General features: G+C 56.5%; 58 protein-coding genes and 1 tRNA gene. 48 read left to right on the top strand and 11 right to left on the bottom strand.

Annotated features, from left to right (window positions below; translation table 11 throughout):
* Nucleotides 1-161: 161 nt before the first annotated feature.
* The gene (gene rraA / locus QN370_RS13290; RefSeq protein ID WP_322127237.1) at nt 162-656 is read left to right on the top strand and encodes a ribonuclease E activity regulator RraA; all 495 of its coding nucleotides are present in this window, start codon (nt 162-164) and stop codon (nt 654-656) included.
* 62 nt (nt 657-718) lie between these two features.
* Here rraA and hepT read toward each other — a convergent pair whose 3' ends face one another.
* Both hepT and mntA read right to left on the bottom strand, forming a co-directional pair.
* On the bottom strand, nt 719-1,147 hold the full coding sequence (gene hepT, locus QN370_RS13285; RefSeq protein WP_322126920.1) for a type VII toxin-antitoxin system HepT family RNase toxin: 429 nt from the start codon (nt 1,145-1,147) through the stop codon (nt 719-721).
* Complete coding sequence (gene mntA / locus QN370_RS13280) at nt 1,140-1,532, bottom strand: type VII toxin-antitoxin system MntA family adenylyltransferase antitoxin (protein WP_322126921.1); 393 nt, start codon at nt 1,530-1,532, stop codon at nt 1,140-1,142. The genes hepT and mntA overlap by 8 nt, the downstream gene beginning before the upstream one ends.
* A gap of 429 nt (nt 1,533-1,961) precedes the next feature.
* On the opposite strand from mntA, the gene aroC reads away from it, so the two are divergent.
* The 17 genes from aroC (at nt 1,962) to QN370_RS13195 (ending at nt 21,412) form a co-directional block, all read left to right on the top strand.
* On the top strand, nt 1,962-3,068 hold the full coding sequence (gene aroC / locus QN370_RS13275; RefSeq protein ID WP_322126922.1) for a chorismate synthase: 1,107 nt from the start codon (nt 1,962-1,964) through the stop codon (nt 3,066-3,068).
* Nucleotides 3,069-3,209: 141 nt separating this feature from the next.
* Entirely contained in the window at nt 3,210-4,610 is a 1,401-nt protein-coding gene (gene leuC / locus QN370_RS13270; protein ID WP_322126923.1) for a 3-isopropylmalate dehydratase large subunit, read from the top strand.
* A gap of 30 nt (nt 4,611-4,640) precedes the next feature.
* Nucleotides 4,641-4,775 (top strand): entericidin A/B family lipoprotein, encoded by a 135-nt coding sequence (locus QN370_RS13265; protein WP_322126924.1) that lies wholly within the window; start codon nt 4,641-4,643, stop codon nt 4,773-4,775.
* Between the two features lie 106 nt (nt 4,776-4,881).
* Entirely contained in the window at nt 4,882-5,529 is a 648-nt protein-coding gene (gene leuD / locus QN370_RS13260; protein ID WP_322126925.1) for a 3-isopropylmalate dehydratase small subunit, read from the top strand.
* A 55-nt stretch (nt 5,530-5,584) separates the two neighbouring features.
* Entirely contained in the window at nt 5,585-6,655 is a 1,071-nt protein-coding gene (leuB, locus tag QN370_RS13255; protein WP_322126926.1) for a 3-isopropylmalate dehydrogenase, read from the top strand.
* A gap of 50 nt (nt 6,656-6,705) precedes the next feature.
* Nucleotides 6,706-7,842, top strand: coding sequence for an aspartate-semialdehyde dehydrogenase (gene asd, locus QN370_RS13250; protein ID WP_322126927.1), 1,137 nt, complete (start codon nt 6,706-6,708; stop codon nt 7,840-7,842).
* 249 nt (nt 7,843-8,091) lie between these two features.
* Nucleotides 8,092-10,893 (top strand): FimV/HubP family polar landmark protein, encoded by a 2,802-nt coding sequence (locus QN370_RS13245; RefSeq protein ID WP_322126928.1) that lies wholly within the window; start codon nt 8,092-8,094, stop codon nt 10,891-10,893.
* A 103-nt stretch (nt 10,894-10,996) separates the two neighbouring features.
* Complete coding sequence (gene truA / locus QN370_RS13240) at nt 10,997-11,800, top strand: tRNA pseudouridine(38-40) synthase TruA (RefSeq protein ID WP_322126929.1); 804 nt, start codon at nt 10,997-10,999, stop codon at nt 11,798-11,800.
* Nucleotides 11,801-11,869: 69 nt separating this feature from the next.
* The gene (locus QN370_RS13235) at nt 11,870-12,538 is read left to right on the top strand and encodes a phosphoribosylanthranilate isomerase (RefSeq protein ID WP_322126930.1); all 669 of its coding nucleotides are present in this window, start codon (nt 11,870-11,872) and stop codon (nt 12,536-12,538) included.
* Between the two features lie 39 nt (nt 12,539-12,577).
* Nucleotides 12,578-13,909, top strand: a complete 1,332-nt coding sequence (gene trpB / locus QN370_RS13230; RefSeq protein WP_322126931.1) for a tryptophan synthase subunit beta — start codon at nt 12,578-12,580, stop codon at nt 13,907-13,909.
* 68 nt (nt 13,910-13,977) lie between these two features.
* Nucleotides 13,978-14,781 carry a tryptophan synthase subunit alpha gene (gene trpA / locus QN370_RS13225; RefSeq protein ID WP_322126932.1) on the top strand — a complete coding sequence of 268 codons (804 nt, stop codon included), beginning with the start codon at nt 13,978-13,980 and terminating at the stop codon, nt 14,779-14,781.
* 74 nt (nt 14,782-14,855) lie between these two features.
* Nucleotides 14,856-15,728, top strand: a complete 873-nt coding sequence (accD, locus tag QN370_RS13220) for an acetyl-CoA carboxylase, carboxyltransferase subunit beta (protein ID WP_322126933.1) — start codon at nt 14,856-14,858, stop codon at nt 15,726-15,728.
* A gap of 76 nt (nt 15,729-15,804) precedes the next feature.
* The gene (folC, locus tag QN370_RS13215; protein ID WP_322126934.1) at nt 15,805-17,106 is read left to right on the top strand and encodes a bifunctional tetrahydrofolate synthase/dihydrofolate synthase; all 1,302 of its coding nucleotides are present in this window, start codon (nt 15,805-15,807) and stop codon (nt 17,104-17,106) included.
* Entirely contained in the window at nt 17,030-18,040 is a 1,011-nt protein-coding gene (locus tag QN370_RS13210; RefSeq protein WP_323581734.1) for an SPOR domain-containing protein, read from the top strand. Before folC ends, QN370_RS13210 begins: the two co-directional genes overlap by 77 nt.
* Nucleotides 18,041-18,054: 14 nt before the next feature.
* Complete coding sequence (locus QN370_RS13205; RefSeq protein ID WP_322127238.1) at nt 18,055-18,543, top strand: CvpA family protein; 489 nt, start codon at nt 18,055-18,057, stop codon at nt 18,541-18,543.
* Between the two features lie 23 nt (nt 18,544-18,566).
* Nucleotides 18,567-20,084 (top strand): amidophosphoribosyltransferase, encoded by a 1,518-nt coding sequence (purF, locus tag QN370_RS13200; protein ID WP_322126936.1) that lies wholly within the window; start codon nt 18,567-18,569, stop codon nt 20,082-20,084.
* Nucleotides 20,085-20,173: 89 nt separating this feature from the next.
* Entirely contained in the window at nt 20,174-21,412 is a 1,239-nt protein-coding gene (locus tag QN370_RS13195; protein ID WP_322126937.1) for a cystathionine gamma-synthase family protein, read from the top strand.
* Between the two features lie 18 nt (nt 21,413-21,430).
* Here QN370_RS13195 and QN370_RS13190 read toward each other — a convergent pair whose 3' ends face one another.
* From QN370_RS13190 to QN370_RS13180, 3 genes are all read right to left on the bottom strand, one after another.
* Complete coding sequence (locus QN370_RS13190) at nt 21,431-22,027, bottom strand: TIGR00730 family Rossman fold protein (RefSeq protein WP_322127239.1); 597 nt, start codon at nt 22,025-22,027, stop codon at nt 21,431-21,433.
* 8 nt (nt 22,028-22,035) lie between these two features.
* A complete protein-coding gene (locus QN370_RS13185) occupies nt 22,036-22,701 on the bottom strand; it encodes a TetR/AcrR family transcriptional regulator (RefSeq protein WP_322127240.1) in 666 nt (221 codons plus the stop codon).
* Nucleotides 22,702-22,793: 92 nt separating this feature from the next.
* Nucleotides 22,794-23,261: a fasciclin domain-containing protein gene (locus QN370_RS13180; RefSeq protein ID WP_322126938.1), complete on the bottom strand. Its 468-nt coding sequence runs from the start codon at nt 23,259-23,261 to the stop codon at nt 22,794-22,796.
* Between the two features lie 175 nt (nt 23,262-23,436).
* On the opposite strand from QN370_RS13180, the gene QN370_RS13175 reads away from it, so the two are divergent.
* A complete protein-coding gene (locus tag QN370_RS13175) occupies nt 23,437-24,060 on the top strand; it encodes a TetR/AcrR family transcriptional regulator (RefSeq protein WP_322126939.1) in 624 nt (207 codons plus the stop codon).
* On the opposite strand, the gene QN370_RS13170 is transcribed toward QN370_RS13175, so the two are convergent.
* The 5 genes from QN370_RS13170 to QN370_RS13150 form a co-directional block, all read right to left on the bottom strand.
* A complete protein-coding gene (locus QN370_RS13170) occupies nt 24,008-24,976 on the bottom strand; it encodes an esterase/lipase family protein (RefSeq protein WP_322126940.1) in 969 nt (322 codons plus the stop codon). The two genes, QN370_RS13175 and QN370_RS13170, sit on opposite strands and share 53 nt — an antisense overlap.
* Nucleotides 24,977-25,156: 180 nt before the next feature.
* Nucleotides 25,157-25,672, bottom strand: a complete 516-nt coding sequence (locus QN370_RS13165; RefSeq protein WP_322126941.1) for an RDD family protein — start codon at nt 25,670-25,672, stop codon at nt 25,157-25,159.
* 6 nt (nt 25,673-25,678) lie between these two features.
* On the bottom strand, nt 25,679-26,338 hold the full coding sequence (locus tag QN370_RS13160; RefSeq protein ID WP_323581733.1) for a DUF3106 domain-containing protein: 660 nt from the start codon (nt 26,336-26,338) through the stop codon (nt 25,679-25,681).
* A 68-nt stretch (nt 26,339-26,406) separates the two neighbouring features.
* Nucleotides 26,407-26,811: a DUF3619 family protein gene (locus QN370_RS13155; RefSeq protein ID WP_322126943.1), complete on the bottom strand. Its 405-nt coding sequence runs from the start codon at nt 26,809-26,811 to the stop codon at nt 26,407-26,409.
* Entirely contained in the window at nt 26,808-27,377 is a 570-nt protein-coding gene (locus tag QN370_RS13150) for an RNA polymerase sigma factor (protein ID WP_322126944.1), read from the bottom strand. The genes QN370_RS13155 and QN370_RS13150 overlap by 4 nt, the downstream gene beginning before the upstream one ends.
* Before the next feature lie 516 nt (nt 27,378-27,893).
* Here QN370_RS13150 and QN370_RS13145 point away from each other — a divergent pair.
* From QN370_RS13145 to QN370_RS13115, 7 genes are all read left to right on the top strand, one after another.
* Complete coding sequence (locus QN370_RS13145) at nt 27,894-29,666, top strand: acetolactate synthase 3 catalytic subunit (RefSeq protein ID WP_322126945.1); 1,773 nt, start codon at nt 27,894-27,896, stop codon at nt 29,664-29,666.
* A 2-nt stretch (nt 29,667-29,668) separates the two neighbouring features.
* Nucleotides 29,669-30,160, top strand: a complete 492-nt coding sequence (gene ilvN, locus QN370_RS13140) for an acetolactate synthase small subunit (protein WP_322126946.1) — start codon at nt 29,669-29,671, stop codon at nt 30,158-30,160.
* A 53-nt stretch (nt 30,161-30,213) separates the two neighbouring features.
* Complete coding sequence (gene ilvC / locus QN370_RS13135; RefSeq protein WP_322126947.1) at nt 30,214-31,230, top strand: ketol-acid reductoisomerase; 1,017 nt, start codon at nt 30,214-30,216, stop codon at nt 31,228-31,230.
* A gap of 179 nt (nt 31,231-31,409) precedes the next feature.
* Nucleotides 31,410-31,904: a Dps family protein gene (locus QN370_RS13130; protein WP_322126948.1), complete on the top strand. Its 495-nt coding sequence runs from the start codon at nt 31,410-31,412 to the stop codon at nt 31,902-31,904.
* A gap of 161 nt (nt 31,905-32,065) precedes the next feature.
* Complete coding sequence (locus QN370_RS13125; protein ID WP_322127241.1) at nt 32,066-32,812, top strand: SIMPL domain-containing protein; 747 nt, start codon at nt 32,066-32,068, stop codon at nt 32,810-32,812.
* Between the two features lie 100 nt (nt 32,813-32,912).
* Nucleotides 32,913-33,785 (top strand): CDP-diacylglycerol--serine O-phosphatidyltransferase, encoded by an 873-nt coding sequence (gene pssA / locus QN370_RS13120; protein WP_322126949.1) that lies wholly within the window; start codon nt 32,913-32,915, stop codon nt 33,783-33,785.
* Nucleotides 33,786-34,087: 302 nt separating this feature from the next.
* Nucleotides 34,088-35,632: a 2-isopropylmalate synthase gene (locus tag QN370_RS13115; protein WP_322126950.1), complete on the top strand. Its 1,545-nt coding sequence runs from the start codon at nt 34,088-34,090 to the stop codon at nt 35,630-35,632.
* A 9-nt stretch (nt 35,633-35,641) separates the two neighbouring features.
* On the opposite strand, the gene QN370_RS13110 is transcribed toward QN370_RS13115, so the two are convergent.
* Nucleotides 35,642-36,136 carry a hypothetical protein gene (locus QN370_RS13110; protein WP_322126951.1) on the bottom strand — a complete coding sequence of 165 codons (495 nt, stop codon included), beginning with the start codon at nt 36,134-36,136 and terminating at the stop codon, nt 35,642-35,644.
* A gap of 200 nt (nt 36,137-36,336) precedes the next feature.
* Here QN370_RS13110 and rpsO point away from each other — a divergent pair, with 200 nt between their 5' ends.
* The 22 genes from rpsO (at nt 36,337) to QN370_RS13000 (ending at nt 57,351) form a co-directional block, all read left to right on the top strand.
* The gene (gene rpsO, locus QN370_RS13105; RefSeq protein ID WP_009664417.1) at nt 36,337-36,606 is read left to right on the top strand and encodes a 30S ribosomal protein S15; all 270 of its coding nucleotides are present in this window, start codon (nt 36,337-36,339) and stop codon (nt 36,604-36,606) included.
* A gap of 190 nt (nt 36,607-36,796) precedes the next feature.
* On the top strand, nt 36,797-38,962 hold the full coding sequence (gene pnp / locus QN370_RS13100) for a polyribonucleotide nucleotidyltransferase (RefSeq protein ID WP_322126952.1): 2,166 nt from the start codon (nt 36,797-36,799) through the stop codon (nt 38,960-38,962).
* Nucleotides 38,963-39,085: 123 nt separating this feature from the next.
* Nucleotides 39,086-40,063 (top strand): NAD(P)H-quinone oxidoreductase, encoded by a 978-nt coding sequence (locus QN370_RS13095; RefSeq protein WP_322126953.1) that lies wholly within the window; start codon nt 39,086-39,088, stop codon nt 40,061-40,063.
* A gap of 54 nt (nt 40,064-40,117) precedes the next feature.
* Nucleotides 40,118-40,900 carry a triose-phosphate isomerase gene (gene tpiA, locus QN370_RS13090; protein WP_322126954.1) on the top strand — a complete coding sequence of 261 codons (783 nt, stop codon included), beginning with the start codon at nt 40,118-40,120 and terminating at the stop codon, nt 40,898-40,900.
* Between the two features lie 82 nt (nt 40,901-40,982).
* Nucleotides 40,983-41,378 carry a preprotein translocase subunit SecG gene (gene secG / locus QN370_RS13085; RefSeq protein ID WP_322126955.1) on the top strand — a complete coding sequence of 132 codons (396 nt, stop codon included), beginning with the start codon at nt 40,983-40,985 and terminating at the stop codon, nt 41,376-41,378.
* A gap of 85 nt (nt 41,379-41,463) precedes the next feature.
* Nucleotides 41,464-41,548: transfer RNA gene (locus QN370_RS13080), tRNA-Leu, on the top strand.
* Nucleotides 41,549-41,651: 103 nt separating this feature from the next.
* Nucleotides 41,652-42,011 carry an NADH-quinone oxidoreductase subunit A gene (locus QN370_RS13075; protein WP_322126956.1) on the top strand — a complete coding sequence of 120 codons (360 nt, stop codon included), beginning with the start codon at nt 41,652-41,654 and terminating at the stop codon, nt 42,009-42,011.
* A gap of 3 nt (nt 42,012-42,014) precedes the next feature.
* Nucleotides 42,015-42,491, top strand: a complete 477-nt coding sequence (locus tag QN370_RS13070) for an NADH-quinone oxidoreductase subunit B family protein (RefSeq protein WP_322125031.1) — start codon at nt 42,015-42,017, stop codon at nt 42,489-42,491.
* Nucleotides 42,492-42,495: 4 nt separating this feature from the next.
* Nucleotides 42,496-43,092 (top strand): NADH-quinone oxidoreductase subunit C, encoded by a 597-nt coding sequence (locus QN370_RS13065; protein WP_322126957.1) that lies wholly within the window; start codon nt 42,496-42,498, stop codon nt 43,090-43,092.
* A complete protein-coding gene (locus QN370_RS13060) occupies nt 43,092-44,345 on the top strand; it encodes an NADH-quinone oxidoreductase subunit D (protein WP_322126958.1) in 1,254 nt (417 codons plus the stop codon). The genes QN370_RS13065 and QN370_RS13060 overlap by 1 nt, the downstream gene beginning before the upstream one ends.
* 28 nt (nt 44,346-44,373) lie before the next feature.
* Nucleotides 44,374-44,853: an NADH-quinone oxidoreductase subunit NuoE gene (gene nuoE / locus QN370_RS13055; RefSeq protein WP_322126959.1), complete on the top strand. Its 480-nt coding sequence runs from the start codon at nt 44,374-44,376 to the stop codon at nt 44,851-44,853.
* Nucleotides 44,850-46,145 (top strand): NADH-quinone oxidoreductase subunit NuoF, encoded by a 1,296-nt coding sequence (gene nuoF / locus QN370_RS13050; RefSeq protein ID WP_322126960.1) that lies wholly within the window; start codon nt 44,850-44,852, stop codon nt 46,143-46,145. Before nuoE ends, nuoF begins: the two co-directional genes overlap by 4 nt.
* 86 nt (nt 46,146-46,231) lie before the next feature.
* A complete protein-coding gene (gene nuoG / locus QN370_RS13045) occupies nt 46,232-48,568 on the top strand; it encodes an NADH-quinone oxidoreductase subunit NuoG (protein ID WP_322126961.1) in 2,337 nt (778 codons plus the stop codon).
* A complete protein-coding gene (nuoH, locus tag QN370_RS13040) occupies nt 48,568-49,656 on the top strand; it encodes an NADH-quinone oxidoreductase subunit NuoH (RefSeq protein WP_322126962.1) in 1,089 nt (362 codons plus the stop codon). The genes nuoG and nuoH overlap by 1 nt, the downstream gene beginning before the upstream one ends.
* 19 nt (nt 49,657-49,675) lie before the next feature.
* Nucleotides 49,676-50,164: an NADH-quinone oxidoreductase subunit NuoI gene (gene nuoI / locus QN370_RS13035; RefSeq protein WP_009666932.1), complete on the top strand. Its 489-nt coding sequence runs from the start codon at nt 49,676-49,678 to the stop codon at nt 50,162-50,164.
* Between the two features lie 60 nt (nt 50,165-50,224).
* Nucleotides 50,225-50,896: an NADH-quinone oxidoreductase subunit J gene (locus tag QN370_RS13030; RefSeq protein ID WP_322126963.1), complete on the top strand. Its 672-nt coding sequence runs from the start codon at nt 50,225-50,227 to the stop codon at nt 50,894-50,896.
* A gap of 9 nt (nt 50,897-50,905) precedes the next feature.
* On the top strand, nt 50,906-51,214 hold the full coding sequence (nuoK, locus tag QN370_RS13025; protein ID WP_322126964.1) for an NADH-quinone oxidoreductase subunit NuoK: 309 nt from the start codon (nt 50,906-50,908) through the stop codon (nt 51,212-51,214).
* Between the two features lie 91 nt (nt 51,215-51,305).
* On the top strand, nt 51,306-53,366 hold the full coding sequence (nuoL, locus tag QN370_RS13020) for an NADH-quinone oxidoreductase subunit L (RefSeq protein WP_322126965.1): 2,061 nt from the start codon (nt 51,306-51,308) through the stop codon (nt 53,364-53,366).
* 24 nt (nt 53,367-53,390) lie between these two features.
* The gene (locus QN370_RS13015; RefSeq protein ID WP_322126966.1) at nt 53,391-54,893 is read left to right on the top strand and encodes an NADH-quinone oxidoreductase subunit M; all 1,503 of its coding nucleotides are present in this window, start codon (nt 53,391-53,393) and stop codon (nt 54,891-54,893) included.
* A 49-nt stretch (nt 54,894-54,942) separates the two neighbouring features.
* Nucleotides 54,943-56,445: an NADH-quinone oxidoreductase subunit NuoN gene (gene nuoN, locus QN370_RS13010; RefSeq protein ID WP_322126967.1), complete on the top strand. Its 1,503-nt coding sequence runs from the start codon at nt 54,943-54,945 to the stop codon at nt 56,443-56,445.
* Nucleotide 56,446: 1 nt separating this feature from the next.
* Nucleotides 56,447-56,770, top strand: a complete 324-nt coding sequence (locus QN370_RS13005) for a DUF2818 family protein (RefSeq protein ID WP_322126968.1) — start codon at nt 56,447-56,449, stop codon at nt 56,768-56,770.
* On the top strand, nt 56,770-57,351 hold the full coding sequence (locus QN370_RS13000) for an NUDIX hydrolase (RefSeq protein WP_322126969.1): 582 nt from the start codon (nt 56,770-56,772) through the stop codon (nt 57,349-57,351). Before QN370_RS13005 ends, QN370_RS13000 begins: the two co-directional genes overlap by 1 nt.
* Nucleotides 57,352-57,509: the final 158 nt, after the last annotated feature.

Below are 57,509 nucleotides of genomic sequence, written 5' to 3'. Positions count from 1 at the left end.
AAAAACTGCTCCTCATAGTAGCGACATTTCATATTGATGCCGATTAATTTTGGAAAAAGCAGGATGTTTTATTGAATTTTCCGATGACATTCCTGTCATTTGCCGGATGAATGCGATCACACAGGTATGCTGGTGCCCGATCTCCTTGACGAAAGATGACGATGCGTTTTTCAAGCTGTGATTTATGCGATGCCCATGAAGACCTGCTCGTGCTGGGTACCTTGCAGGTGTTGCCCCCGGTTTTTCAGAGTTATGGACAATCGCGGGCCTTCTGCGGTCCGGCCGTGACGTTAAAGGTATTCGAGGACAACGTCCTGGTGCGTGCCGCCCTGGAACAACCAGGACAGGGCAGGGTGCTGGTCGTTGATGGGGGTGGCAGTCTGCGTTGCGGCATGGTGGGTGGCAACCTTGCCAAACTGGCTGAAACGAACAGGTGGAGCGGCATCATCGTCTTTGGCTGCGTACGCGACGCGGAAGAACTCAATGCCTGTGGCATCGGACTGCGCGCACTGGCTGTGCATCCGCGGCGCAGCGCGCGCAAGGGGGTGGGCGAAACCGGCGTGAACGCGACGATCGCTGGCGTCATGGTGCGACCCGGTGACTGGATCTATGCCGACGCAGACGGCGTGCTGGTCAGTCAGGAGCGGTTGTCCTGAGCCTCATCGGGCATCTGTCCAGCGTGGTCTAGAACAACTCCACGCCGTCGACGCGGGCGAGTTTATTCTGGCTTCTGCACGGCATCGCGCCACAGCATGGCCTGGCTGTATTGCAAAAACTCGTCCAGATGAGAGGTAATGATGCTCACGGTGATCGGCAGTTGCAGCGCCTGATAATCATGGACTGCAATATTTCGAAATCCCACCATGCGCTTGAGGCTATCGGCCAGTGCTGCATCGATCCAGCCGCCTTGCGCCAGCAGTGCAAACACATCGCGAGCGCTTTGCGGTACGCCGAGTTTTTCCCTGCGAATCAGATGTTGCCCCATATCCAGTGCCGCTTCGCAGGCTCGCTGTATGTTCAGAATGGCAGCATCCTGGCGGCTAAAATTGATGGAAAAATCGGCCGGATTGCTTGCGTATTCCTCCCGTGCCCGCGCCACACAGCGCTCGATGGTCGCAGCTTTGTTGATCAGCACGTCATCAGCCATAGACCGTTCCCCTTGATTGGATGTCTGCCAGTACTCCTGCGCGTGCCGTATCCAGCGCAGTTTTTTCACTGAGTACCGCTGCCTCGAACAAGACGGCTTGGTTGTCACTCTCCCACCAGCGCTCGCCAGTGGTGATGATTTGGTATTGCATCACAGTCGACGCGGCGCGCAGATCAAGCAGATCAACGGGACAACCTGCCACATCCGCCAAATCACCCGCCAGCGTCCACAGCGCCAGCGGTTCGGCATATCCGGCCACCAGTACGGCCAGATCCAGATCGCTGTCGGGTCCGGCGGTACCGGTAATACGACTACCGAAGCCATACACCGCCAGTAGATTGGTGATGCGGCATTGAAGCGTGCGGATAATGATGTTGCGATTCATGCCAACTCCTGTTCGTCAATCATTGCCGATGAGGGCGAAGGTTCTCGATTGTATCAACGCGACACAACCACAGCCGGAACTTTGTCATCAAATTACCCGGTACGAATCCGGATTTTTTGTTGGCGCTGCACTGGCGGGACATAGCCCGCACGGCTGTCTAATAAAACGCATCAGTCGGATGGGTTTCATGGTCCTGACTTCGCTGGGGGTTTGGTGATGTCGGACACCAGGAGCCTGTCTGGCAGCGTGGATGCCGTTTGCGTTCCATTTTCGTTTGTCACTGGATTGGTAAGGGAGTCACCTGCCGAGTCGAGGTATTCCTGACGGCTGGCACATGGATCGCTTTGCCTGCCCTGTTCGGGAAAATCGATCCGGGTATCGGGTGTCGGCCTGCTAAAATTAGTCTTTCTCCTTTTTTGTCCACAGAATATGTCCGGCAATACCCTTGGCACTCTCTTTACCGTCACCACATTTGGCGAATCCCACGGTCCGGCTATCGGTTGCATCATTGATGGCTGCCCGCCCGGAATGCTGCTGTCGGAAGCCGATATCCAGCCTGAACTTGACCGGCGCAAGCCGGGTACCTCGCGTCATGTGACGCAGCGCAAGGAGTCCGACACCGTTGAAATCCTGTCGGGTGTTTTTGAGGGACGGACAACCGGCACCCCGATTGCCTTGCTGATCCGTAACGAAGACCAGCGCAGCAAGGACTACGGCAATATCACCGAGACTTTTCGTCCTGGTCATGCTGATTACACGTATTTCCAAAAATACGGTGTGCGCGATCCGCGTGGTGGCGGACGTTCGTCGGCAAGGCTCACTGCGCCCGTCGTTGGTGCTGCAGCAATCGCAAAAAAATGGCTGCGCGAACAATACGGCACGACCTTTCGCGGCTGCATGAGCCAGCTTGGCGACATCGTGATTCCGTTTGAATCGTGGGACCACGTTGACCAGAATCCATTTTTTGCAGCGAATGTGAGCGTGCTACCGCAGCTCGAAACCTACATGGACGCCCTGCGCAAAGCGGGTGATTCGTGCGGTGCGCGTATTGACGTGGTGGCAGAGAATGTCCCGGTCGGGCTGGGCGAGCCGATCTATGACAAGCTCGATGCCGAGATCGCTTACGCATTGATGGGTATCAATGCCGTGAAGGGCGTGGAGATTGGTGCCGGGTTCAAGTCGATTGTGCAGAAGGGGACCGAGCACGGCGATGAACTCACGCCAGAGGGTTTTCGCAGCAACAATGCTGGTGGCGTGCTGGGCGGAATTTCGACTGGTCAGGCGATTACTGCATCCATCGCAATCAAGCCGACCTCGTCGATTCGCAGTCCGCGTGATTCGATCGACAAAATGGGCCAGCCGATCAAGGTCGAGACCTTTGGCCGCCACGATCCCTGCGTTGGCATCCGCGCCACACCGATCGCCGAAGCCATGCTGGCCCTGGTACTGATGGATCACGCGTTGCGTCATCGTGCCCAGTGCGGTGATGTGCAGGTCACGCTGGCGGCGATCCCTGCGTCGTCCGCACCGGGCTGATTACGCCTACTGTGGCCCCTGCAGCAGGGTTTCACAGTCGACAGTCCACCGTTTTTGCGCGAATTGCGCTGCGCAACTATGGCATAATCAGGGTCCGATTTTCTTCGCTAAAGCCGTGCCGAAAACGGTGCGGAGCGCTCCATGGCCCAAACACTCTACGACAAACTCTGGGATTCGCATGTGGTCGACACTGCCAGTGATGGCACGACCATTCTTTATATCGATCGTCATCTCGTCCATGAAGTCACCAGTCCGCAAGCCTTCGACGGGCTGAAACTGGCTGGTCGCCAGCCATGGCGCCTGTCGGCCAGCCTGGCCGTCGCGGACCATAATGTGCCAACGACTGATCGCGCCAATGGCATCGCCGACCCGACCTCGCGATTGCAGGTCGAGACACTCGACGCCAATGCGAAGACCTATGGCATGACCTATTTCAACATGAGTGACAAACGTCAGGGAATTGTTCATGTGATCGGTCCCGAGCAAGGCGCAACGCTGCCCGGCATGACAGTCGTGTGTGGCGATTCGCATACGTCGACGCACGGCGCGTTCGGCTGCCTGGCGCATGGCATTGGTACTTCCGAAGTGGAGCACGTGCTGGCGACGCAGACCTTGCTGACCAAAAAATCCAAGGCCATGCTGGTGCAAATCGACGGTGCGCTACCAAAAGGCGTTACGGCAAAAGACATAGTGCTGGCCGTGATCGGCCAGATCGGTACGGCCGGTGGCAATGGTTATGCGATCGAGTTTGCCGGCAGCACAATCCGTTCGCTCTCGATGGAAGGCCGCATGACGGTCTGCAACATGGCGATCGAAGCGGGTGCCCGCGCCGGCATGATCGCCGTCGATGACACCACGATCGATTACGTCAAGGGTCGTCCGCTTTCGCCGGTCGGACCGCACTGGGAGCGCGCCGTGAGCTGGTGGCGCACGCTGCATAGCGATGCGGGTGCACGTTTCGACCTCGTCGTGACGCTTGATGCCAGTCAAGTCAAGCCACAAGTGACCTGGGGGACCTCGCCCGAAATGGTGGTCGAAATTGATGGCCGGGTACCGGACCCTGACAAGGAAAAAGACCCCACCAAGCGCGATTCGATGGAAAAAGCGCTGGCTTACATGGCGTTAAAGCCCAACACGGCGATCGCCGATATTCGCATTGACAAGGTGTTTATCGGTTCGTGCACCAATTCGCGTATCGAAGACTTGCGCGCGGCCGCTGCAGTCGTGCGTGGCAAATTTCGCGCGTCTAACGTGCGCCTGGCGATGGTGGTACCCGGCTCCGGGCTTGTCAAGGAACAGGCCGAGCGCGAAGGCCTCGACAAGATTTTCCGCGATGCCGGTTTTGAATGGCGCGAGCCGGGCTGCTCGATGTGCCTGGCCATGAATGCCGACCGGCTTGAACCCGGTGAGCGCTGTGCCTCGACCTCGAATCGTAATTTTGAAGGCCGGCAAGGTGCGGGTGGACGTACCCATCTTGTCAGTCCGGCGATGGCTGCAGCCGCAGGTATTGCAGGACATTTTGTAGACGTTCGCACCTTATAGTTTGAAGTTAAAAAAGACTGGGAGCAGGGAATGTATAAACCGAGTAAGACCATCTTGCTATTGCTGGTGATCGCCAGTTTTATGATGTCTGGTTGCAATACTATCAACGGCTTGGGCAAGGATGTCGAGCGCGTTGGTGAAAAAGTACAAGGCGCGTCACGTTAAGACCCGCTGTTTTCAGTGATCGGCATGGTGCCTGATGGGGTCATGCCGATTACCTCAACCCTGTTGCACGTCCGAACGTCCGAACGTCATTGATTGCTGACTTCACATGAATAAATTTAACCTGCATGACGGCCTGGTCGTACCGCTAGACCGTGCCAATATCGATACCGACGCGATCATTCCCAAACAATTTCTGAAGTCGATCCAGCGCACGGGCTTCGGTCCCAACCTGTTCGACGAGTGGCGTTACCTCGATCACGGCGAGCCTGGTCGCGACAATTCGCGCCGACCGCTCAATCCTGATTTCGTGCTGAATCAGCCTCGTTACACCGGTGCCTCGATTTTGCTGACCCGCAAGAATTTCGGTTGCGGCTCCTCGCGCGAACATGCTCCGTGGGCGCTCGATCAATACGGCTTTCGCGCCATCATTGCGCCAAGCTACGCCGACATCTTCTTCAACAACTGTTTCAAGAACGGCCTGCTGCCGATCGTGCTGACGGAAGCGCAGATCGATCATCTGTTCGATGAAGTACGTGCTTTTCCCGGCTTTCGCCTTGTCATCGATCTGGAGCGGCAGAGCGTGAGTACCGTTAGCGGCAGCGAAAGTTTCCCTTTTGAAGTGGACACTTTCCGCAAGTACTGCCTGCAAAACGGTCTCGACGATATTGGTCTGACGTTGCAACAAGCCGACAAGATTCGCGCGTTCGAAGAACGCCATCTGGCCAGCAAGCCATGGCTCACGAACGTAATCTGATGCAGTTTTTTTGCAGCCGGAGGCGCTCCGGTTGCCTATTCTTACCGGGTACTCTATGAAAATTGCAATCCTGCCGGGCGATGGTATCGGTCCTGAAATCATCGCGGAAGCCGTGCGTGTTCTCCATGTTCTGGGTGAACAGTTTGAGATGGAAACTGCACCAGTCGGTGGGGCTGGCTATGAAGCGCACGGACATCCGCTGCCTGACGCCACATTGCAACTGGCTAAAGATGCCGACGCAATCCTCTTCGGTGCAGTCGGAGACTGGAAATACGACACGCTGGAGCGCGCTTTGCGTCCTGAGCAGGCAATTCTTGGCTTACGCAAGACATTGGGCCTGTTCGCTAACTTCCGTCCGGCAATTCTGTATCCCGAACTGGCCGGTGCTTCCACGCTCAAGCCTGAAGTGGTGTCCGGGCTCGATATCCTGATCATTCGCGAACTCACCGGTGACATCTATTTTGGTCAACCGCGCGGAGTCCGGACGGCACCAGACGGAGCATTCAAAGGCGAACGCGAAGGGTTTGACACGATGCGTTATGCCGAGACCGAGATTCGCCGGATTGCCCATGTCGCGTTTCAAGCGGCACTCAAGCGCGACAAGCGCCTGACCAGCGTGGACAAAGCCAACGTGCTTGAAACGGGTCAGTTCTGGCGCGATATCGTCACCGATGTCCATCGCGAATACCCTGCGGTCGTCCTCGACCATATGTATGTCGATAATGCAGCGATGCAGTTAGTGCGTGCTCCCAAGAAATTCGATGTGCTTGTCACTGGCAACATGTTTGGCGACATCCTTTCCGATGCGGCAGCCATGCTGACCGGATCGATCGGCATGCTGCCATCGGCCTCTCTGGACGCCAATAACAAGGGGTTGTACGAGCCTTCCCACGGTTCGGCACCGGACATTGCCGGCAAGGGAATTGCCAATCCGCTGGCGACGATCCTGTCGGCCGCGATGATGCTGCGCTTTTCGCTGAACAAGCCCGAGCAGGCAGACCGGATCGATGCTGCCGTCAAGTCGGTGCTGGCGCAAGGGTTGCGTACTGCCGACATTCACGAGTCAGGCACCACACTTGTCGGCACCACGGCGATGGGTGATGCGGTCGTCAAAGCACTTAATTGATATTAGTCAAATACGGCGGTTATGTTCCGCCTTACGTTTAGGAAATGATAATGAAACTTGTGGGCTTGGTAGGTTGGCGCGGGATGGTTGGATCGGTCCTCTTGCAACGTATGCAGGAAGAGGATGATTTCGCCCATATCGAACCGGTATTTTTCTCGACATCGAATGCCGGTGGCGAAGCGCCGGCATTGGCACGCAACGAAACAACCCTGAAAGACGCCAATGATATTGATGCGTTAAAAAAATGCGACATCATTCTGACCTGCCAGGGTGGCGACTACACCAGCGAGATATTTCCAAAGTTGCGCGCAACTGGCTGGAACGGTTACTGGATTGATGCCGCCTCGACGTTGCGCATGGAAGACAGTGCGATCATCGTGCTCGATCCGGTCAATCTGGACGTGATCAAGACTGGCTTGCAACGCGGTATCAAAAACTACATCGGCGGCAACTGCACGGTGTCGTGCATGTTGATGGGCCTCGGTGGGTTGTTTCAGCATGACCTGATTGACTGGGTCAGTTCGATGACCTATCAAGCTGCATCGGGTGGCGGCGCGCAACACATGCGTGAACTGCTGACCCAGTTCGGCACGATCAATGCCGAAGTCAAGGCGCTGCTCGATAATCCGTCCGCCGCGATCCTCGAAATTGATCGCAAAGTACTGGCGAAGCAGCATGCGATGACTGCCGATGAAACAAAGCATTTTGGGGTTCCGCTGGCCGGTAACCTGATCCCGTGGATCGACAAGGATCTCGGTAATGGCATGTCGAAGGAAGAATGGAAATCAGCTGCCGAGACGAACAAGATACTGGGTCGCGGGATTGCTTTCGGTAGCAACGCACAGCCCGCGATTCCGATGGATGGCTTGTGCGTTCGGGTCGGCGCAATGCGATGTCATTCGCAGGCACTGACCATCAAGCTAAAGAAAAACGTCCCTCTGGATGAAATCAGCGACCTGATCGCTAGCAACAACAAATGGGTCAAAGTAGTACCGAATACGCGCGAAGCGTCGATGGCCGGGTTGACGCCAGCGGCTGTCACAGGCAGCTTGACGATACCGGTCGGACGGTTGCGAAAAATGGAGATGGGTCCGGAATATCTGTCCGCATTTACTGTCGGCGATCAATTGCTGTGGGGTGCGGCGGAACCCTTGCGGCGGATGTTGCGGATTGTTTTGGATCATTAATACGTTAAATGTTGTTTGTTTGCACAGACAAGTGACTTGGTTACGCTTGCTTAACCCTAGTCACGATGCTATGTTAAAAGTTGCTCTGAAAAAATGATGTTGATCGACAGTTGGTTTCTAACATTGACTGCGCCAAGGGATTACTGACCTATGTTACTCAAAATATCTTCATCTACCGTACGTAATCCCGGTGCGTCGGCGACTTGCTCGCAACTTGGATCTTATGCATTAAAGACAATCGGCGCTGCAGTGCTGGCTACACTGTTGGTATCGAATGGCTATGCGGCAGGATTAGGACGTCTGACGGTACTGTCGGCGTTAGGTCAACCGCTGAGTGCGGAGATCGAATTGACTTCGGTGAGTAAAGAAGAAGCGGGCACGCTGGCGGTAAAGCTGGCGAGTGCGGCGGCATTTCGACAAGCTAACATCGCACTCAATCCTGCCGTGCTGGCCATCAAATTTGTTGTCGAGCAAAGCGGGGGGCGCCAGTTCATTCGGGTGAGTTCGGCGCAACCAATCAACGAGCCTTTCGTCGATTTGCTACTGGAGTTGCAAGGGGCGAACGGCGTGCTGGTGCGCGAGTACACTTTTCTGCTCGACCCGGCCAACTTGCGAAGTGCGCAAGTCAATGCGGCAAACTCCACACAGGGACGTGTGCCGTCATCCGCGTCAGGCACCAGCTCCGCTGACCCGGTAACGACTGCAGTCGCCGCGACCGAGAATCCGCAGCCGGTTTCAGGCAGAGTGAAGTCGACAGACGCACCTGCGGCGATCGAGAAGAGTTACCAGATCAAGCGTGGTGATTCGCTGACCCAGATCGCAATTCAGACGCGTCCTGCAGGCGTGTCACTCGACCAGATGCTTGTGGCGTTGTATCGCGCCAATCCATCAGCCTTTGTCGGCGAGAACATGAACCGGATGCGTACCGGCGAGATACTCACCATTCCGACGGCCGATGCTTCGCGTAGCGTTGGCGCACAAGAGGCCAGGGGCATTATCGTTGCGCAGGCGCAGGACTTTGGTAGTTACCGGAATAAGTTGGCTGGACAAGTTACTACATCGACACCGCAGGAGGAATCCGAAGCAAAGCAGAGCGCGGGCGGCAAGATTACGTCGAAGGTTGAGGAAGCAAATAATGCGGCTGCGGAGTCCAGGGACAAACTGAAGTTGTCGAAATCTGGTGCTGCCGGCCTGGCTTCACCTAAAAACGCCAGTACTGCCAGCGTTGAAGATAGCATTGCCAAAGACAAGGCGTTGGCTGAAGCGAATAGCCGAGTGCGTGATCTGGAAAGAAATGTCGCTGACCTGCAAAAATTGCTGGAGATGAAAAACAAGAATCTGGCCGAGCAGCAAAAGCGGGCGGATCTTGCCGCAAAACCGGTGGCACCGGTAGCGGACAGTGCGGCGGTAGCACCAACGCCGGTGCCGTCTGTCGGCGTGCCATCAGCGCCAGTTATTGAGGCGGTGAAAACCGACCCGCCAGCAGCAGTCACACCACCGATCGATGTTGCGCCGGAAGTGACTCCTCCGGTAGTAAGTCCTCCGGTAGTAAGTCCTCCGGTAGTAAGTCCTCCGGTAGTAACTCCTCCGGTAGTGACTCCCCCAGTGGCCAGCATCGTACAAAAACCTGAAGCACCCGCGCCAGTGCCGGTCGCTGCAGAGGTCAGCCTCATCGATCGCCTCATCGCAAACACGTACCTGTTGCCAGGACTGGGTCTGCTGCTCGTGTTGTTGGGTGGCTTCGGCATCCTGAGTTCGCGCAGGAAGAAAAAGAACCAGCAATTCGAAAACAGCTTGCTGACCGATTCGAGTCTGAAAACGAATTCGATGTTTGGCGCTTCCGGCGGTGAAAGTGTCGATACAAACAATAGCGTTTTCAACTCCAATTTTGCACCGACATCGAGTCAACTCGATACCAACGAAGTTGATCCGGTCGCCGAAGCCGACGTGTACATTGCTTATGGTCGCGATGCTCAGGCTGAAGAAATTCTCAGGGAAGCGTTGCGCACACAGCCTGAACGTGACGCGGTGCGACTCAAGTTGCTGGAAATTTATGCCAATCGCAAAGACGTCGCAGCGTTCGAATTGATGGCAGGCGAATTGTATGGCCGGACAAAAGGCGACGGTGACGAGTGGTCTCAGGCCGCGTCAATGGGCGTTGCACTGGATCCGAATAATCCGATGTATGCCGGCGGCAAGGCGGCAGCGATGAAGCCGACGGTGGTGGCTGCCGATCTGGGTGCTCCAACGCGGCCGATGGAGGATCTGGACCTCGATGCGTTGCTCGCGGCGACACATACTGACATGACTTCGGATCCCAGCCGTGAAGAGGCGCAGGACATTGTGGCCAAGCCGATTGACGAGCACGTAACGCCAGCACCGACAACCGAGGCAGCGGTGCCTGTTGATGACGGGCTCGATTTTGATCTGGATGGTTTCGACGCATCTCCCGCTCCGGTTGCTGAAACCCCAGTTGATCTGGCCAAGCCAGCTCAGGATAAATACAGCAATAGCCCTGTCAGTAAGAACGACGACTTGTCGATGGATTTTGACGTGCCAGAGTTGGTGACGAACGAAGCCGAGGTAAAGGTATCCGACCCAACCGACGCTGCCAATGCGCTTGATTTTCCTGATACCAACAACGATGCGCTGCTAGCTCAAGAGCCATCGTTGCCTGATCCCGAGTCTCCTGCAACTGCTTTTGAGGAAAGTATTTCATTTCAGGAGGAGCGCCGCTCGGAGTTGACGGGTAACGCTGATCCGCTTGACTTTGATTTGTCGGGTATCAGCCTCGATCTTGATCCGGAAAAGACTTCAGCAGACGGCACCGGAGCAGGCCTGCCTGAGGTGGTGCCTGCGATTGCGTCTGCATCCGAGTTGGAGGATAACCTGTTGAACGAACCTGAAATGGCAACCAAGCTCGATCTGGCAATCGCTTACGAAGAAATTGGCGACAAGGAAGGTGCCCGGGAGTTACTGGACGAGGTTATTCAGGGTGGCTCCAATGAGCAGGTCCGGCAGGCAGCGGCGATGTTGTCCAAATTCGGATAACGAATGACATTTTCCAACGGGCGCAACGCACAGCGTTTGCGCCCGTTTTGTTGTTAACTGACAGGTTTTTTCCGCCAAGGCGGTTAGCGGATAAGAAGCGAACATGAATTTGAAACGACTGGTTCTCGGTGTGCAATACGACGGAACACCATGGCATGGCTGGCAAACCCAGTTGAGCGGTAATACCGTGCAGGACCGACTGCAGCAGGCATTGTTCAAGTTCACGCAATCTGACATGACCATCCATTGTGCCGGACGGACCGATACCGGCGTTCATGCGATCGAGCAAGTGGTGCACTTTGACACGCCGCTGGACAGACCGATGTCGTCCTGGATCCGCGGGCTCAATACCCATTTGCCGCCATCGATCGCGGTGCGCTGGGCATGCGAAGCCCGACTTGATGCGCAACACGAGTTTCATGCACGTTTCAGCGCACGCTCACGCACCTACCACTACCTGCTGTATAACAATCCGATCAGGTCTCCGTTGTGGAATGACAAGGCTGGCTGGGTATTCCGACCACTTGACCTCGACCGGATGCGTGAGGCTGCGCAATCATTGATTGGCACGCACGATTTCACGGCTTTCCGTTCTGCCGATTGCCAGGCCAAGTCGCCAGTGAAAATGATGCATGAGATCGTGCTGACGCGACGCGAAGACCTCATCGTCATCAAGCTCCATGCGAATGCTTTCCTGCATCATATGGTGCGCAACATTGTTGGTTCGCTGATCTATGTAGGAACGGGACGCCAGCCGGTCGACTGGCTGGCCGAATTGATTCAGCAGAAAAACCGTCATCTTGCCGCACCCACGTTTAGTCCGCACGGCTTGTACCTCGCCAAAATCGATTACGATCCGAAATGGGAATTGCCACAGTCGCCAGCACAGGCCTTTGCACACTATTGAACCGACTGTCTCTTCGGTGTTGTGCCAGTTGTCCCTGTCGCAGGTTATTTTAAAAAGAAACCGCTACCAATGAACCACCGTACCCGAATCAAAATCTGCGGATTGACCCGTGACGAAGATGTTGCTGCCGCCATTTCTGCCGGCGCCGATGCGATCGGCCTGGTGTTTTATCCGCCCAGCCCCCGTTACGTCACCGCGACGCAGGCGGCAATGCTGTTGCGCCATGTGCCGCCGTTCATTACTACCGTTGGTCTGTTCGTCAATGCCACCCTGGCAGAGGTCGAACAAGTACTGCGCGTGGTGCCGTTGTCGTTGCTCCAATTCCATGGTGACGAGACACCAGAGCAGTGCGCCGAGATCGCTGCTGCCGTCAATCGCCCCTACTTGCGGGCGATCAGAGTGGGTGCAAAGACAATTGCCGAAGATTTGTTAAAATGCGAGCAGTCCTATCGCGCTACCGGCAATCTCTATTCCGGTTTGTTGTTCGATACCCTGGCTGATAGTTACGGTGGTACTGGAAAGGTTTTCGATTGGTCTCTCATCCCAGAAGAGCTCGCACCTCGGGTCGTTTTAAGTGGTGGCTTGAGCGCGCACAACGCCACTGAGGCGGTGGTCCGTGTCCGTCCGTTTGCGGTCGATGTCAGTAGTGGCGTCGAAGTCGCAAAAGGCATCAAGGACGCTGCCTCCATCACCCATTTCATCGCCGCCGTGCGCCTGGCTGACACAATACAAGCCTGAGCCACGGTGCACCAGACAATGCATCACCCGGGAAAATCCATGACACTCACCACACTTAGCGAACAACAGGCCGCACATCCGGCCGAAGCGTACAACCTGCCGGATAACCGCGGCCACTTTGGTCCGTATGGCGGTAGCTTTGTTTCAGAAACGCTGACACATGCACTCGACGAACTGAAAGCTGCTTACGCACGCTACAGCAACGATCCGGAATTTCTGGCCGAATTCGAAGACGACCTGAATCATTTCGTCGGTCGTCCAAGCCCGATCTATCACGCCAAACGCTGGTCCGAAAAAATGGGCGGCGCGCAAATCTATTTCAAGCGTGAAGACCTCAACCATACCGGCGCGCACAAGATCAACAACGTGATCGGCCAGGCGCTGCTGGCCAAGCGCATGGGCAAGCCACGCATCATTGCCGAGACTGGTGCTGGACAGCATGGTGTTGCTACCGCCACGATTTGCGCGCGCTTCGGGCTCGAGTGCATCGTCTACATGGGTAGCGAAGACATCAAGCGCCAGGCCCAGAATGTCTACCGGATGAAGCTGCTGGGTGCCACCGTGGTGCCAGTAGAGTCCGGTTCCAAAACGCTGAAAGACGCGCTCAACGAGGCGATGCGCGACTGGGTCACCAACATCGAAAATACGTTCTACATCATCGGCACCGTGGCTGGCCCGCATCCCTATCCGATGATGGTGCGTGACTTTCAATCGGTGATTGGCGAGGAATGTCTGGAGCAGATGCCCGTGATGACCGGCCGTCAGCCGGATTACGTGATGGCCTGCGTCGGCGGCGGATCGAATGCCATGGGAATTTTTTATCCGTACATCGATCATCATGATGTTCAGCTGATCGGTGTCGAAGCCGCTGGCGAAGGCATGGACAGCGGCAAGCATTCGGCCTCACTGCAGCTCGGTACACCAGGCGTCTTGCACGGTAATCGCACCTATCTGCTGCAAGACGAAAACGGTCAGGTCACCGAAACGCATTCGGTGTCGGCAGGTCTCGACTACCCGGGCGTGGGTCCGGAGCACGCCTGGTTGAAAGATATCGGTCGGGCGCAATATGTCGGAATCACTGATGACGAAGCGCTGCAGGCGTTCCACGATTGCTGTCTGATCGAAGGCATTATTCCGGCACTCGAATCGAGCCACGCGCTGGCCTATGCGGCCAAGCTGGCCGCCACCCTGCCGAAGGACAAGATCATTCTGGTCAACTTGTCCGGCCGTGGCGACAAGGACATGCACACCGTCGCTGAGCGCATGGGAATGAACTTCTACTGCCGCGAATCCTGTGCTGTTGGTGCCGCTGCCCTCGAGTCTGCCAACGCAGCCAAGACCATTACGCTGCATCGCACGCCTAACAAGTAAGCCGCAGCCGGAATGCGTCGGGCCAGTAGCCCGGCGCATCTTTCGAATACCATCACCCCGTAAAGACCATGTCCAGAATTCAAGCAACGATGGCGGCGCTTGCAGCCAGCCACAAAACCGGATTGATCCCATTCATTACCGCAGGTGATCCGTCGCCCCAACTGACCGTGCCGCTGATGCATGCGATGGTTGCCGGCGGTGCCAATATCCTGGAACTGGGTGTTCCGTTTTCCGACCCGATGGCCGAAGGCCCGGTCATCCAGCGCGCCTGCGAACGCGCACTCAAGTATGGTGTCGGCTTACGCGACGTGCTCGAATTCGTGCGCCAGTTCCGCGAAACGGACAACACGACGCCAGTCGTACTGATGGGCTACGCCAATCCGATCGAGCGCATGGGACAGCAGGTATTTATCGCCGCGGCCGCCGCTGCCGGTGTCGATGGCACGATCGTCGTCGACTATCCTCCTGAAGAATGCGAAGAATTCGCCGCTGGCATGCAAGCCCAGGGCCTCGATCCGATCTTCCTGCTGGCACCGACATCGACGGACCAACGCATTCGTCAGGTCGCTGCCGCAGGACGCGGTTTTTGTTATTACGTGTCGCTCAAAGGCGTTACCGGCGCCGGCAATATCGATATCGGGAATGTATCGGAACGCATTGCCGCAATCCGCCAGCATGTCAAATTGCCGATCGCTGTTGGCTTTGGTATTCGTGATGGCGCGACCGCCCGCGCCATTGCCGGTGTCGCTGATGCCGTCGTCATTGGCAGTCGCATTATCCAGGAGCTGGAGACCACGCCGCACGACAAGGCAGTCGAGACCGCCCATCACTTTGTGGCCGGAATCCGCGCGGCGCTGGATGCCGCAGACTGAGTCACTGACGATCGATTTTGTTCGCGGTACGGGCAAAAGGTACAATCGCCCAAGTAAAAAATTTAGAGGACACCATGAGCTGGCTTGAGAAACTGCTACCACCGCGCATACAGCGCTCCGAATCAGCCACACGCAAGTCCGTGCCTGAAGGCCTGTGGGTGAAATGTCCTTCTTGCGAAGCGGTGCTGTATCGCACCGATCTCGAATCGAATATCCGGGTTTGTCCGAAGTGTAATCATCACATGCGCATCCGTGCCCGTGAGCGCCTCGATGCCTTGCTCGACGCAGGTGGTCGATATGAAATAGGTCAGGAAGTCCTGCCGGTCGATACGCTCAAGTTCAAGGACAGCAAGAAATATCCGGATCGCCTGAAAGCGGCCATGGAAGCCACCGGCGAAACCGATGCGTTGATCGTTCTGGGTGGCACCATCATGTCGCTACCTGTCGTGGTGGCTTGTTTTGAATTTGAATTCATGGGCGGCTCAATGGGCTCCGTCGTCGGCGAACGTTTTGTCCGTGCTGCACAAAACGCACTCGAACAGATGGTGCCACTCATTTGCATCACTGCCACAGGCGGTGCACGGATGCAGGAAGGTTTGCTGTCGCTGATGCAGATGGCGAAAACTACGTCGATGCTGACCAAGTTAGCTGAAAAGAAGCTGCCTTTTATTTCCGTGCTGACCGACCCGACCATGGGTGGCGTATCCGCATCGTTTGCATTCATGGGCGATGTCGTGATTGCCGAGCCGAAAGCATTGATTGGTTTTGCAGGACCACGCGTGATCGAAAATACCGTGCGCGAAAAACTGCCTGAAGGTTTTCAGCGTGCCGAATTTTTAGTCACCAAGGGCGCTGTCGACATGATTGTGGATCGCCGCAAAATGCGCGAAGAAATCGCCCGGCTACTGGCTCTGTTGCAAAACCAGGCTGCCGACGTGATCGCCTGAACCCCCTCTGCCACCAGCAAGCCCGAGCGATCAGTTCGGGCTTTATTTTTTCCGGATCGAACCCATCTTGAGCATCATGCAAACACTTCCCGACACACTGGCAGGTTGGCTAAGCCGCCTGGAATCCCAACATCCAGTCACCATCGACATGGGCCTCGACCGCGTGTCCGCGGTCGCGACACGCATGAAGATCGGTTTCGATTGCCCGGTGATTACCGTCGGTGGCACGAACGGCAAAGGATCGACTTGCGCCATGCTCGAAGCGATCCTGCTGCAAGCCGGTTACCGTGTCGGCCTCTCGACTTCGCCGCATCTGATCGATTTCAACGAGCGGGCCCGCGTGGTCGGTGAGGCGGCTTCCGATGCCGAACTGGTGCGCTACTTTGCCGCCGTCGAGCAAGCTCGTGGCGAGATTTCGCTGAGCTATTTCGAGTTCACCACGCTGGCGATTTTGCAGATGTTTGTCGATGCGCATCTCGATGTCGTGATTCTTGAGGTTGGTCTGGGCGGACGCCTGGATGCAATGAATATCATTGACGCCGATGTCGCGATCATCACCAGTGTTGATATCGATCACACCGAATATCTGGGTCATACGCGCGAAGCCATCGGCTTTGAAAAGGCCGGGATTTTCCGCGCCGGGAAAGCGGCGATTTGCAGCGACCCGGTACCGCCGCAATCCCTGCTCGACCATGCGGCCGCGATCGGTGCCGACTTGTGGCTGCTGGGACGGGACTTCAATTACATGGGCGACCAATTGCAGTGGAATTATGGTGGCCGCGACCAGCGCCGCAACTCGCTGGGCTATCCGAGCTTGCGCGGTGCCAACCAGTTGCTCAATGCCGCTGCGGCGCTGGCCGCGCTGGAAGTATTGCGACTGCGGCTACCGGTCGGTGCACAGGAAGTCCGGACCGGGTTGGTGCTGGTCGATTTGCCAGGCCGCTTCCAGGTGTTGCCTGGCCGTCCAACCGTGATTCTTGATGTGGCCCACAACCCGCATGCGGCGGCAACGCTGTCGCAAAACTTCGGCAATATGGGTTTTCATCCCTACACCTATGCGGTGTTCGGTGCGTTGCAGGACAAAGATATTGATGGCGTCATTGCGCAACTTAAGGGTCAGGTGGATCACTGGTGCGTGACCGATCTGCCGCCGCCGCGTGGTGCCAGCGCCGAGCAGATACGCGACAAACTCCTTGCCGCCGGCGTGACGCCGAGCGACAAAACCGATGCCGAATGTACGATTAGCTGTTTCGCCACGCCAGCCGAAGCATTCGCAAATGCAACGAGCCGGGCAGGGGAGAATGATAGAATTGCGGTTTTCGGATCGTTCCTCACCGTCGCCGGCGTCATGGCGTTCCGCGCTGCTGCCAATCACTGAATTACTTTCACTCGACAGCATGGGCTTGACATCGTTTTTTCGCAAGAAACCACCAGAACCTGACACTTCGGAAGGGGCGTTTTTCTCTCGTTCCGAAGAGGAGTCGGGGGTTGCCCGGGGGCGGACAAAAAGCAAGCCGTCCAAAAAAGCTGCCGAGCAAATCGACCCGGTCCTGCCCGAGAAAAAACGCGCCCGCCGCCGTCTGGTTGGTGCCGTGGCACTCGTACTGGCTGCGGTGATTGGTCTGCCGATGGTGCTCGATTCTGATCCACGGCCGCTGGGCGATGATGTACTGGTTCAGATCCCGTCCAAGGATTCACCGGCGCGTGCAACCCAGCCAAAGACTGCGTCGGATGCGCCGGCGGCTAATCTGCCTCAGGGTGCGGCGCTCGATAAATCTGAAGAGATCATTGAGCCTGGCGCTGCGACGCCGGCCAGTGTCAGCAAGATTGCCGTGTCGGCAGACGAGTCCAAACCAAAGGAAGCCAGTGTGGCGGTGCCGGTCAAGCCGGTGGAGAAACCTGCTGTGAAGCCCGCGCCCGAACCCAAGCCCAAGCCTGAACTGAAGTCCGAGCCGAAGCCCGAGCCGAAGCCAGATTCCGCACCCGCACCCGCACCCGCCGACGGTAATACCACAGACAGTGCCCGCGCCATGGCTATACTCGACGGTAGTTCTGCCAGCGCAGCAAAGGTCGACAAGAAAGCCGCCCGGCTCATCGTGCAGGTAGCCGCACTGGCAACGAAAGAAAAAGTCGCCGAGCTACAAGATAAATTGAAAGCCGCCGGTATCAGTTCCTACACGCAAACGATCGGGACGGATGCCGGTCAGCGTATCCGGGTTCGTATTGGTCCGTTTTCCAGTCAGGAGGAAGTCGACAAGATGCGCGCACGGCTGAGCAAGATTGGTTTGTCCGGCACCGTCGTGCCGTCCTGAGCTGGTACATGCCTTTGACTGTTTTTGATTATCTGGTGCTGTTCATATTGATCTGTTCTGTGGTGATCAGTACTTTGCGCGGGCTGGTGAAGGAAGTGCTGTCGCTGGCCAGCTGGATCGTCGCGCTGGTGGTCGCTAATCAATACGGTGATGCGCTGGCTCAATTGCTGCCAGCGCTTATCCCGGGTAGCACGATGCGCCTGATCGTGGCTTTTGTTGTTTTGTTTATCGGGGTACGCTTGTTGATGGGTTTGCTGTCGATGGCGCTGGAATCCATCATCAAGGCCAGCGGTCTGACACTGGTCGATCGTGGCCTCGGTGGTTTGTTTGGGCTGGCGCGCGGACTGGTTATCGTGCTCGCTGTCGTGCTGGTGTGTGGCACTACCGCCATACCTCAGCAACCATTCTGGACCGAGGCGCTGTTGAGTCCGCTGGCAGAGACCGCTGCCCGTACTGCCCAATCTTTCTTGCCGGGCGATTTCGCGCGGCATGTGCATTTTTGAATTGTCTTAGTTAGGAGTCCACCATGTGTGGCATCGTCGGCGTCGTTTCCCATAGTCCTGTCAACCAACTGATCTACGATGCACTGCTGTTGTTGCAGCATCGCGGTCAGGATGCAGCAGGTATCGCAACCAGTCATGCAAACATGTTTTACATGCACAAGGCCAACGGCTTGGTTCGTGATGTTTTCCGCACCCGCAATATGCGCTCGCTCCAGGGCAATATCGGTATCGGTCAGTGCCGCTATCCGACCGCTGGTTCATCCAGTGCCGAAGAAGCCCAGCCGTTCTATGTCAATGCGCCGTTCGGCATCACGCTCGCGCACAACGGCAATCTGACCAACTGGGAACAGTTGAAGATCGAGATGTTCAAGAACGATCGTCGGCACATCAACACCACGTCGGATTCAGAGGTGCTGCTCAATGTCCTCGCGCATGAAATCCAGCAAGCGACCAGTGGCTATTCGCTTGATCCGGCTGCGTTGTTCAAGGCCGTGGCCGTGCTGCATCAGCGTGTTCGCGGGTCCTATGCGGTGGTGGCGCAAATTTCCGGCTACGGATTGCTGGCGTTTCGCGATCCGTACGGGATTCGTCCGCTGTGCATCGGCATCAATGACACCAGCAAGGGCACCGAATACGTCGTCGCCAGTGAATCGGTTGCGCTCGAAGGTCTTGGCTTTCGCTTCCTGCGTGACGTGATGCCGGGCGAGGCGATTTTCATCGACAATGATGGACACCTCTATAACCAGCAATGTGCCGAGAACCCGACCCTCAATCCGTGTGCTTTCGAATTTGTCTATTTCGCCCGTCCGGATTCGGTGATTGATGGCGCATCGGTCTATGCCGCACGCCTGAAAATGGGCGAGTACCTGGCCGAAAAAATCAAGCGTGAATTTACCGCCGGCGATATCGACGTGGTGATGCCGATTCCTGATTCCTCCCGCCCGGCGGCAATGGAACTGGCAATGAAACTGAACCTCGACTATCGCGAAGGCTTCATCAAGAATCGGTATATCGGCCGTACCTTCCTGATGCCGGGGCAGGCGATTCGCAGCAAATCAGTGCGCCAGAAACTCAATGCGATCGGTTCGGAATTCAAGGGCAAGAGCGTCTTGCTGGTTGATGACTCGATCGTACGTGGCACCACAAGCCGTGAGATTGTTCAGATGGCGCGCGACTCCGGTGCCAAACGCGTGATTTTTGCCTCGGCGGCGCCACCGGTTAAATTTCCGAATGTCTATGGTATTGACATGCCAACGCGTCACGAACTGATTGCCTACGGTCGGAGCAACGAAGAGATCTGTCGCGAAATCACCGCTGATGCGTTGGTGTATCAAGACCTCGACGCGCTCAAACGCTCGATTACCGACATCAATCCGGCGCTGCGCAATTTTGAAGCGTCCTGTTTCGACGGCGTGTATGTCACTGGCGATATCTCACGTGATTATCTCGACCGGATCGAGTTCGCCCGCAACAATCCGTTGCCTGAAAACGATGATGCAGTCCGTTCGCAATTGAACCTGAATCTCGCCCAGGTCGACTAGCACCGGCGATCTTGAGCAGCCGTTCGGATGTCGTCCGAATGGCTGTTTCGCGGTAAGGTATTTTCCAGCAGTTCATTCTTCATTCCAACATGACCGATACCAGCAACTACGGCTTTACCACCACCATCTTGCATAGCGATCGCCAAAAGCCGATCGAGCACGGCGCGCTGCACAAGCCGATCCACACGTCAGTCGCGTTCGGCTACAAGGATGCACGCGAACTGGCGGCGGTCTTCCAGGGCAAGCAACCTGGCTACCGTTACGGTCGCCAGGGCAATCCGACCGTGTCGGCACTGGAAGACAAGATCACGCTGATGGAAGACGGTCAGGGCAGCATTTGTTTCGCCACTGGCATGGCTGCCATTGCTGCGATCGTGCAGTCCTTGTTACGTGAGGGCGATCATGTGGTGTCGTCGGCATTCTTGTTCGGTAATACGAACAGCCTGTGGCAGACTGTGGCCGGGCAAGGGGTTGATGTCAGTTTTGTCGACGCCACGGATGTCGCTTTGGTGGAAGCCGCGCTGACGCCGTCGACCCGTGTCGTCTTTGTCGAGACCATCGCCAACCCGCGCACGCAGGTCGCCGACCTCAAACGCATCGGTGCGCTGTGCGCGGCGCGCGGGATCGTCTACGTGGTCGACAATACGATGACGTCGCCGTATCTGTTCCGCCCCAAATCAGTCGGTGCCAGCCTGGTGGTCAATGCGCTGACCAAATCGATTGGCGGGCATGGCAATGCATTGGGCGGCAGCCTGACCGACACCGGATTGTTCGATTGGTCCACGTATCCGAATATTTTCGATAACTACAAGCGCGCGCCGGCACGGCAGTGGGGGCTGGCGCAACTGCGCGCCAAAGCCTTGCGTGACTTTGGCGGATCGCTAGGCCCGGAGGCGGCGCATCATTTGTCGGTGGGTGCCGAGACGATGGCGCTGCGCCTGGATCGTGAATGCGCGAATGCGACCGCCGTGGCACAGATGCTGGAAGCCGACCCACGGGTTGCTGCGGTCCATTATCCGGGCTTGCCATCGCATCCGCAGCATGCGCTGGCCGGAGAGTTATTCCGCGCTTTTGGCAGCTTGTTCAGTTTCGAGTTGCGTGCCGATGTCGATTGTTTCGACTACCTGAATCGGCTCCGTCTGGCGATCCCTGCCAGCAATCTGGGTGATACCCGCACGCTCGTTATCCCGGTTGCGCATACGATCTTTTTTGAAATGGGTGCCGAACGACGGGCTTCAATGGGGATCGCCGAATCACTGATTCGGGTCTCGGTCGGTATCGAAGACACCGCAGATCTGGTACAGGATTTCCGTCAGGCGCTAGGGTAGTTCGCGTAGATTGCCCATTCAGGGCAACAGCTTTTTGGCCGACGCATCGTTGAGCAATTTGGCGATCTGGCCAGGACGGTAGTCAAGCAGCTGGCCAATCAGGCTGACAGCGGAGGTGTCCTGCATCAGTAGTTGCCGATGATGTGAACGCAGGAAACCTTGAGTCACCATGTGATCGACGAAGCTGATCAAGCCGTCATAGAACCCGAGTACATTGAGCAGTCCGACCGGCTTGTCATGAAAGCCTAGCTGCGACCATGTCAGCATTTCAAACAATTCTTCCATCGTTCCCATGCCGCCCGGCATGGCAATGAATCCGTCGGATAACTCTGCCATCATCGCTTTGCGTTCGTGCATGTCTTTGACGACGTGCAGCTTGCTTAGTCCCGGATGACCGACTTCTTTGCCAAGCAAGGCTTGCGGGATAACACCTGTGACGACGCCGCCAAGACGCATGACTTCATCGGCAATGGCACCCATCAGACCAATCTGTCCACCGCCGTAGACCAGTGCGATGTTGTTCTCGACCAGTGCCTTGCCCATCAAACGGGCAGCATCGACATAGTGCGCAGAGTTGCCGCTGGAGGCACCGCAGTAAACACACAGGGATTGAATTGGAGATGTCATGTCAATTTCTTTCGGTAGTCAGCGGCCAGCTTGTCAAAGCGCACTTGCGTCTCGCCACGCAAATAAGGCCGGATCAGCGACAGCACCTGATAGCAGCCGCGTACCAGTGCATCGGCACTGGCTTGTTGTTCGGAGTACTTGCGGGGATTGTTGACGTATTCGTAGGAGAGCCAGTAGGTTGCGACGACGACCATGTTGGTCGCCAGCGCATCAATCTCGAGGTCGTCAGCTTCCAGGGCTTGATCATTGCGTAACCCGATGCACAGGTGACGCGCAACGTGGTTTTTGTGGGCGAGGATGTTCTTGACGTCGACTTCCACCTTGCGGTTGCGCGATAGCAGGTCACTCAGGTCGCGATAAAAAAAGCGGTAGCGCCATACCAGTTCAAACATCAGATGCAGGTAATGCCAGACATCCTCGATGGTCGGGTGGCGGCTATCTGGCACCGCCAGCATGTGAGAAATTTCGCCTTCAAACTGCACGAAAATGGAATTGACGATGTCGTCTTTGTTTCGGAAATGGTAGTACAGGTTACCCGGCGAAATACCCATCTGATCGGCGATGACGGTGGTCGTGATGTTGGGCTCACCGAATTCGTTGAACAGTTGTAATGAAAGGTCGAGGATACGTTCGCGGGTACGGCGCGGTACTTTTTGTTGCATCGTCATGGAGGGTCGCCGGCTAAATTTTGCGGCCAGCATACCATCGAATATTCGGTTTGCGACCGGCTACCTTGACGATCAACGGTGAGCTATCAGGGCAGGATTACCTTGTCGATTATCTGGATCACGCCGTTGTCGGCTTTCAGGTCGCTGGATGTCACGCGGGCTCCGTCAACGGTTACCATGCCGTTGTCGGAGGTGAGTTTGACGGAGTCGCCCTGGATGGTTTGCAAGGGACCAGGCTTGACTTCAGCGACCAATAGTTTGCCGGGGACAATGTGATGGGAGATCAGTTGCGCCAGCTTTGCCTTGTCTTTCATCATCGTCTCGACGGTACCATCGGGCAGTTTCGCAAAGGCTTCGTCGCTGGGTGCAAACACTGTGAAGGGCCCCTGAGTACGTAGCGAGTCCGTCATGCCTGCTGCCTTGACGGTCGCAAGAAACGTTTTGAAACTGCCGGCAGTGGAGGCGGTTTCAACCAGGTCCGTGGCACTGGCAGCACCGATTGAAAAGGTCAACGTGGCCGAGAGAAGGAGGGTGGGCAATAGGGCTGGTTTCATGATGCTCCTTTGATGTTGGTGAACGCATGGCGCGGCTTTGCCTGTTAATAGAGCTACAAGCGAGCTACAAGCGGAGCTACAAGCGGAGCTACAAGCAATCGGGATTCCTACTTGTTAAGGTGTCATATAATCGTTGAAGTTCAATATTCCTTTGTGTTTTCTAAAAAATGTGTCGATGATTCCTGTCCAAAAACTCACTTTCAAGCAGCAGCAACTTCTCGTCAGGGAGGCGGCAATTATCCATGCGGTCCATGGTTTGCTGGCGCGCAAAGGGTATGACTTGATGACGATGGATGAGGTCGCTGCGGAGGTCGGGATTGCCAAGGCTAGTCTTTACAAGCATTTTTCGTCGAAGGAATCCCTTGCGGCGGCGGCGATGATCCGCCTGATCGAAAACACCCTTGCGCACGTGCGCGCCTTGCCATCCGAGATGCCCGCCATCGATCAGTTGCGTGGCATCTTGCGCTGGGCACTCGAAGTACGGTTGCAGGGCGGTTTGCCGATGCTACCGTCGGACAATAAATTTCTGCGTGACTCGCTGCTCGACAATCCGAAATACATCAGCCGGGTCATGGATCTCAATGAGTTGCTGGCGGGGTTGATCGAGGCGGCGCGTGCCGCTGGCGAGTTGCATCAGAATTTGCCGGTCGAAGTCATCTTGCTGACCATTTATGCCCGGTCGTGTGATCCGAGCGTCGATTATCTGAAGATGATGGGCGTGCATAGCGATGCGCAGATCGTCGATTTCATGTTGGCGACCTGTTTTGGTGGACTCTCTGCGATATCGCAATCTGCCTGATCCGCGCGATGACATGATCTTGTACGCGACGGTCCATGCCGAGTGAGACATGACCGATGCCTGACACGGCGAAGTTGGTCGCGCCATCAAGATGGGCCGACAATTGTGGCGAAACGATATTGTCGTGATGGGAATAAATCGAATCGATCGAATCGAACCAGCTGACGGTTCGCCCGGCCTCCCTGCGTTGCAGTTGTTGCAGCCAGGGGCTCGGTGTCTGGTCGGCAGCGCAGCACATCTGGCGTGCGTTGATGCCGATTCCACTGCGTGCCAATGCCGTGCCGTGATGCGGCGTACCCAGCGTGATGATGGCGGCGATACGGTTGTCGCCATGCTCGCTGAGCCAGGCACGGCTGATCAGGCCTCCCATGCTGTGGGCGACCAGGATCACCTGGTCGCAGCCGCTGTCGCGTGCGAGTGTCTCGATCGCCTCGGTGATGGCAGGCAGGTAGTGATCGATGCTGGCTAGCGCCGGTTCAAGATCGATTCCGTGGTGCGTGATGTGGGCTGCGCTGAGTCTTTTGCTCATTGAGCGCCAGTAACCGCTGTTGCAGCCATAGCCGTGGATGAGCAAGACCGAGTGGCCTTCCGGTTGTGCGGCTGGCCGCTTCCCGACCTGGAAGAACGGCATGTTCCAGCTCGCGCTGAGCATGCTGGCACCGAACTCGTTGCCGATCAAGCGTACGGTCATGCCCAGGCCAATACGAAAAGGTGCGGGAGTTTCACTGCGATAGCGCCAGGCCAGGATGAACCCGCCGACGGTGATCGATAGCCGGATGGCGACGACCAGACCGATACTGAGCACCAAGGCCAGCCAAGGGTGCGGCAGATGTGCCAGTTTCAGCAGTCCCACGCCAAGACCGATGACGGCCAGTCCTTGAAATACTAGTAGCCAGCGGGTCAGTCGCCGGATCACTCTGTCCTGCCAGTACCGGATGTGCGGTGGTTTGCTGCGTCGCCGCGCATGGCGCTGTTGATTGGCGTCATAGAACGGTTCATCGCACCGGAAGCGATGAGGTGGATGGGACTGGCTTAGTTCGATTTTTTTTAGTGTATCGAAGGCAATTACTGCGGTACGGTATCCCGATCACAAGGTTTATTTTTTCTTCAGATCGGGGACACCGATCAGCTTTGTACGAGCCAGTCGGTCGTGCATGAATCGCCGGGACGGATCGAGCCAGCACAGGCCAGCCCAGATCACGACGTTGGCCGCGGGAATGACTACCAGCATCCAGCCCTGCGCCTGAAAACGCCATGCCAGCATCAAACCGGGTACGACCCATAGCCAGCTCAGCAGGAAGCGCGCGGTTGCCTGGAGTACCGAGACCGCAGAGCCATCTGCTGCTACCAGGCGTACTCGCCAGGTTTTCATTGCCAGCGTCTGGCCACCATGACTCCAGAACCAGATGAAGTAGGCCGCCATGACAAAGAACAGCCAGTATTGCAGGACGCCGCGTAAATAGAGTGCATGACGTTGTTGCAGCAGTGTGCCGAACAACCAGCCAGCGATGAACAGCACACCGAATAACAGCATGCCTTCATAGAGCATGACTGCCAGGCGGCGCAGGACAGACGGCGGTGCCAAGGGGAGTGACGAGGAGGAATCCGGCATCGGGCTTTATTGAGTGACTGCTGTTGGAGGTGCAGGAGGCTGAGGAACAGCCAAGGGTGACACTTCAGAGGCCGGTGAAGACGTCACGGCGGGTTGTTCAGCAACGGCTTTTTCAAACTGCTTCGGTACGGTTGCCGGTTTGCTGCCGGCCGATAGCATCGGCAGATTCGAAACATGTTTTTTTGCAGGCGTGCTCTCGGCCAGTTTTTTCTTCTGATCTTCGGGTAACTGCTGATATTCCTGCCACTGGGCAGATTTCTGGCTCGCATCAAGTTTTTTGGTGCGGGTGTAAATTTCACGCGCAACCCGTCGTTCATCTGGTGTCAGTTTGGCCCATTCGCGCATGCGCTCCTGCATCCGTGATTGCTCTTCGGCACTCATGTTGACGTAGCGATTGCCGATCTCGAGCCACTTCTTCTTTCTGAATACTTCGATCTTGTTCCATTCCGCCGCTAGTGGTGCGAGTGCGTTTTGCTGGATCGGAGTCAATTCATTCCACCTTGGCCGTGTGTCGGGCTCGATGGATTTTGCAGCGGGTTTTGCCAGAGGGGGTGTTGCCTCATTGATGACCGGCTGCGTAGTGACCGGCTGTGTAGTGACCGGCTGTGCAGTGAACGGTTGTGCAGTGATGAATGGAAAGACAACGGCAACCAGTCCCGCCAGCACGGCAGTTGCCAGCAGGCCGGCGATAAGCCAGCGTTTTCTGGTGGTCGTGGTGGTGCCGCGGGTCATGATCAGTTTGTCTGCTTTGCCAGATAGGCACTAAAACCGTTGTCCAGATAGGCCGACAGAGGCAACTCGTCCGATAAGACCGCTGCATCAATTTCAGCCGTGTCGCTAATGCGTTGCTGTTTTTCGAATTGGTACATCCCTGACAGACCCGCCACCAATGCCAGCAGTGGAAGAATCAAACCGATGCGGTTGAACCAGGGTGATGTCTTGCTGATCAATCCTGCTGCGGCTCCGGCCAGTGCGTGTTCAGTGGCAAACACTTTTAACGGCGAGTCCTGACGTTTTACAGACAGAGCTTTCTTGCGTGCGGCAGCGAGTCGGTCTGTTGTTGCCTTCGGCAGGTTGTCAAGATTTTCATTTAACGCGTGTCTTACTTTGTAGGCGAAATTTAATTCCCGGGTATTCATAGCGTAATTCCTTTGGCTTTTAGTGCTTGGGCCAGGGTATGGCTGGCGCGCGAACAGTGCGTTTTCACACTTCCTTCGGAACACCCCATGGCAGCAGCCGTTTCGGCGACGTCGAAGTCCTGCCAGTAACGCATCAGAAATGCTTCGCGTTGACGGGCCGGAAGTTTTTGTATTTCGTGATCGATGGCATTGAGCGTCTGTTCCCGCTGCAACTTATCCGCACCGGATTCCGACGATTGCGCATTGTCTTCAGCGTTGTAATGGTCGAGCAGTTCAAACTCGTCGCCCGCGTCGCCATTGCCAGTCATGCTGGAAAAAAGGGTGACCCAGGTATTGCGTACTTTTTCACGACGGAAGTAATCGTGGATGGTGTTTTGCAAGATGCGCTGGAATAGCAGCGGAAGCTCGGCGGGCGGTTTGTCGCCGTAACTTTGTGATAATTTGATCATCGCATCTTGCACGATGTCGAGCGCGGACTCTTCTTTGCGGACCGCGTAAATAGCCTGCTTGAATGCCCGTCGTTCTACATTTTCAAGGAAGTCGGAAAGTTCTTTATCAGTTGCCATGCAAGGAGGCGCTCCGTTGCCTGTATCGCCAGAAAAGTCAGTGGGTGTGGATGCGCTTGGCAGCCTGCTGCTGCCTTGCCGAAAACTGTGCGCATGCTAGCAAAATTCGATGATCTGCGCACGATATTTACGTCTGGTGCCTGAAAACGCGGGTATTCGCGGCTGTTTTAACTTGACCTTAATGAGGCAACGCATTACCTTGTCTCTCCCTCTCGCATCGCAGAGGATTATGGTCTGGCCGCATGCCCTGCACAACATGGCCCGGCGGCGAGACGCGCTTTACCATTAAGGCTGTTTGCTTTGACCCGTGCCACAAGCGCGAGAACCCCGTACTGAAGTGATTGACCCTCCGGCCGAACGAGTCGCGTTAACCATGCTTGAGGCATCTTCCAGGGAAGATGTCGACGATCGTGGGACCGCACAACAAAGGAAAGCCAGAGGCCGTTTGCTGTCGTACCGGGTTCGCCAGGAAAAAGCATCCGATCAATTTCCAATGGACCTTGAAAGGAATGTTGTATGAGTTACAAATTGAATGCCGAACCACGCAATGACACCACGAATGACACCGGCAAAGAAATGACCGGTGCCGAAATCGTCGTGCGCTGTCTCGCCGAAGAAGGGGTCGAACACGTGTTCGGTTACCCGGGCGGAGCAGTACTTTATATTTACGACGCTATTTATAACCAGGATAAGTTTCAGCACATCCTGGTACGTCACGAGCAAGCGGCCATTCACGCCGCCGATGCTTATTCCCGCAGTTCCAACAAAGTCGGTGTGGCCCTGGTGACATCCGGGCCCGGCGTGACCAATGCCGTTACCGGATTGGCGACGGCCTACATGGATTCGATCCCGATGGTGATCATCTCCGGGCAGGTGCCGTCCCATGCGATTGGTCAGGATGCCTTCCAGGAATGCGATACGGTCGGTATCACGCGACCATGCGTCAAGCACAACTTCCTGGTCAAGGACGTCAAGGATCTGGCATTGACGATGAAGAAGGCTTTTTTCATCGCCACGACCGGTCGTCCCGGTCCGGTGCTGGTCGATATTCCGAAGGACATCAGCATGCACAAGTGCGTGTATGACTATCCGAAGGAAATCGAAATGCGCTCGTACAAGCCTGTCGACAAGGGCCATTCGGGTCAAATCCGCAAGGCGGTTCAGTTGCTGCTCAATGCCGAACGGCCGATGATCTACACCGGCGGTGGCGTGATCCTTGCCAATGCGTCCCCCGAACTGAACAAGCTGGTCGATCGCCTTGGCTTCCCGTGCACCAACACCCTGATGGGTCTGGGCGCTTATCGCTCAACGAGCGAAAATTTCGTCGGCATGCCTGGCATGCACGGCACCTATGAAGCCAATATGTCGATGCAGCATTGCGATGTATTGATTGCCATCGGTGCGCGCTTCGATGATCGCGTGATCGGTAACCCCAAGCATTTTTCATCGGTGGCCCGCAAGATCATCCATATTGATATCGATCCATCGTCGATTTCCAAGCGCGTCAAGGTCGATATTCCGATCGTTGGTAACGTACGCGATGTGCTGCAGGAAATGCTGGCCCAGCTCGATGCAGCCGACGCCGCGGCACAAAAACCTAGTCAGGTTGCTCTGGCCAGCTGGTGGAAACAGATCAACGAGTGGCGCGGCAAGGATTGCCTGAAGTTTACCAATTCCGATATCGTCATCAAGCCGCAATCGGTGGTCCAGAAAGTATGGGATATCACCAAAGGTGATGCGTTCATTACCTCGGATGTCGGCCAGCACCAGATGTGGGCCGCACAATACTACGGTTTCGACAAGCCACGTCGCTGGATCAACTCCGGTGGTCTTGGCACGATGGGAGTCGGCTTGCCGTATGCAATGGGTGTGCAGATGGCGAATCCTGATGCGACCGTCGCCTGCATCACCGGCGAAGCGTCGATCCAGATGTGTATTCAGGAACTCGCAACCTGCAAGCAATATCACCTGACGCCGAAGATCATCCTGCTCAACAACCGCGTGCTCGGCATGGTGCAACAGTGGCAGAAGATCGACTATAACGGCCGCTATTCCGAGTCGTACATGGATTCGCTGCCGGACTTCACGATGCTGGCCGAATCCTATGGCCACGTCGGCATGAAGATCGAAGATCCGAAGGATATCGATGGCGCATTGAAAGAAGCGTTTGCGATGAAGGACCGGCTGGTGTTCATGAACTTCATTACGGATCAAACCGAAAATGTCTGGCCGATGGTGAAAGCCGGAAAAGGCCTCACTGAAATGCTGCTTGGATCGGAGGATTTGTAATCATGCGTCATATTGTCTCCGTACTTCTGGAAAATGAAGCAGGTGCGCTGTCCCGCGTCGTCGGTCTGTTTTCGGCGCGTGGCTACAACATCGAAACGCTGACGGTCGCTCCGACCGAAGACCCGACGCTATCGCGGATGACCATCGCCACCAATGGGTCGGATGACGTGATCGAACAGATCACCAAGCATCTGAACCGCCTGATCGAAGTCGTGAAAGTGGTCGACCTGACCGAAGGCGCGCACATCGAACGCGAACTGATGCTGATCAAGGTCAGGGCCGTAGGCAAGGAGCGCGAAGAGATGAAACGTACCGCTGATATTTTCCGTGGACGCATCATCGACGTGACCGAAAAAACCTACACGATCGAGCTGACCGGCAACAAGACCAAGCTCGACGCGTTCATTGATTCGATTGACCACGCCTCGATACTCGAGACGGTGCGTACCGGCGGTTCCGGTATCGGTCGTGGCGAGCGCATCCTCAAGGCGTGAAGTAGTCCCCCATCAAAGCAATTCCATACCAACAAATAATTCAAGGAAATATCATGAACGTTTTTTACGACAAAGACTGCGACCTGTCCCTGCTCAAAGGCAAGAATGTCGCCATCATCGGCTACGGTTCACAAGGCCATGCGCACGCCCAGAACCTCAATGATTCAGGCATCACCGTGACGGTGGGTCTGCGCAAGGGTGGCGCGTCGTGGGACAAAGTTGTCAACGCCGGCCTGAAGGTCGCGGAAGTCAATGAGGCAGTCAAGGCCGCCGACATCATCATGATCTTGCTGCCGGACGAGAACATCGCCCAGGTCTACAACGAAAACGTCGCACCGCACGCCAAGCAAGGCGCCGTGCTGGCATTCGCCCACGGCTTCAATGTGCACTACGGTCAAGTCGTGCCGCGCGCCGACCTCGACGTCATCATGATTGCACCGAAGGCTCCGGGCCATACCGTGCGTTCGACCTACGCCCAGGGCGGCGGCGTTCCTCATCTGATCGCCGTCTACCAGGACCAGTCGGGTATCGCACGTGACATCGCCCTGTCGTACGCGATGGCCAATGGTGGCGGTCGTGCCGGCATCATTGAAACCAATTTCCGCGAAGAGACCGAAACCGACCTGTTCGGCGAGCAAGCCGTGTTGTGCGGTGGCGCAGTCGAACTGATCAAGGCCGGTTTCGAGACGCTGACAGAAGCCGGTTATGCCCCGGAAATGGCTTACTTTGAATGCCTGCACGAACTGAAACTGATCGTCGACCTGATCTATGAAGGCGGTATCGCCAACATGAATTACTCGATCTCGAACAACGCCGAATACGGCGAATATGTCACGGGTCCGAAGATCGTCACTGAAGACACCAAGAACGCGATGCGTCAGGTCCTCAAGGATATCCAGACTGGCGAATACGCCAAGAGCTTCATCCTCGAAAACAAGGCCGGTGCACCAACCCTGATCTCGCGTCGTCGCCTGACTTCCGAGCACCAGATCGAAGAAGTGGGTGCCAAGCTGCGCGCAATGATGCCGTGGATTGCGAAGAACAAGCTGGTTGATCAATCGAAGAACTGATCGATTCCAGTGTTCCGGAAACCGCACTTCGGTGCGGTTTTTTTTTGGTCAAGCGTTGTGTGAGGTGGCACGCAGACACACTTGCGCCGGACGGGTTACCATCGACAGGTCCGATGACGTTGCGAGACCATGACGCGTCATCAAGCAATTTCCCTCATCCCCATTACAGGAGTCACTCAATGAGCGCAAAAAAAGTAGCAGTACCCGTAATTGATTTTGGTATCGGCGACAAGGATCGCGCCAAGATCGTCGATGGTTTGTCCCATCTGCTGGCCGACACCTACACGCTGTACCTGAAGACGCATAATTTCCACTGGAACGTCACGGGTCCGATGTTTCAGACTCTGCATCTGATGTTCATGGGCATGTACACCGAACAGTGGGCCGCCGTGGATCTGCTGGCCGAGCGTATCCGTTCGCTGGGCGAGCCGGCACCCGGAACCTACGAACAGTTCGCTGCGCTGACGGTCATCAAGTCGAGCGTCGGCCTGCCAAAAGCGCAAGAGATGATTCGCGAACTGGTAGAAGGCCAGGAAGCCGTGGCACGTACCGCGCGCGCCGTGTTTCCGATTGCCGAGAAAGCCAACGACCAGCCAACCTGCGACTTGCTGACGCAGCGCATGCAGATCCACGAAAAAAATGCATGGATGTTGCGCAGTTTGCTGGAAGAGTAATCGTCTGGCAGTGATCCACGAAGACCGTGCCTTTGCACGGTTTTTTTTCGCCGTGTGACAAAGATCGTGTCCAATTCAATTGTAAGCAGCCATGGTGTGGATGCCGGGCCAGAAAGTGCTGGCGTATAGTTTTGCCTTTACCTGTCCCCCGGAGAATGATGATGTCGCAACTGCGCAAAGCAATGTTGGGAGTGGCCTTGTCGGCCCTGGCCATGGGCGTGCAAGCCCAGGCCGTCCTGCCCTCGGCGGGCACGCTGGTCTTGCTGCCAGCGCAAGGTGAAGTCAAGCGCGCCAACGATCAGGCACTTGCCACACTGATGGTCGAGGAGCAGGACAAGGACAAGGCGGTGGCCGCATCCCGCGTGAACCGCAAGATGAAGCAGGGCACCGAGATCGTCAAGCAGGCCGATCCGCAGGCGGTCCTGACGACGCGCGGCTATTACACCTACCCGATCTATTCCGATGAGCCGCAAAAAGCGTCTGCAAAGCCACGTCAGCCGGTCGGGTGGCGGGTCGGGCAATACCTCGATGTGTTGACGACCAATCTGGCCATCTTGCCGAAAACAGTCGCTGCTGCGCAGAGCGTGCTGGCGCTCAATGGCCTGGTGTTCTCGCTCAGTGACGCTGCTGCGCGCAAGCTCGATGATGAACGCATCGTCGCGGCGACCAGAAACCTGGCCGAACGGGTGAGTTCGGTGGCGCGCGCATTGGGGCGCAATCCGGCCGACGTGGTCATCGAAAGCATGGATTTCGATGGTGCCGGAGCGATGACGTCGAGGGAGAATTCACCGATGCTGATGAAATCCATGCGTGGCATGGCAGCGGACGTGGCCGTCGAGGAGCCCAGTTTCGAAGCGGGCGAAACCACGTTGCGCATGCAGTTGATTGGCAAGATTCGGTTCAAGTAAGTGCGCTTCGACTAAAATAGCAGCGCAGCGGCAGACCTGGTTTCGCGAGGCTCCTGGTCTGGCCACTCTTTACGCTGCTGAAAATCGAAACGGAATTCGCATGGCATCTTCTCATCGTCGCAAACCCAAGCGTGGCGGCTCATCGCTGGCCAAAATGCTGCGCTTCAAGCGTCCATCATCCACCCCGCAACAGCAGGTCGATGCCGTCCATGTGCGTCAGTCGTTGCGTCGGCGCGGTGTCTATCTTTTGCCTAACGCCTTCACGACGGCCGCCTTATTCTGCGGTTTTTACGCCATCGTGATGGGGATGAACCAGAATTTCGAGAATGCGGCGATCGCGATTTTTGCGGCGATGATACTCGACAGTATCGATGGCCGGGTTGCCCGCATGACCAATACCCAGAGCGAGTTCGGCGCGCAGTACGACAGCCTGTCGGACATGGTGTCATTCGGAGCGGCACCGGCGCTGGTGGTCTATGAGTGGTCATTGCGTGGCATGGGCAAGCTTGGCTGGCTCGCTGCATTTGTCTATTGCGCCGGCGGTGCGTTGCGGCTGGCACGCTTCAATACCAATATTGCGGTGGTCGACAAGCGTTATTTCCAGGGACTGCCCAGTCCGGCCGCAGCAGCGATGGTGGCCGGTTTTGTCTGGGCGATGGATGACCTCGGTTTTGCGGGTCCCGATCTGTCTTGGTTTGCCTGGGCCATCACGCTGTACGGCGGTCTGACGATGGTCAGCAACATCCCGTTTTACAGTTTCAAGGACATTAACCTGCGTAAGTCGGTACCGTTTATCGTCGCGTTCCTGATCATGCTGGGCATGGTCGCGGTCTCGAGCGATCCACCGAAATGGCTGTTCGGCCTGTTCGTGTCGTACGGCTTGTCGGGCTACGTGATTTATTTCTGGCGTCTGTTCAAGGGCAAGGCGATTAGCCTCGTTGATACCAGCACTGATTCGTCCGCGAAAAAATAAAGGTATCCGGATGTTGTTTGTGCGCTTATCCGCCACAAATGGATTCGGGGTCAGGGACGCGCAGTGCTGCTTGACCGGCGCTGGCTTGCCGGCCAGATCAAATCGTTGCTCTTTCAACCGAACGGCCCTATAGTTTTTGGGTTGCACTGCGTTGTCCGTGACGGTGCCCATCGCCGATGAACGCAGCACACCGCATTCTTGATTGCACAAAAATTCAGCACCCAGTCGGGTTGCCATCGTGACCGGCGTCGATGTCACCATGGCAGTCCAGCCAGTCCGATCGACATTTCAGGGAGTTCCGCATGGTTGCATCAAACAAGCTCATCATTTTCGACACCACGTTGCGTGATGGCGAACAGTCTCCCGGTGCATCGATGACCAAGGATGAAAAAATCCGCATCGCACGCCAGCTCGAGCGGCTCAAGGTCGATGTCATCGAAGCCGGTTTTGCCGCCGCCTCGCAAGGCGATTTCGAGTCTATCCACGCGATTGCCGGCATCATCAAGGACGCTACCGTGTGTTCGTTGTCGCGTGCCAATGACCGGGATATTTCACGTGCTGCCGAAGCGCTGGCACCCGCAGCACGCAAGCGTATCCACACCTTCATTGCCACCTCGCCGCTGCACATGGAAAAGAAATTGCGGATGACGCCGGACCAGGTGTTCGAGCAGGCTACGCAGGCCGTGCGCTTTGCCCGCAACTTCACCGATGATGTCGAATTCAGTCCGGAAGACGGCAGTCGTTCCGATGTTGATTTTCTGTGCCGCGTGATTGAATCGGTCATCAAGGAAGGTGCGACCACGATCAACTTTGCCGACACCGTTGGCTACGGCGTGCCCGAGTTGTACGGCCAGATGTTGCGTACCTTGCGTGAACGAATCCCCAATTCGGACAAGGCGGTCTGGTCAGTGCATTGCCATAACGACCTGGGCATGGCGGTCGCCAATTCATTGGCCGGCGTGATGATTGGTGGCGCGCGTCAGGTCGAATGCACGATCAATGGATTGGGCGAACGCGCTGGCAACACGGCGCTCGAAGAAGTCGTGATGGCGCTGCGCACGCGCCACGATCACTTCAAGCTCGATGTCGGTATCGACATCAGCCAGATCGTCGCCACCTCGCGGCTGGTTTCGCAGATCACGGGTTTTGCCGTGCAGCCGAACAAGTCGGTGGTCGGTGCCAATGCGTTTGCGCACGCCTCGGGTATCCATCAGGACGGCGTGCTCAAGGCCCGCGATACCTACGAAATCATGCGCGCCGAAGACGTTGGCTGGGCCGCCAACAAGATCGTGCTGGGCAAGCTGTCGGGCCGCAATGCGTTCAAGCAGCGCCTCGAAGAACTCGGTATTTCGCTGGAGTCGGAAGGCGAAGTCAATGCCGCCTTCGCCCGTTTCAAGGAACTGGCCGACCGTAAATCCGAGATTTTCGATGAAGACATCATGGCGCTGGTATCGGATGAAGCGCAGTCGCACGAGAACGAGTTTTACCAGTTCGTGTCGCTGTCGCAGCATTCCGAAACCGGCGAAAAGCCAAGCGCGAAAGTGGTGTTCTCGATCGAAGGCAAGGAAGTCAGTTGCACCGGCGAAGGCAACGGTCCGGTCGATGCGATTGTCAACGCGATCGAATCGAAGACCGCCAGTGGTGCCGAGCTGCTGCTGTTCTCGGTCAATGCGATCACGACGGGTACGCAATCACAGGGGGAAGTGACAATGCGATTGTCGAAAGCAGGGCGCATCGTCAATGGTGTCGGCGCGGATCTCGACATCGTTGTGGCGTCGGCCAAGGCATATCTGTCGGCGCTCAACAAGTTGCATTCCAAGGTTGAGAAGCTCAACCCGCAGTTATAACGCGTCGGCTTACGGAAAGTGGCGATCCGGATCGAAGCGCAGGTCCGGGCCGTTGAGCATCTGGCGCACGATGCCTTGCTGGTCGAAATGGACATGCATCATCGAGTCCCAGACATCGCTTTCCTTGTAGGCGTAGGACCAGACTTCCATGCCGATGCGTGGCAGGCGCGATGTTTCGCCCGGTGCACCGATGGTCAATAGCACTTGCTGCTTGTCAGCCACGCCGGGCACCAGCGTGGCAAACATCGCGGTCGTCAGCACCTGTTGATAACTGACCAGGCGGCCATCGCTGTCGATGCGTGCCATCCAGGTGCGCTGACCCCACGGGCCTTTGGCATATTCGAGCAAGTGGTCGTTGCCAAGCGCGTAGCGATGGGTCGGCGTGCCGAGTTTGTCGAGCACAGCGGCCTCGGTTGCGCCGGGTAACACGGGTGGTGCCAGCAACGCGGCGCAACCACCGGACAACATCGCCAGGACGAGAATCAATGGGTGAAAAATAGACATGGAATGGGCCTGCTCAGGAAGCAAAAATAATCGGATAGCTTAATCGACTCTGCCGGTTTGAACTCCTGCGGGTTTCCTGTACACTGCGGGACCGGCCATTCTGGCTGGTGCATTTATTGTTCTTCTTATTGTTCTTTATTATTGCTGTTCACGGTGTCTGGGGTGACAACTCCGTTCACCGCCTGTGAAAGGTAACACTCATGTCGATGGAAAAATCCAGCAAAGCCGCAATCATTGCGGACAATGCGCGCGGTCTGAACGATACCGGCTCCCCGGAAGTGCAAGTTGCACTGCTGACAGCCCGTATCAATGAACTCAATGGTCACTTCAAGGCTCACGCCAAGGATCACCATTCACGCCGTGGTTTGATCATGATGGTCAATCGTCGCAAAAGCCTGCTGTCCTACCTCAAAGGTAAAGACGCGACGCGCTATCGTTCACTGATCGAAAAACTCGGTCTGCGTAAGTAATCAGGGACGTTGCATTACTTCCCCGATTATTGATCGCTGAAATGCCCGTATCGGCTTTGCCGATGCGGGCATTTTGTTTTTAATGGATTCATCCAGATTGCAATAAGCCAGGCAGCGTCCGCGTTGCCCGGTGGTGGTGAGGTGAACGACAGCTCCTGAAAATCTGTCGGCAAAATAGAAAGGAATCACCGTGTTCAATAAAGTAACCAAGACTTTCCAGTATGGTCAGCATCAAGTGACACTGGAGACCGGCGAGATTGCTCGTCAGGCTTCGGGTGCCGTCATGGTCTCGATCGAAGATACCGTCGTGCTCGCAACCGTGGTTGCCCGCAAGGATGCCAAGCCAGGTCAGGACTTCTTTCCGCTGACCGTTGACTATGTCGAAAAAACCTATGCTGCCGGTCGTATTCCGGGTGGTTTCTTCAAACGTGAAGGCCGTCCTTCCGAAAAAGAAACCCTGACATCGCGTCTGATCGATCGTCCGGTCCGTCCGCTGTTCCCTGAAGGCTACATGAATGAAGTACAGATCATCATTCATGTGCTGTCGGTCAATCCTGAAATCGATCCTGACATCGCTGCGATGATCGGTGCATCGGCAGCATTGTCGGTCTCCGGCGTGCCATTCAGCGGCCCGGTTGGTGCAGCACGCGTCGGTTACATCAATGGTCAGTACGTGCTCAACCCGACCACGACCCAGCTGAAATCATCGGACCTCGACCTCGTTGTCGCCGGTACCGAAGCTGCTGTGCTGATGGTCGAATCGGAAGCCAAGCAATTGTCCGAAGAAGTCATGCTCGGCGCTGTCGTGTTCGGCCATGATCAAATGAAAGCGGTTATCGACGCTATCCATGACCTGGTACGCGACGGTGGCAAGCCAGAAATCGAATGGGCACCGGCTGCCAAGAATGAAGCGCTGATTTCACGCGTTGCCCATTTTGGCGAAGCCAAGCTGCGTGATGCGTACCAGACCAAGGACAAGCAAGCCCGTACCGCCAAGCTGAAGACGGCAACGTCCGAAGTCATGGAAGCCCTGAAAGCAGAAGCCGCATCGATTGCCGGCGTCGCACCGGACAGCGCTGATGTGAACAACATCCTGTTCGACCTCGAAGCCAAAATCGTCCGTTCGCAGATCCTTGAAGGCGAGCCGCGCATCGATGGTCGCGACACCCGCACCGTCCGTCCGATCTCGATTCGCACCGGCGTGCTGCCACGCACCCACGGTTCGGCCCTGTTCACCCGCGGCGAAACGCAAGCACTGGTTATCGCCACGCTTGGCACTGCTCGTGACGAACAGAAGATCGATGCATTGATGGGCGAGTACAGCGACCGCTTCATGCTTCATTACAATATGCCTCCGTTCGCTACCGGCGAAACCGGTCGTGTCGGTACCCCGAAGCGTCGTGAAATCGGTCATGGCCGTCTCGCCAAGCGTGCGTTGCTGGCGGCATTGCCACCGGTCGAAGAGTTCAGTTACTCGGTGCGTCTGGTGTCCGAAATTACCGAGTCCAACGGTTCGTCATCCATGGCATCAGTCTGCGGCGGTTGCCTGGCACTGATGGATGCGGGCGTACCGATGCAGGCACACGTTGCCGGTATCGCGATGGGCCTGATCAAGGACGGCGGCAAGTTTGCCGTCCTGACCGACATCCTCGGCGACGAAGATCACCTCGGCGACATGGACTTCAAGGTTGCTGGTACTGCCAAGGGCATTACCGCGCTGCAGATGGACATCAAGATCCAGGGCATCACCAAGGAAATCATGCAGGTCGCATTGGCTCAGGCCAAAGAAGGCCGCATGCATATTCTCGACAAGATGCAGGAAGCCGTACCAATCGGTCATACCGAGCTGTCAGATTTTGCTCCGCGTTTGATCACAATCAAGATCAATCCGGAAAAAATCCGTGATGTCATCGGCAAGGGCGGCGCAGTCATTCGCGCACTGACCGAAGAGACCGGCACCCAGATCGACATTAGCGATGAGGGCGTTGTCACGATCGCTTCCGTCGATGCGACCGCCGGCCTCGAAGCCAAGCGTCGTATCGAAGAACTGACTGCGTCGGTGGAAGTCGGCAAGATCTACGAAGGCACTGTCCTGAAACTGCTCGACTTCGGCGCGATCGTTCAGGTCATGCCGGGCAAGGACGGCTTGTTGCACATCAGCCAGATCGCCAACGAGCGCGTCAATGCGGTCGCTGATTATCTGAAAGAAGGCCAGCAAGTACGTGTCAAGGTTCTGGAAACCGATGACCGTGGCCGTCTCAAGCTGTCGATGAAAGCAGCTGCCAGCGATGAAGGAACGGTCGCTCCGGTGGCTGCGCCAGTCACCGCGCCTCTGGCCGCGCCTCTCGCCGAATAAGTCGTCAACTTTCAGCGTTAAAAAAACCGTCCGTGGCGCAAGCTGCGGGCGGTTTTTTTTACATCAATGTCACGGTGCGGTCCGCGCCGTACAATACTTTTTTATGCCACGAAGGACAATCCCATGCGCGCTATCGAAATTACCCAGTTCGGCGGACCGGAAGTACTCCAGCTATGCGAGCGTCCACGACCTGTACCCAAGAGCGGCGAAGTACTGATCAAGGTCCATGCGGCCGGCATCAATCGTCCCGACGTGTTCCAGCGTACTGGCAATTATCCCGTGCCGCCGGGTGCCTCGGACTTGCCCGGCCTCGAAGTGGCTGGCGAGATCGTTGGTGGCGATCTGACCGGTCAGCCTTTTCTGCGAGGCGACCTCGTGTGTGCCTTGGTGCAGGGCGGTGGCTATGCCGAGTATTGCGTGGCACCAATCAGTCAATGTCTGCCGGTACCGCCGGGATGGACGGCGCTGGAAGCGGCTTCGTTGCCGGAGACTTTTTTCACGGTCTGGAGCAATGTGTTTGATCGCGCCCACTTGTCGGGCAAAGAAACCTTGCTGGTACAAGGCGGTTCGTCGGGCATCGGCGTAACCGCAATCCAGATGGCGGTGGCACTCGGTCATCGCGTGTTTGCCACGGCGGGTTCGGAGGAGAAATGCCGTGCCTGCGAAGCGCTGGGTGCCGAGCTGGGCATCAATTACCGCACCCAGGATTTCGCTGCCGTCATCAAGGACAAGACCGGCGGCAAAGGTGTCGACGTGATCCTCGATATGGTCGGCGGCGATTACCTGCCGCGTGAAATCAATTGCCTTGCCGATGATGGCCGCATTGCGTTGATCGCGTTGCTCGGTGGCGCGAAAGCCGAACTCGACCTTGGTCAGGTGCTACGTCGCCGGCTCACCATTTCCGGTTCGACGTTGCGACCGCGCTCGCTCGCGTTCAAGGCCGCCATCGCTCAGCATTTGCTCAATACCGTATGGCCGCTGCTGACACAGAAAAAAATCAAGCCAGTCATCTTCCGGTCCTTCCCGCTGGAGCAGGCCGCCGACGCGCATACATTGATGGAATCGAGTGCCCATGTGGGCAAGATCATGCTGCAGGTTTGACCCGTGCCAGCTCGTAAGGATAGAATGGCGGGTTATTAAAATCGGGGTTCACTTATGCGTCGCAAGCTCGTCGCCGGCAACTGGAAAATGAATGGCAATCTCGCTGCCAATAGCGCACTGCTCAATGAGCTCGTCGCGGCAGTCGGTCACGGTGCGCCATGTGACATCGCAGTCTGCGTCCCTGCACCGTACCTTGCGCAGTGTCAGCAACAGTTGGTCAACAGCGCAGTGGCGTGGGGCGGGCAAGACCTGTCTTCTCATGGAGCAGGTGCGTACACCGGCGAAGTATCGGCCACCATGCTGGCAGATTTTGGGAGCCAGTATGCCGTCGTCGGTCATTCCGAGCGGCGCGCAATGCACGGCGAAAGCAATGTACTGGTCGCGCAAAAAACAGTATGCGCGTTGCGCGCTGGCCTGATCCCGATTATTTGTGTCGGCGAAACGCTGGCCGAACGGGAAGCCGGACAAACAACGGACGTCGTTGGTGATCAACTCAAGGCAGTACTCGACTTGCTGGAACCTGCTGACCTGACACGGATTGTTGTTGCCTACGAGCCGGTCTGGGCGATCGGTACGGGCAAAACAGCGACGCCGGCAATGGCGCAGGAAGTCCATGCGACATTGCGTGCACTACTCGCTGCGCATGACCCCGTCGCGGCAGCCGGTACCCGCATTGTGTACGGCGGCAGCATGAAGCCCGACAATGCACGCGAACTGATGGCGATGCCGGACATCGATGGCGGGCTAATCGGCGGTGCCGCACTGAAGTCGGTCGACTTTCTGGCCATCATTGCAGCAAGCAGTGCAGCAAGCAATGCAGCAAGCAGCGCCCAATAAAAAAATAACCCTATTCGCTGCCGTTGCAGCGTTCATCAACACAGTACGACAACAGCTCTAAACCTGAATTGGAAACCTAGTAATGAATACATCAGTTCTCACCATCATCGTCATCATCCAGGTCGTCACCGCACTGACCATTATCGGCCTTGTGCTGATGCAGCACGGGAAGGGTGCCGACATGGGTGCCGCATTCGGTTCGGGCGCATCGGGTAGCCTGTTTGGTGCCACCGGGTCATCCAATTTCCTGTCGAAAATGACCGGTGTCGCGGCGGGGGTATTCTTTGCCACCACGCTGGCGCTGGCTTACTTCGGTTCCACTCGCACCGCATCGACCAATAGCGTCACGGACACCATGACGACAGCGCCTGCCGCTGCGGTGCCGGGTGCTTCAGTGCCACCGACCGCACCTGTACCATCAGCTCCTGCACCGGCACCGGCAACACCGGCTGGTCAATCAGGACAGATTCCGAAATAAGTGAAATAAAGTCCGTTTCCTCCTCTGATAGATGCATTTGTGCATTGAACAAAAAGGGGGAATGCAGTTACAATACGGGCCTCACGCCGACGTGGTGAAATTGGTAGACACGCTATCTTGAGGGGGTAGTGGCGAAAGCTGTACGAGTTCGAGTCTCGTCGTCGGCACCAAACGAAAAGAAGCCAGCAAGGTACAATACTCTGCTGGCTTTTTGCTGAGGGATGCATCTATTTCCTTGGATCAGCTTAATTACTCAATCTGATTGCGCGAATCGTGAACCTCGAAACCTACTTCCCAGTATTACTCTTCATTTTGGTCGGCATCGGTGTTGGTGTCGTCCCTCAATTACTTGGTCGCGTGCTCGCGCCATTCAAACCTGACTCCCAGAAAAACTCGCCTTACGAGTGCGGCTTCGAAGCGTTCGAAGATGCACGGATGAAGTTCGACGTTCGTTACTATCTGGTCGCCATACTTTTCATTTTGTTCGATCTTGAAACGGCATTTTTCTTCCCCTGGGGTGTTGCGATGCGCGACCTCGGTTGGGCCGGGTTCGTCACGATGCTGGTGTTTATCACCGAGTTCGTGGTCGGGTTCTGGTACATCTGGAAGAAAGGGGCCCTTGACTGGGAATAAATCATGGCAATTGAAGGCGTACTAAACGAAGGCTTTGTTACTACGACAGCGGACAAGCTGATCAACTGGACGCGTACCGGATCCATGTGGCCGATGACATTCGGCCTAGCCTGTTGCGCCGTCGAAATGATGCATGCCGGGGCGTCGCGCTACGACATGGATCGCTTTGGCGTCGTGTTCCGTCCGTCGCCGCGGCAGTCCGATGTGATGATCGTGGCGGGCACGTTGTGCAACAAGATGGCACCGGCGTTGCGCAAGGTGTATGACCAGATGGCCGAGCCACGCTGGGTCATTTCGATGGGCTCTTGCGCCAATGGCGGCGGCTACTACCACTACTCGTACTCGGTAGTGCGTGGCTGCGATCGCATTGTGCCGGTGGACATCTACGTGCCGGGTTGCCCGCCCACCGCCGAAGCGCTGCTGTATGGAATCATGCAGTTGCAAAACAAGATCAAGCGTACCAACACGATTGCGCGTTAAGCCCATGACAACCAAACTCGATAACCTCGAAGCCGCGCTGCACAACGCGCTGGGCGACCATATCGTCAGTCTGACCAACGCCCTTGGCGAAGTCACCCTCGTCGTCAAGGACAGCCACTATCTGTCAGTGATGCGGGTCTTGCGCGATCATCCGGATACGCGGTTTGACCAGTTGCTGGATCTTGCTGGCGTCGATTACTCGGAATACGGAGACGGCGCGTGGGACGGGCAGCGCTTTGCCGTGGTCTCGCACTTGCTCTCGCTGACGCACAACTGGCGCGTACGCGTTCGCGTATTTGCCAGCAATGATGAAGTGCCCGTAGTCGCCTCGTTGATCGACGTCTGGTCAAGTGCCAACTGGTACGAGCGTGAAGCATTCGATTTCTTCGGTATCCTGTTCGCTGGTCACGATGACTTGCGCCGCATTCTGACCGACTACGGTTTCATCGGTCATCCGTTCCGCAAGGATTTCCCGGTTTCCGGCTACGTGGAAATGCGCTACGACCCGGAGCAAAAACGGGTGATCTACCAACCGGTGACCATTGAGCCGCGCGAGGTCGTGCCACGCGTGATTCGCGAAGAACAATACGGGATCAAATAATGGCTGAAATTAAAAACTACACGCTCAATTTCGGGCCGCAACATCCCGCTGCACATGGCGTGTTGCGTCTTGTGCTTGAGCTCGATGGCGAAGTCATTCAGCGCGCCGATCCCCACATCGGCTTGCTGCATCGGGGAACCGAAAAACTCGCGGAACAAAAAACGTATCTGCAATCGGTGCCGTACATGGATCGTCTGGACTATGTCTCGATGATGTGTAACGAGCATGGCTACGTGATGTCGATCGAAAAATTGCTCGGACTTGAGGTGCCGCTGCGTGCCCAATACATCCGCGTAATGTTCGATGAAATCACCCGTCTGCTGAACCACTTGTTGTGGCTGGGTGCGCATGCGCTCGACGTCGGCGCGATGGGCGTGTTCCTTTACGCATTCCGTGAGCGCGAAGATTTGATGGACTGTTACGAAGCGGTGTCCGGCGCACGATTGCATGCGGCGTATTACCGTCCGGGTGGTGTGTATCGCGATCTGCCGGATGTGATGCCGAAGTACAGCGCGTCGATTCTGCGCAATGACAAGGCGATCCGCCAGCTCAATGAAAATCGTCAGGGTTCGCTGCTCGATTTCATCGAAGACTTCACCAACCGCTTCCCGCATTACGTCGACGAGTACGAGACCCTGCTGACCGACAACCGGATCTGGAAACAGCGTCTGGTCGGTGTCGGCGTGGTCTCACCGGAGCGTGCGAAAGCCATGGGCTTCACCGGTCCGATGCTGCGCGGTTCCGGCGTTGAATGGGATTTGCGCAAGAAGCAGCCGTATGAAGTCTATGACTTGCTCGACTTTGATATTCCGGTCGGCGTCAACGGCGATTGCTACGATCGTTATCTGGTCCGTGTCGAAGAGATGCGCCAGTCCAACAAGATTATCAAGCAATGCGTTGAATGGCTGCGCAATAATCCGGGTCCGGTGATGACCGACAACCACAAGGTGGCACCGCCATCCCGTGTGAACATGAAGTCGAACATGGAAGAGCTAATCCATCACTTCAAACTCTTCACTGAAGGATTTCACGTGCCACCGGGTGAAGCGTATGCTGCGGTCGAGCATCCGAAAGGCGAGTTCGGCGTGTACCTGATTTCGGACGGAGCCAACAAGCCGTACCGCCTGAAAATTCGTGCACCGGGCTTCGCCCATTTGCAAGGTTTGAACGAAATGGCCAAGGGCCACATGATTGCCGATGCCGTCACCATCATCGGTACGCAAGATATTGTCTTTGGTGAAATTGATCGCTGATTCGCGATAGGCTATTGAGGCACAAAGCATGCTGTTATCAGAACTAGCGTATAAAAAAATTGATCGTGAAGTGAGTAAATTCCCCGCTGACCAGAAGCAGTCGGCGGTGATGGCTGCACTGGCGATTGCCCAGGATGAAACCGGCTGGTTATCGCCGGCCTTGATGCAGGAAATCGCCGACTATCTCGGCATGGCAGCCATCGCCGTGCAGGAAGTCGCCAGTTTCTATGAGATGTACAACACCGCGCCGACCGGCAAATTCAAAATCACGGTCTGCACAAATCTGCCCTGCGCATTGTCCGGAGGCGAACAAGCCGCGCAATACCTGAAGAAAAAATTGGGTATCGACTACCGCGAAACCACGGCCGATGGCCAGTTCACTTTGCGGGAAGGCGAGTGCATGGGAGCCTGTGGCGATTCGCCAGTCATGCTGGTTAATAACAAACGCATGTGCAGCTGGATGACCAACGACAAGATCGATGCACTGGTAGAGGAGCTCAACAAATGACCAGCCTGCACAGCCGACATATCAAGCCACTGATCCTCGCGGGTCTCGATGGCAAAAACTGGCACCTCGACGACTACGTGGCTCGCGGCGGTTACGCCCAGCTCAAGCGCATCCTCAACGACAAGATCACGCCCGAGCAAGTCATCGCCGAGCTCAAGGCTTCGGCGTTGCGCGGTCGTGGCGGTGCCGGTTTTCCGACTGGCTTGAAATGGAGTTTCATGCCGCGTCAGTTCCCTGGTCAAAAGTACCTCGTCTGCAATTCGGACGAAGGCGAGCCGGGTACCTTCAAGGATCGCGACATCATGCGCTACAACCCGCATGCGCTGATCGAAGGGATGGCCATCGGTGCGTATGCGATGGGCATCACGGTGGGCTACAACTACATCCACGGCGAAATCTGGGCTGACTACGAACGCTTTGAAGAAGCCATCGAAGAAGCCCGCGCCGCCGGCATGCTGGGCGACCGGATTGCCGGTAGCGATTTCACGTTTCAGTTGCATGCATTCCATGGTTATGGCGCCTACATCTGCGGCGAAGAAACCGCCTTGCTTGAATCCCTCGAAGGCAAGAAAGGCCAGCCGCGCTTCAAGCCGCCTTTCCCTGCCAGCTTTGGTTTGTATGGCAAGCCGACCACCATCAACAACACCGAAACTTTTGCAGCCGTGCCGTTTGTCTTTGCGATGGGCGGCGAAGCGTATGCCGGTCTGGGCAAGCCAAACAATGGCGGTACCAAGATTTTTTCGATGTCGGGTGATGTCGCCAGGCCGGGCAATTACGAAGTGCCACTCGGTACCCCGTTTGCGACCTTGCTGGAACTCGCCGGTGGCATGCGCGATGGCAAGAAGATCAAGGCCGTGATTCCCGGTGGATCTTCGATGCCGGTATTGACCGGTGACGTGATGATGGCCACTGACATGGACTACGACTCGATCGCCAAAGCCGGTTCGATGCTGGGTTCCGGCGCGGTCATCGTGATGGATGAAACGCGCTGCATGGTCAAATCGCTGTTGCGCCTGTCGTACTTCTATTACGAAGAATCGTGCGGCCAATGTACGCCATGCCGTGAAGGCACAGGCTGGCTGTACCGCATGGTTCACCGGATCGAACACGGTCAGGGCAGGGCGGATGATCTCGATCTGCTTAACTCGATTGCCGACAATATTCAGGGCCGCACGATCTGTGCGCTCGGTGATGCAGCGGCGATGCCAGTGCGAGCGATGATCAAGAACTTCCGCGAAGAATTCGAATACCACATCGAGCACAAGCACTGCCTGGTGCCAGCCTATATTTAAGCTGGTCCGGGTCGCCTGACTCGATCAATTTGCACCGTGCGGTCTGCCCAGCGCAGCCGCCTCTACTTGGGCAAAAAAAGATGGCCATGGTTGAAATTGAAATAGACGGCAAGAAAGTAGAAGTACCCGCAGGCAGTATGGTGATGGATGCGGCCAACAAACTTGGCACGTATATCCCGCACTTTTGCTATCACAAAAAATTGACGATCGCGGCTAACTGCCGCATGTGCCTCGTCGAAGTCGAGAAAGCGCCGAAGCCGCTACCGGCGTGCGCCACGCCCGTTTCTGCTGGCATGATCGTGCGCTCCAACAGCGAGAAAGCCGTACAGGCCCAAAAGGGCGTGATGGAATTCCTGCTGATCAATCACCCGCTCGATTGCCCGATTTGCGATCAGGGTGGCGAATGTCAGTTGCAGGATCTGGCAGTCGGCTACGGCAAGTCGTCGTCCCGTTACGCAGAAGAAAAGCGCATCGTCGTGCAAAAGGACGCCGGTCCGCTGATCTCGATGAAAGAGATGACGCGTTGCATTCACTGCACGCGCTGCGTACGCTTCGGTCAGGAAATCGGCGGCGTGATGGAATTCGGCATGCTTGGTCGCGGTGAACACGCCGAGATCACATCGTTCGTCGGCAAGACCGTTGATTCCGAACTGTCGGGCAACATGATTGACCTGTGTCCTGTTGGCGCGTTGACCTCCAAGCCGTTTCGCTACAGCGCCCGCACCTGGGAATTGTCACGCCGCAAATCGGTCAGCGCCCATGACGGCCTTGGCACCAACCTCGTCGTGCAAGTCAAGAGCAATCGCGTCATGCGCGTGCTGCCGCTGGAAAACGAGGCGATCAATGAGTGCTGGTTGTCCGACAAGGACCGCTTCGCCTACGAAGGTCTCAACAGCGACGAACGCCTGAGCGCACCGATGCTCAAGCAGGATGGCAAATGGCAGGAAGTCAGCTGGCAGACCGCGCTCGAATATGTCGCGCATGGTCTGCGCAATATCAAACACGAGCATGGTGCCGATGCGATTGCCGCGCTGGCGACACCGAACTCGACCCTAGAAGAATTGACGCTGCTGCAAAAAGTCGTACGGGGTATCGGTTCCGAAAATATTGATTTCCGTTTGCGTCAATCGAACTTCGCGCTCGACGGTTCGGTCACGCCGTGGCTCGGCATGTCGATTGCCGATTTTGCCTTGCTCGATCGCGTCTTCGTGATTGGCTCGTTCCTGCGCAAGGATCACCCGCTGCTGACCGCACGCTTGCGTCAGTCAGTCAAGATTGGCGCGAAGATCAGCCTGCTGCATGCCACCGATGACGATTTGCTGATGCCGGTTGCCAACAAGATCATCGCCGCGCCGTCGGCCTGGCTCAATGTGCTGGGCGAAATCATCGTCGCGGTTGCGCAAGCCAAATCACTGCCGATACCAGTCGGCTTTGAAGGCATGACCGCGTCATCCGAAGCCAAGGCCATTGCCGAGAGCCTGATGTCGGCCGAACCAGGTGCCGTCATGCTCGGTAATGCTGCCGCTCAGCATCCGCAAGCAGCGCAATTGCACGCTGCCGCACAGTGGATCGCCGAAGCCACCGGTACCACGCTGGGTTTCCTGACTGAAGCCGCGAACACCGTTGGTGGTTATCTCGCCAACGCGATTCCCGGTTCAGGCGCGAACGCGGCCAGCGCTTTTGCCATTCCACGCAAAGCCTATTTGCTGTTCAATGCAGAACCGCAACTCGATAGCGCCAACCCGCAAGTCGCTCGTGCTGCGCTCGATCAGGCCGAGATGGTCGTCGTCATGTCGCCGTTCAAGCATGGTGCCGACTACGCCGACGTGCTGTTGCCGATTGCACCGTTCACCGAAACCGCTGGCACATTCGTCAGTTGCGAAGGTCGTGCGCAAAGTTTCAATGGCACTGTCAAGCCGCTCGGTGACACCCGTCCAGGCTGGAAAGTCTTGCGCGTACTGGGCAATTTGCTGGGCCTGTCCGGTTTCGACTACGACACCTCCGAAGCGATTCGCAACGAAGTGCTGGGCAGCACTGGCGTCACAGGTCTTGACCTGACACCGCGTCTGAACAACAAGACGACGTTTGCACCACAAGCGCCGTTGACGGCGTCGAGCGGTGGTCTCGAACGGATTGCCGATGTGCCGATCTATTTTACTGACGCGATTGCACGCCGCGCGCCGGCCTTGCAGGAGACCAGTGATGCACGCGCTCCAACGGCGCGACTGTCCGCAGCGCTGGCACAACAGCTCGGCGTGATCGATGGCGCAGCGGTCCGCGTCACCCAAGGCAGCGGGAATACTGTTCTTGAGGTAGTCATCGAGGCCGGCTTGCCCGATAATGCGGTGCGCATTGTTGCCGCGCACAAGGCAACGGCAATGCTGGGTGCGATGTTCGGCCCGATCAGTGTGGAGAAAGTCTGATGGATCAGTTGCTTCTGAACATACACGCAACCGGCAATAGCTGGTTTGGCTACTTCTGGCCGCTGGTATGGAATCTGGTCAAGATCATTGCGCTGGTGTTGCCAATCATGGGGTGCGTTGCCTACCTGACCTTGTGGGAACGCAAGATGATCGGCTGGATGCACGTGCGGATCGGCCCGAACCGGGTCGGCCCGGCCGGCTTGCTGCAGCCGATCGCCGATGCGCTCAAGTTGCTGCTCAAAGAAATCATCATCCCGGCCAAATCCAACAAAGCCCTGTTCGTCATTGCGCCCATCATGACCATCATGCCGGCACTGGCGGCGTGGGTCGTGATCCCGTTCGGACCGGAAGTGGCACTGGCCAACCTCAACGCCGGCCTGTTGTTCGCGATGGCGATCATGTCACTTGAAGTGTATGGCGTGATCATCGCCGGCTGGGCATCCAACTCCAAATACGCTTTTCTCGGTGCGATGCGCGCGTCGGCGCAAATGATTTCGTATGAAATTTCGATGGGCTTTGTGCTGGTCATCGTGCTGATGGTTACAGGCAGCCTGAATTTTACCGATATCGTCATGGCCCAGACCGAAGGCCGGATGGCCAGCATGGGTCTCAATTTCCTGTCCTGGAACTGGTTGCCGCTGTTGCCGATGTTTGGTGTCTTCATCATCGCCGGTATCGCCGAGACCAGTCGTCATCCGTTCGACGTCGTCGAGGGCGAATCGGAAATCGTTGCCGGTCACATGGTCGAGTATTCAGGCATGTCGTTCGCGATGTTTTTCCTGGCCGAATACGCCAACATGATCCTGATCTCCATCCTTGCCGCGCTGATGTTTCTGGGCGGATGGAATTCACCGATCGGCGCGCAGGTGCCGGTGCTGGGCTTGCTGTCTTACTTGCCTGGCTGGATCTGGCTGGGTATCAAGACCTTCCTGATCGTCTCGATCTTCGTCTGGGTGCGCGCTTCGTTCCCACGCTATCGGTATGACCAGATCATGCGTCTGGGCTGGAAGATTTTCATTCCGCTGACACTGGGTTACCTGGTGTTCGTCGCGGCATGGATGCAAACCTCATGGAATATTTGGAAGTAAAGAAAAGGGCGTACATACGATGGAAGCCATTAAGGATTTTTTTAGCAGTCTGATGCTGCGTGAGCTGTTCAAGGGCATGGCCCTGACGGGCCGCTACATGTTTGCCCGCAAGATCACGGTGCAATTTCCGGAAGAAAAAACACCGCAGTCGCCGCGCTTCCGGGGACTGCATGCATTGCGTCGTTACCCGAATGGCGAAGAACGCTGCATCGCCTGCAAGCTATGCGAAGCCGTTTGTCCGGCGATGGCGATCACGATCGAATCCGAACAGCGCGATGACGGCTCACGCCGCACCACACGCTACGACATCGATTTGACCAAATGCATCTTCTGCGGTTTTTGCGAAGAGTCTTGCCCGGTCGATTCGATCGTCGAAACCAGCATTCTCGAATACCACGGCGAAAAGCGCGGTGATCTGTATTACACCAAAGAGATGCTGCTCGCCGTTGGTGACCGCTACGAGAATGACATCGCCGCAGCCCGCGCTGCCGATGCGCCTTATCGCTGATGAACGCTTCAGTGCTCCACACTAACCTGGCTGTCTGCATGCCGACTCTTCTGGTCCATCATGGAATTTAAAACTGCCCTGTTCTACGCGTTCTCGGCCATCCTCGTGATGGCCGCACTGAAAGTCATTACCGACCGTAACCCGGTTCACTCCGCCCTGTTTCTGGTGCTGGCGTTTTTTTCGGCAGCGGCGATCTGGCTGCTGCTGCAAGCTGAATTTCTCGCCATTGTGCTGGTGCTGGTGTACGTCGGCGCGGTGATGGTGCTGTTCCTTTTTGTCGTCATGATGCTCGATATTAATGTCGACAGGATGCGCGAAGGATTCTGGGGTTATCTGCCGTTTGCCGCCTTCATTGGCGTGCTGATCGTGCTCGAAATGTCGGCTGTGCTGTTACAGGCATTCTGGGCACCGGATGCGCAAGTGCCCGCTGCGGCATCAACCATCGGCACGACGAAGGAACTCGGCAAACTGATCTACACCGAGTACGTGTATGCCTTTGAAATCGCTGCGGCGATCCTGTTGCTGGCGATTGTTTCAGCCGTCGCGCTGACGCTGCGCAAGCGCAAGGACAGCAAGTACTTTGATCCGGCCGAAGCCGTCAAGGTCAAGGCCAGCGACCGCGTGCGCATCGTCAAGATGAAGTCCGAATCGACCCGTGCGGTTGCTGACGTGGTTGCCAGCACCGATGCCGCTCCTTCCACCCCCGCTGCTCCGGCAGCAGAACAAAAATAAGGGGCGCACGTGACTGTTACTCTCGCTCATTACCTGATTCTTGGCGCGATCCTGTTTGCGATTTCCATCGTTGGTATTTTCCTCAATCGCAAGAACATCATCATTTTATTGATGGCCATCGAACTGATGCTGCTGGCGGTCAATACCAACTTCATCGCGTTTTCGCATTACCTTGGTGATGCGGCCGGACAGATCTTTGTTTTCTTCATCCTGACCGTGGCCGCTGCGGAAGCCGCGATCGGACTGGCTATCCTGGTAGTGATGTTCCGCAACCTCGATACCATCAATGTCGAAGACCTCGACAGCCTGAAGGGGTAACGATGAACCGCTTCATGCATTGCCTTATGGTCTCCCTCATGCACAGCAACACCACGACGAACATGCACACCAAAAACGATAAGGTCTAGACATGGCAGGCCAACTGAATTCCACTCTCTTGCTGGCGGTGCCGCTGGCTCCGCTGATCGGGTCGGCCATTGCCGGTCTGTTCGGTACCCGCTTTTTTGGTAACGTGATCGGCCGCAAGGTCTCGCACACCGTCACGATACTGGGCGTGTTCATCGCGCTGCTCATTTCGATACAGACGTTGCTGGCCGTGCTCGATGGCGCGACGTTCAACGAAACGCTCTATACCTGGCTGACCGTCGGCACCATGAAGATGGAAATCGGTTTCATGGTCGATAGCCTGACGGCGATGATGATGTGCGTGGTGACGTTTGTCTCATTGATGGTGCACATCTATTCGGTGGGCTACATGCGTGAAGACGAAGGCTATAACCGCTTCTTCTCGTACATCTCGCTGTTCACGTTCTCGATGTTGATGCTGGTCATGAGCAACAACTTCCTGCAACTGTTTTTCGGCTGGGAGGCCGTGGGTCTGGTGTCGTATTTGCTGATCGGTTTTTACTACACGAAGCCGACGGCGATTGCTGCCAACATGAAAGCCTTTCTGGTCAATCGCGTGGGTGACTTCGGTTTCCTGCTTGGTATAGGCTTGTTGATGGCCTATGCCGGTTCGATGAACTATCAGGAAGTGTTTGCACAGAAGGATGTGCTGGCAACCCTGACCTTGCCTGGCACTAGCTGGCTGCTGATCACCACCGCGTGTATTTGCCTGTTCGTCGGTGCAATGGGCAAGTCGGCGCAATTTCCGCTGCATGTCTGGCTGCCCGATTCGATGGAAGGTCCGACCCCGATTTCTGCATTGATCCATGCCGCGACGATGGTTACTGCCGGCATCTTCATGGTGGCCCGCATGTCGCCGTTGTTCGAGCTGTCCGATATGGCGCTGTCGTTCATTCTGGTGATCGGTTCGATCACTGCGCTGTTCATGGGTTTCCTCGGCATGATCCAGACGGATATCAAGCGCGTGGTGGCGTACTCGACGCTGTCGCAGCTCGGTTACATGACCGTGGCGCTGGGTTGTTCGGCCTACTCGGTAGCGGTGTTCCATTTGATGACGCACGCCTTCTTCAAGGCGCTGCTATTCCTCGGTGCCGGTTCGGTCATCGTCGGCATGCACCATGATCAGGACATTCGCAATATGGGCGGCTTGCGCAAGTACATGCCGATCACCTGGATCACATCGCTGATCGGTTCGCTGGCCTTGATCGGTACGCCACTGTTCTCCGGTTTCTACTCGAAGGACAGCATCATCGAGGCGGTCGCAGCAACTAATCTGACCGGTTCCGGCTTCGCGTATTTCGCGGTACTGGTCAGTGTGTTTGTCACGGCGTTTTATTCTTTCCGGATGTATTTCCTGGTCTTCCACGGCAAAGAACGCTTCGGCAAACCGCAGCATGGTTATGACGATCATCACCATGCAAAAGAGGACGCGCACGGCCACGACGAACACCACGGACTTGCGCCTGGACAGAAGCCGCATGAGTCACCGTGGGTCATCACGCTGCCGCTGGTGCTGCTGGCGATTCCGTCGGCGGCGATTGGATTCATTGCCATCGAGCCGATGCTGTTCGGAGATTTTTTCAAGGGTGTGATCTTCGTCAATGAAGCGCATCAGGCGATGGAAGAGCTGGGCAAAGAATTCCACGGGCCATGGCAAATGGCGGTTCACGGGCTGACCAGCGCGCCGTTCTGGCTTGCCCTTGCCGGTGTGGTTACCGCCTGGTATTTTTATCTGGTCAATCAGAAAGTACCGGCGCAGATCAAGCAGACCTTCGCGCCGATTCATGCGCTGCTCGAGAACAAGTACTACCTCGACAAGATCAATCAGGTGGTATTTGCCGATGGCGCACGGATGATCGGCTCGGGCTTCTCGCGCTTCGGCGATCGGGCTCTGATCGATGGATTGGCCGTCAATGGCAGCGCGAAAGTGATCGGCTGGTTGTCGACCATCGTGCGGAAGCTGCAGTCCGGCTACATCTACCATTACGCATTCGTGATGATTCTTGGCGTGCTGGGATTCATGATGGTGTTCCTGCCATTCCCACGGTTTCCGTTTACCCAATAAGCTGGCCAAGGTCACTCACTACTCATGATTCAGTCCACTTTCTCCGCTTCATTTTCATTACTCAGTCTGGCCATCTGGTGCCCGATTGCCTTTGGTGTCCTGATCCTGGCCTTCGGCCGTGACGATAATCCGGGGCTGGTGCGCATTGCTGCACTGATCGGCTCGGTAGTCAGTTTCCTGGTCACGCTGCCGCTGATTCAGCGCTTCGATAACGCCGCACACGGCATGCAGTTCGCCGAAAAAATGCCGTGGATCGAGCGCTTCAACATCGAGTACTTCCTTGGCATCGATGGTATTTCATTGTGGCTGGTGGTACTGACGGCGTTCATCACGGTCATTGTCGTCATCTCGGCCTGGGAAGTGATCGAGAAAAAAGTCGCGCAATACATGGGCGCGATGCTGATCCTGTCGGGCTTGATGATCGGTGTGTTCTGCGCGCTTGATGGCATGCTGTTCTACGTGTTCTTTGAAGCCACGCTCGTTCCGATGTTCATCATCATCGGCGTCTGGGGTGGCGGCAATCGGGTGTACGCCGCTATCAAGTTCTTCCTCTACACGTTCTTCGGTTCGCTGTTGATGCTGGTGGCCTTGATCTATCTGTACTTCGCCTCCGGCGGTTCGTTTGATATCACCTACTGGCATGACCTGCCACTGCCGCTCAATGTCCAGATCCCGTTGTTCCTGGCATTCCTGATGGCCTTTGCAGTCAAGGTGCCGATGTGGCCGGTGCACACGTGGTTGCCGGACGCCCACGTCGAAGCGCCGACCGGCGGCTCGGTCGTGCTGGCTGCGCTGATGCTTAAACTCGGTGCTTACGGTTTCCTGCGTTTCTCGCTGCCGATCACACCGGATGCCAGCCACTACCTCGCACCGATGATGATTACCCTGTCGCTGATCGCGGTGATCTACATCGGTCTGGTCGCACTGGTCCAGTCCGACATGAAGAAACTGGTCGCGTATTCCTCGATCGCGCACATGGGTTTTGTCACGCTGGGTTTCTTTGCCTTCAACGAGATGGCAGTGCAGGGCAGCGTCGTGCAAATGATTTCGCATGGCTTCGTGTCGGCCGCGATGTTCCTGTGTATCGGCGTGCTGTACGACCGCATGCATACACGCGCCATTGTCGACTACGGTGGCGTGGTCAACACCATGCCGAAATTTGCCGCGTTCTTTGTCCTGTTCTCGCTGGCCAATTGCGGCTTGCCGGGTACCTCCGGTTTCGTTGGCGAGTTCATGGTGATTCTCGGTGCAATCAAGTTCAACTTCTGGATCGGCTTGCTGGCAGCAACGGCACTGATCTTTGGTGCGGCGTATTCGTTGTGGCTGGTCAAGCGCGTGATCTTCGGTGCGGTGGCCAATGCCAACGTCGCCAAGCTCAAGGATTTGAGCTTGCGCGAGTTCGGCATTCTTGGCGTGCTGGCGATTGCGGTACTGGTCATGGGTGTGTATCCCGCCCCGATCACCGATGCGATGCAAATCTCGGTGGCCGACCTGCTGCAACATGTTTCGATTTCCAAAGCCAACTGATGCATCCAATCTTCAACATTCTTAGTGGACAGCCGGTTGCGGCACAAAAATGACTAACATCAATCTGATCCCGCTCCTCCCTGAAGCCATCCTGCTGGTGGCGACTTCGCTGATCTTGCTGCTCGACCTGTATCTGTCGGACAAGCAGCGCAACGTCACGTATGTGTTGTCACTGATTACGCTCGCCGTGTGCGCGGCGTTCAATTACATCTATCTGCTGAGCGGTGAGTCCATCTACCTGTTCAGCAATATGGTGGTGCTCGATCCGATGGCCAACCTGATGAAGCTGTTCACTTATCTGGCCGTCGGCGTCACGCTGGTGTATTCGCGTAATTACGTGGTGTCACGCGGCATCGTCAATAACCGGCTCGGCGGTGAATTCTATGTACTGGCGTTGTTCTCGTTGCTGGGTCAACTGGTGATGATTTCGGCCAGCAATTTGCTGATCATTTATCTTGGCCTGGAACTGATGTCGCTGTCGCTGTATGCGCTGGTGGCCTTGCGCCGTGATCATTCGCAATCGACCGAAGCCGCGATGAAGTACTTCATCCTTGGTGCACTGGCGTCGGGCTTCCTGCTGTACGGCATGTCGATGTTGTATGGCGCGACCGGTTCGCTTGATTTGAGCGACATCGTCAAGGTCAGCATGTCGGGTACGGTCAATCGCACGATTCTGGTGTTCGGTATCGTGTTCGTTGTGGCCGGCCTGGCCTTCAAGCTGGGCGTCGTGCCGTTCCACATGTGGGTGCCGGACGTCTACCAGGGTGCACCAACCGCAGTGACGCTGCTGCTGGGTGGCGCACCGAAGCTGGCCACCTTCGTGATCACGGTACGTCTGCTGGTCGAAGGCTTGTTGCCGCTGGCATTCGATTGGCAGCAGATGCTGCTGGTGCTGGCTGTTGCGTCGCTGGCGATCGGTAACATCACCGCAATTGTCCAGACCAACCTGAAACGCATGCTGGCGTATTCGACGATTGCGCAAATGGGTTTTGTGTTGCTCGGCATGGCGTCAGGGGTTACCGACGGCAATGGCTTCTCGGCGGTCAATGCCTACAGCTCGGCGATGTTTTACACGATCACTTACGTAATGACGACGCTGGGCACATTCGGCATCTTGCTGTTGCTGTCGCGTCCAGGCTTCGAGGCAGAAAACATTGACGACCTCAAGGGCTTGAATCAGCGTAGCCCGTGGTTCGCGCTGGTGATGATGCTGTTCATGCTGTCGCTGGCAGGGATCCCGCCGATGATGGGCTTTTATGCCAAGTTATCGGTGCTGCAGGCCGTGCTCGGAACCGGACATGTCTGGCTGGCCGTGCTGGCGGTATTCTTCTCGCTGATCGGTGCTTACTACTACCTGCGCGTCATCAAGGTCATGTATTTCGATGAGCCGACCACGACCGAAAAAATCGTTGCCAGCGCCGACATGCGGTTCGTGCTCAGCGCAAATGGCATTGCCGTAGTGGTGCTCGGCCTGATGCCGGGTGCCTTGATGACGGCATCCGAAACAGCGGTCGGCTTGTCGTTGCGCGCCTTCGTGCGGACCCTCTACTAAGGTGGATATTTCGCTCGCCAGCTGGTTCGTTATCCTGCTCGCTCTGGCTGCTGCCAACCTGCCGTTTCTTAGCGAACGGCTGTTTGCTCTGGTGCCGCTGTCCTCGAAGGCTGGATCGACCGACAAGTCGATGTGGTGGCGCTTGCTGGAATTGCTGGTCCTGTATTTCGTCGTCGGCTTTACCGGCCGGTTTGTCGAAGGCCGCACCGGTGACGTGTTCACGCAGACCTGGGAGTTTTACGCGATCGGTGCGGTGGCATTCATCGTGCTGGCGTACCCGGGTTTTGCGTTCCGCTATCTGCGCAAACGCAATAGTGCCCTCTGATGGACGAGCATCTGACAGAAAGTCGCATCGATAGCCGACTGGTCTACGACGGTCATTTCCTGAAGGTCAGGAAGGACACGGTCAGTCTGCCCGATGGCAAACTCACCGGTCGCGAATACATCGTGCATCCGGGGGCGGTAGTCATCCTGCCGGTGTTCGACGATGGTCGCATCCTGCTTGAGCGACAGTTTCGTTATCCGCTGGACCGGGTTTTCATCGAATATCCTGCCGGGAAGATTGATGAAGGTGAAGACACGCTGGCTTGTGCCAAGCGTGAATTGCAGGAAGAAACCGGCTACACCGCCACGCATTGGCAGCACCTGTCGACGATCCATAATGCGATTGCCTATTCGGACGAGCACCTCGAAATTTATCTTGCGCGCGGGTTGATTGCTGGTCCTGACCGGCTTGATGAGGGCGAGTTTCTGGAAACCTTTACGGCGACACTGCCGGAGTTGATGGCGTGGGTGCGCGAGGGGAAAATCACGGATGTGAAGACCGTCATCGGGACGTTCTGGTTGGAGAAAATACTGGCGGGTACCTGGGGTGCGGAAGGTGCTTCGGAGGCTTCGGAGGCTTAGGCGGTAGCGGGTTGCTTTCGTTACGGCGGCTGGAATTGGCGGGTGCCTGCGGGACATTTGGTGCAATGCCCTTCGGTTATTGCACCGACCCTCACCCGTTCGCCGTACCAGGCGACACGCTACATGTTCGGATACCCCGGCCCACCCCCCCCCTCAGG

It is taken from the genome of Actimicrobium sp. CCI2.3, assembly GCF_035019065.1.
Classification (GTDB): Bacteria; Pseudomonadota; Gammaproteobacteria; order Burkholderiales; family Burkholderiaceae_D; genus Actimicrobium.
This window is presented reverse-complemented; position numbering and strand designations above follow the sequence as displayed.

Coding starts and splice junctions, on each gene's coding strand:
- ilvC (WP_322126947.1), top strand. CDS start 30,214: ATGAACGTTTTTTACGACAAAGACTGCGACCTGTCCCTGCTCAAAGGC.
- QN370_RS13125 (WP_322127241.1), top strand. CDS start 32,066: ATGTCGCAACTGCGCAAAGCAATGTTGGGAGTGGCCTTGTCGGCCCTG.
- QN370_RS13235 (WP_322126930.1), top strand. CDS start 11,870: ATGAACCACCGTACCCGAATCAAAATCTGCGGATTGACCCGTGACGAA.
- ilvN (WP_322126946.1), top strand. CDS start 29,669: ATGCGTCATATTGTCTCCGTACTTCTGGAAAATGAAGCAGGTGCGCTG.
- QN370_RS13130 (WP_322126948.1), top strand. CDS start 31,410: ATGAGCGCAAAAAAAGTAGCAGTACCCGTAATTGATTTTGGTATCGGC.
- QN370_RS13065 (WP_322126957.1), top strand. CDS start 42,496: ATGACAACCAAACTCGATAACCTCGAAGCCGCGCTGCACAACGCGCTG.
- pssA (WP_322126949.1), top strand. CDS start 32,913: ATGGCATCTTCTCATCGTCGCAAACCCAAGCGTGGCGGCTCATCGCTG.
- aroC (WP_322126922.1), top strand. CDS start 1,962: ATGTCCGGCAATACCCTTGGCACTCTCTTTACCGTCACCACATTTGGC.
- nuoG (WP_322126961.1), top strand. CDS start 46,232: ATGGTTGAAATTGAAATAGACGGCAAGAAAGTAGAAGTACCCGCAGGC.
- QN370_RS13070 (WP_322125031.1), top strand. CDS start 42,015: ATGGCAATTGAAGGCGTACTAAACGAAGGCTTTGTTACTACGACAGCG.
- QN370_RS13180 (WP_322126938.1), bottom strand. CDS start 23,261: ATGAAACCAGCCCTATTGCCCACCCTCCTTCTCTCGGCCACGTTGACC.
- leuB (WP_322126926.1), top strand. CDS start 5,585: ATGAAAATTGCAATCCTGCCGGGCGATGGTATCGGTCCTGAAATCATC.
- QN370_RS13145 (WP_322126945.1), top strand. CDS start 27,894: ATGAGTTACAAATTGAATGCCGAACCACGCAATGACACCACGAATGAC.
- QN370_RS13000 (WP_322126969.1), top strand. CDS start 56,770: ATGGACGAGCATCTGACAGAAAGTCGCATCGATAGCCGACTGGTCTAC.
- accD (WP_322126933.1), top strand. CDS start 14,856: ATGAGCTGGCTTGAGAAACTGCTACCACCGCGCATACAGCGCTCCGAA.
- QN370_RS13015 (WP_322126966.1), top strand. CDS start 53,391: ATGATTCAGTCCACTTTCTCCGCTTCATTTTCATTACTCAGTCTGGCC.
- QN370_RS13165 (WP_322126941.1), bottom strand. CDS start 25,672: ATGCCGGATTCCTCCTCGTCACTCCCCTTGGCACCGCCGTCTGTCCTG.
- trpB (WP_322126931.1), top strand. CDS start 12,578: ATGACACTCACCACACTTAGCGAACAACAGGCCGCACATCCGGCCGAA.
- QN370_RS13110 (WP_322126951.1), bottom strand. CDS start 36,136: ATGTCTATTTTTCACCCATTGATTCTCGTCCTGGCGATGTTGTCCGGT.
- QN370_RS13210 (WP_323581734.1), top strand. CDS start 17,030: ATGATAGAATTGCGGTTTTCGGATCGTTCCTCACCGTCGCCGGCGTCA.
- truA (WP_322126929.1), top strand. CDS start 10,997: ATGAATTTGAAACGACTGGTTCTCGGTGTGCAATACGACGGAACACCA.
- asd (WP_322126927.1), top strand. CDS start 6,706: ATGAAACTTGTGGGCTTGGTAGGTTGGCGCGGGATGGTTGGATCGGTC.
- QN370_RS13150 (WP_322126944.1), bottom strand. CDS start 27,377: ATGGCAACTGATAAAGAACTTTCCGACTTCCTTGAAAATGTAGAACGA.
- QN370_RS13185 (WP_322127240.1), bottom strand. CDS start 22,701: ATGCAACAAAAAGTACCGCGCCGTACCCGCGAACGTATCCTCGACCTT.
- QN370_RS13175 (WP_322126939.1), top strand. CDS start 23,437: ATGATTCCTGTCCAAAAACTCACTTTCAAGCAGCAGCAACTTCTCGTC.
- leuC (WP_322126923.1), top strand. CDS start 3,210: ATGGCCCAAACACTCTACGACAAACTCTGGGATTCGCATGTGGTCGAC.
- trpA (WP_322126932.1), top strand. CDS start 13,978: ATGTCCAGAATTCAAGCAACGATGGCGGCGCTTGCAGCCAGCCACAAA.
- QN370_RS13115 (WP_322126950.1), top strand. CDS start 34,088: ATGGTTGCATCAAACAAGCTCATCATTTTCGACACCACGTTGCGTGAT.
- mntA (WP_322126921.1), bottom strand. CDS start 1,532: ATGAATCGCAACATCATTATCCGCACGCTTCAATGCCGCATCACCAAT.
- purF (WP_322126936.1), top strand. CDS start 18,567: ATGTGTGGCATCGTCGGCGTCGTTTCCCATAGTCCTGTCAACCAACTG.
- nuoH (WP_322126962.1), top strand. CDS start 48,568: ATGGATCAGTTGCTTCTGAACATACACGCAACCGGCAATAGCTGGTTT.
- nuoI (WP_009666932.1), top strand. CDS start 49,676: ATGGAAGCCATTAAGGATTTTTTTAGCAGTCTGATGCTGCGTGAGCTG.
- tpiA (WP_322126954.1), top strand. CDS start 40,118: ATGCGTCGCAAGCTCGTCGCCGGCAACTGGAAAATGAATGGCAATCTC.
- QN370_RS13265 (WP_322126924.1), top strand. CDS start 4,641: ATGTATAAACCGAGTAAGACCATCTTGCTATTGCTGGTGATCGCCAGT.
- QN370_RS13195 (WP_322126937.1), top strand. CDS start 20,174: ATGACCGATACCAGCAACTACGGCTTTACCACCACCATCTTGCATAGC.
- rpsO (WP_009664417.1), top strand. CDS start 36,337: ATGTCGATGGAAAAATCCAGCAAAGCCGCAATCATTGCGGACAATGCG.
- nuoF (WP_322126960.1), top strand. CDS start 44,850: ATGACCAGCCTGCACAGCCGACATATCAAGCCACTGATCCTCGCGGGT.
- folC (WP_322126934.1), top strand. CDS start 15,805: ATGCAAACACTTCCCGACACACTGGCAGGTTGGCTAAGCCGCCTGGAA.
- rraA (WP_322127237.1), top strand. CDS start 162: ATGCGTTTTTCAAGCTGTGATTTATGCGATGCCCATGAAGACCTGCTC.
- nuoN (WP_322126967.1), top strand. CDS start 54,943: ATGACTAACATCAATCTGATCCCGCTCCTCCCTGAAGCCATCCTGCTG.
- nuoL (WP_322126965.1), top strand. CDS start 51,306: ATGGCAGGCCAACTGAATTCCACTCTCTTGCTGGCGGTGCCGCTGGCT.
- QN370_RS13155 (WP_322126943.1), bottom strand. CDS start 26,811: ATGAATACCCGGGAATTAAATTTCGCCTACAAAGTAAGACACGCGTTA.
- leuD (WP_322126925.1), top strand. CDS start 4,882: ATGAATAAATTTAACCTGCATGACGGCCTGGTCGTACCGCTAGACCGT.
- hepT (WP_322126920.1), bottom strand. CDS start 1,147: ATGGCTGATGACGTGCTGATCAACAAAGCTGCGACCATCGAGCGCTGT.
- secG (WP_322126955.1), top strand. CDS start 40,983: ATGAATACATCAGTTCTCACCATCATCGTCATCATCCAGGTCGTCACC.
- QN370_RS13095 (WP_322126953.1), top strand. CDS start 39,086: ATGCGCGCTATCGAAATTACCCAGTTCGGCGGACCGGAAGTACTCCAG.
- QN370_RS13060 (WP_322126958.1), top strand. CDS start 43,092: ATGGCTGAAATTAAAAACTACACGCTCAATTTCGGGCCGCAACATCCC.
- nuoE (WP_322126959.1), top strand. CDS start 44,374: ATGCTGTTATCAGAACTAGCGTATAAAAAAATTGATCGTGAAGTGAGT.
- QN370_RS13030 (WP_322126963.1), top strand. CDS start 50,225: ATGGAATTTAAAACTGCCCTGTTCTACGCGTTCTCGGCCATCCTCGTG.